Consider the following 57671-nt stretch of genomic DNA (forward strand, 5'->3'; position numbering starts at 1 on the left):
GGCCCACCGCATAGGGCGGGTCGAAGGCGGGGAAGGGCGGGTGGTGCATCACGACGTACGAGAAGACGGTCCCGCTGCCGCTCGACTCGACCGTGTCCCACCGCTGCGACCCGCAGGCGTTGCACCCCGGCAGCCAGGGGAAACGCGGCTCCGCGCAGTCCTCGCAGCGCTGGATCAGCAGCCGGTGCTCGGCGACGCCCGCCCAGAACCCGGCGTTGTCCCGGTTGATGACCGGCCTGGGGCGCATGGCTCGCGAAGGCGCCTCACCCGCCTCCCTCTCCTCAGCCCGAGCGAGCTCCTTCTCAGGAGGACGCGAACTCCGTTGCGCAGGCGAGTACTTGAGGATGCGGAAACGATGGGTTCCCGCCAGCTCGCCATCCGCCGAGACGTCCATCCGCGTGGTGACGAAGTGCCCCGTCCCCAGCTTGGTGGTCTTGCGCTCCGACACCGTCTCGATCACCGCGTCGTACGTGATGCGGTCGCCCGGCCGCAGGTCACGGACGTACTCCTGCTCGCAGTCCGTCGCCACCACCGAGGTGAATCCGGCGCCGTCGAGCAGCTCGAACAGCTCGTCGTAGCCGGAGGTGCGGCCCGTGCCGTCGCCGTGCCCGGAGAGGCCGCCCATCGTCCACGCCTGGAGCATCGTCGGCGGCGCTATCGCGTCCGGCCCCGTATACGCGGCATGGCTGTCGCCCATCGCCTCGCACCAGTGCCTGATCATCGGCTCGTTGACGAGGTCCTTGCCGACCCCCGCGGTCGCCGCCGGCTGCCCCTCGAACTTCTTCAACCGGCCAAGGAAATCCGCCTCGTTCACCCCGCTCACCTCTTCCCCCGTTTCATCCCGAGCCGCATCGTCGCGACGATCTCCCGCTGCACCTCGCTCACCCCGCCCCCGAACGTGTTGATCTGCGCCGCCCGGTTCATCCGCTCCAGCTCCCCGTCCCCGAAGGCGCCGGGCGAACCTCCCCTGATCAGGCCCGCGTCCCCCACGATTTCCCGACACATTCGATACGTTTCGACCGCGGACTCCGTTCCCATGAACTTCACGCCGCTGGCGTCTCCGGGCGCTAGAATCCCGGCCCCCACATCTCCCACCAAACGCCAGCTGAGCAGGCGATTCACCGCCAGCCGGGCATGCGTGGCGGCCACCTTCGCCTTCACCCATTCGTGGTCAACCGGGCGCCGAGAAGTCACCGGATCGGGTGTACACGCATACGCGAGCGCCGCGTCGTAGAAGTCCTCGGCCTGCATGCCGATCGCGGCCAGCGCGACCCGCTCGTGATTGAGCTGATTGGTGATCAGCCCCCAGCCCGCGTTCTCCTCGCCGACCAGGTTTCCCAGCGGCACCCGGATGCCGTCGTAGTACGTCGCCGTGGTGGTCAGGCCGCCGACCGTCTCAATCGGGGTCCACGAGAAGCCGGGTGCGTCGGTCGGCACCAGGATGATCGAAATCCCCTTGTGCTTGGGCGCGTTGGGGTCCGTGCGGCAGGCGAGCCAGATCCAGTCGGCGTTCTGCGCGTTGGAGGTGAAGATCTTCTGCCCGTCCACCACCCAGGCTTCCTCGTCCCTCACCGCCCTGGTCCGCAGCGAGGCGAGGTCGGTGCCGGCCTCCGGTTCGCTGTAGCCGATGGCGAACACGAGGTCGCCGCTGAGGATCCTGGGCAGGAAGTACGCCTTCTGCTCGGCGGTCCCGTACTTCATCAGGGTCGGGCCGACCGTGTTCAGGGTGACCATCGAGACGGGTGCGCCCGCCCGGTAGGCCTCGTCGAAGAAGACGAACTGCTCGTCGGGGCCGCGCCCCTGGCCGCCGTACTCGACGGGCCAGCCGAGCCCCAGCAGCCCGTCGGCGCCGATCCGGCGCAGCAGCGCCCGCTGCTCGTCCGGGCCCGCCCCGAGCGGCGGCCCGTCGGGCATCAAGCGGGCGAAGTACGTGCGGAGTTCGGCGCGCAGCCGCTGCTGGCGCTCGGTCGGGGCGAGGTGCACGACGGCGGCCTTTCCGTGCGTACGGACGACTCCGCCGATCCGCCCGCGCGCGGGACCGGGCAGATCTACGGATCAGGGTTTCTGACTGTCCGTCAGATTCAGCCTCGCTGTCAATGCCCCGGGCGACGGACGAATCGCCGCGCACACGCGAGCGGCCCGGGTGACCGTGCCGAAGCACTGCCACCCGGGCCGCCGATCACCCCATGGACCGGACCCCGCGCTGGGGGAGGCGGCTCACCACAGACGGGAGAAGTTCACGGCGACGTTCCCGTTGCCCTGGTTGATCGACGTGAATGCCGAGCCGTTCACCTGGGCTGTGTTGCTCTGGTTGGTGGCACCGGCTCCGACGGCCTGCTGCTGCGTGGTGGACGAATTCCCACGGTTGTTGTGGCCGACCCCACTGCCGCTGACGGTGGCTACCGCCGCGTTCGATCCGTGGCCCGCGATGGCGCCGTTGTCGGCGGTGGCCACACCCGAGAAGAGGGCAGCGGCGAGAGGCAGCGCGGCAACGGCGGCGAGGACGCGGGCGGTACGGATGCTTGCCATGTCAATTCCTCCAGGAACCAGAAGTACGGGTAGTTCGGCTCGTTCCAGGTCGTACCTACTGACTGTAAGTACCCCCTGGTCCAAGGCAGTTGGCCGACCGCCCCGGACGCTGTGACGACGTCGCGAGATCAGAGTTGCCCACCGAATCCCCGGCGAACCAGTCATCGCGGCATCTTTCGCCCGCAAGCGTGAGGACATGTCGATAAACCCTCAATGCGCTCCCAAAGCTCTGGCCACGACTGGATCGCGAGCGCCGGAGCCGCCCCCGCGCAAGAGAAGAACCGTTTCGGCTCGGATTCGGCCAACCTTTGGCCGCCATCGAAAACTCGCCCGGAGGACACCGATACGGCACCGGATCGTCGCGCCGACCCTCCCGTAGTCACCCCGAGTCGTGCCGGTCACTCCCGAAGGGGATTCCCTTTCTCGAACATTCGTACGAACATGGAGCCATGGCCACCATCGACCGGCAGGCCGCCACCCTGGCCCTCGCCCACGCCCTGTCCGCCGCCGAGCGCGGCCTGCCCGTCATCCCGCTGTCCCGCACCAAGCTCCCCGCGCTCCCCTCGCCACATCGGGAGGACCCCCAGCCGGTGCTCTGCCGGGGCGAGTGCGGGCTCACGGGGCACGGGGTGCACGACGCCACCACCGACCCGGCCGCGGTGCGCGCCCTGTTCGCGGCCGCACCCTGGGCCACCGGTTACGGCATCGCCTGCGGGCGGCCGCCGCACCACCTCATAGGCATCGACCTCGACACCAAACCCCCGGCGGCCGATGCGACGGCGGCGCTCCAACACCTGGCCCTGCGGCATCTGTTCACGATCCCCGAGACCGTTGTCGTGATCACTCCGAGCGGGGGGCGGCACATCTGGCTGACCGGTCCGCCCGGCGCGGTCGTGCCGAACTCCGCGAGCCGCCTCGCCCCCGGCATCGACATCCGGGGCGCCGGCGGCTATCTGGTCGGGCCCGGTTCGCTGAGCACCCGGGGCGTCTACCGCCTCGCGCCCGGCACCGCCCACCTCGGCCCGGCCCCCTGCCCAGGCGCGCTCCTCGACCTGCTCACACCCCCCGCGCGCCCTCATCACCCCCAGCAGCATGGTGATCACCAGGGGCAGGGACTGGTCCAGTTCGTGCTGGCCGCCCATGAGGGCCAGCGCAACACCCGGCTGTTCTGGGCGGCGTGCCGCGCGTACGAGAACGGCATCGGCGAGGAGCTCACGGGGGCGCTCACCTCCGCCGCGATGCGCACCGGGCTCACCGAACGCGAGGCCCTCGCCACGATCGCGTCGGCGGCCCGGATGACCATGTCCCGGTGACGGGGCCGGGCCCGGCGCGGCCCTCTTGGGTGCTCGGCCCGGTGGGCGCGGCTTCGGTACGTGGCCCGGCCGGGCGCACAGAAGGCTTCCCCCGAGGAGCCTCCCGTGCGCCGGCCGGCTTCGGACGCGTCCTGATCAGCTGGGAGCACGACCCCACCAGCTCGCCCGGACGGGAAGTCCGTCCCCGTACCGGGAACTCTGACATCCGCCCCGCCATTGAGTCTTGGACAAAATCGCGGGTCCCCACGGAGGCGACTGGGCAAAGCCGTCACTTGGCGGTCGCCTACGTTCCAAACCCGAGGCGGCCGACTGGTTGTTCACCCCGCGAGCCACACGCTGGTGTCGGCCCTGGCCGCCAGGAAGCGGCCCGGGGAGACGGCGGTCAGGGCGGTGAACTCCCTGCTCAGATGCGACTGGTCGTAGAAGCCGCAGGCGATGGCCGCGTCCGCCGGCCGGCTTCCCGTGGTCAGCAGCCAGGTCGCCCGGCGCAGCCGCAGAATCCTGGCGACCCGCTTCGGCGTGAGCCCGAACTCCCGTCGGAACAGCGTCTCCAGATGGCCCATCGACCAGCCGGTCCTGGCCGCCACCTCCCGGATGGGGAGCGTCCCCGAGCTGCGGACCAACAGCTCCCAGGCGCCGCGCGCGCCGGGTTCCCGCGCCGGCTGCGCGTCGGCGGACCACCGCAGCAGGGTGCGGTCCAGCAGCGCGAACCGCTCGCGCCAGTCGGGGGCCGCCGCCAGCGCCTCGCGCAGGTCCTCCACGCGTCTGCCCAGTACGTCGACCGGGTCGGTCACGGTGTCCGCGAGCTCGCCCAGCGGGGTGCCGAACATCCGCTGCGCGGCCCAGGGAGCGAGCGTGACCTCCACCCCGTGCAGCCGGCCCGCGTGCCCGAGCACCCTGGCCCGGGTGTGCAGGCCGGACACCAACGAGGTGTGCACGGCAGCCCTACCGGGGTGCCGCCCGGCCGGGCCGACGCGGATCTCGTGCCCGAACCCGATGAGCAGCGACACCTTCCCGCTCGGTACGACGAGCCGCTCCCGCGGCCGCTCGCCGGTCAGCCGGAACCCGCGATAGGCCCCGACGTCCGGCCGCAGGCGTGCGCCCGGCAGCGCGTAGACCCTGCCCTCGTCGCCGCTCCCGCAACTCCCGGGCCGGCACGTTCGACCTCTCACCCACAGCTCCTCGCCCCGGGACCACCCCGGACGGGTTCCACTGTCGATTCCCCCTGGCCCGAGAGCCAGACTTCACGGCATCCCTGGGACGCGAAGGCCCATCCCAAGCCGCTGACCTGCGAAAACGCCAACTGTGGGCGGCATTACGGGACGGGCATGCAAAAGGGGCGCCCCGGAATCCGGAACGCCCCTTCTCGGCCGACCCCTGGGCCGGCACATGCGGTGGGTGTGGGATTTGAACCCACGGTGACATCGCTGCCACGACGGTTTTCAAGACCGTTCCCTTAGGCCGCTCGGGCAACCCACCCACGCCCCGCCGACCAGCGGCGGAAGCGGCTACAGCCTACCGGCAACGGGTCAGTTGCTGTCGCCCTTGCGTTCGCCGAGGGTGATCGTGACCGTGGTCTCCTTGCCACCGCGCTGATACGTGAGGGGGACCTGGTCGCCCGGCTTGTGCGTCCAGATCTCGCTGATCAGCGTCGGGCCGCTGTCGATGGGCATGTCGCCGAACTTGGTGATGACGTCGCCGGGCTTCAGACCCGCCTTGTCCGCCGGGCCGCCCGGGGTGATCGGCTGCTGGCCGGCGTTGCCCTGCGGGGAGATCTGGGCGCCGTCCGTGCCGCCGCCCGGGGCCGCTCCGCTGCCCTGCTGGATGCCGACCGAGGCGCCGATGACCGGGTAGACCGGCTGACCGGTCTTGATGAGCTGCTCCGCGACGTTCTTCGCCTGGTTGATCGGGATGGCGAATCCGAGGCCGATCGAGCCCGCCTGGGACTGGCCCATGCCGCCGGTGCCCGCCGACTGGATCGCCGAGTTGATGCCGATGACCGCGCCGGCCGAATTGATCAGCGGGCCACCGGAGTTGCCCGGGTTGATGGAGGCGTCGGTCTGCAGGGCGCTCATGTACGAGGCCTTGGAGTTCTGGCCGTCGCTGGAGGCCACCGGGCGGTTCTTGGCGCTGATGATGCCGGTGGTGACGGTGTTGGAGAGGCCGAAGGGGGCGCCGATCGCGATGGTCGAGTCGCCGACGGCCACCTTGTCGGAGTCACCCAGGGCCAGCGGCTTCAGATCCCCCGGGGCGTTCTTGAGCTTGACGACGGCGACGTCGTAGCCCTGCGCGCGGCCGACCACTTCGGCGTCGTACTTCTTGCCGTTGGAGAACGTCGCGGTCAGCTTGCCGCCGCCGCTCGCCGCGGAGGCCACCACGTGGTTGTTCGTGAGGATGTGGCCTTCCTTGTCGTAGATGAAGCCGGTGCCCGTGCCGCCCTCGCCGTCGGTGCCCTGCGCGTCTATCGTCACCACGCTGGGCAGCGACCTGGCCGCTACGCCCGCGACCGTGCCCGGGTCGCGCTTGAAGTCCTTGGGGGTGTCCGAGGACGCGACGGTGGTGGAGCCCGAGCCGTTGCCGTCCCGGTCCGCGGCGAAGTACCCGATGGCGCCGCCGATGCCGCCGGCCACCAGGGCGGCCGCGACCACCGCGGCGATCAGCCCGCCGCCGCGCTTGCGCGGGGCCGGGGGCTGCGGGGCGCCCCAGGGCTCGCCTCCCACGCCCTCGCCACCGCCTCCGTAGGAGGGCAGCGTGGGCGGGGGCGGCGGCCAGCCCGCTCCGCCGCTCTGCGCGGGCGCCGACTCGTGCGCCGCGTACGCCGGCTGCGCCGGGGCCCCCGGCGTCGCGGGCATCGGCTCGGTGACCGGGTCCGGGCCGGGCTGCGGGGCCGGCGCGGACGACTGCGGCACGGCCTCGTGGACCAGCGTGCGCTCCGCCTCGCCGGGTGTGGCGTCCGAGGGAGCGGGGGCGGCGGGCGCGGGAGGTGCAGCAGGTGCAGACGACGGGGCAGGCGGGACGGCCGGGACCGCGGTGCCCTCGTTCTCGGTGCTCACAGCTTGCTCTCCTCGGTTTCCACTCGGTCTTGGGGACGGATCGGCGGGCCGGCTGATGCCGGTGGTGCGGGTGATGCTCGGCAGTGGTGCCGGGCGCCGGCGTGGGGCCTCGGCGACAACCATGGTGCGCCAGGGGTCTGACATCGGTTCCCGCACTGTGCAGAATGCCTCCGCTCAGCTTTTCCCACCGCACGTCAGGCCACTGTAAGCAGGAGCTGTGTATTCGTGCGCCAACCTGTGACCCGTCGGTGGCACGATGACGCGGTGACCCAAGCACGGCAGCACAGCCCGCACACCCCAGACCACGCCCGCGTCCAGGTGGTGGCCCATCGAGGAGCCTCCGAGGACGCCCCCGAGCACACTCTCGCCGCGTACATGAAGGCGATCGAGGACGGGGCCGACGCCCTGGAGTGCGACGTCCGCCTCACGGCCGACGGACATCTCGTCTGCGTCCACGACCGGCGCGTCAACCGCACCTCCAACGGCCGTGGCGCCGTGTCCGCCCTGGAGCTCTCCGAGCTCGCGGCGCTCGACTTCGGCTCCTGGAAGGACAGCGAGGAGAGCCCGGACTGGGGGGACCGCGAGTTCACCTCGGTACTGACCCTTGAGCGGCTGCTCGAACTCGTCGCGGACGCGGGGCGCCGGGTGGAGCTCGCCATCGAGACCAAGCACCCCACCCGCTGGGCAGGCCAGGTCGAGGAGCGTCTCCTCGACCTCCTCAAGAGGTTCGGCCTCACTGAGCCGCCGCCGGCCGGTGAAACCTCCCCGGTCCGCATCATGAGCTTCTCCGCGCGCTCCCTGCACCGGGTCGCGGCGGCCGCCCCCGACATCCCGACCGTCTACCTGATGCAGTTCCTCTCGCCGAGGCTGCGCGACGGGCGGCTGCCGGCCGGGGCGCGGATCGCGGGCCCCGGCATGCGGATCGTGCGCAACCACCCGGCGTACATCGAGCGGCTGCACCGCGCCGGGCACCGCGTGCACGTCTGGACGGTGAACGAGCCCGAGGACGTGGATCTGTGCGTAAGCCTCGGAGTGGAGGCAATCATCACCAACCGCCCGAAACAGGTCCTGTCTCAACTCGGCCGCATGTAACGCCCATTACAGGGAGTGCACCGGCGCGTTCGCTCCGTATCCGATCGTGACGAATGCGTCTCCCGTCGTCGATTGGCCGGTTTCCGGTCCAGTCCATTGGGGCATCCACACCGTGGCGTGGGGCGAAGGAGGTCTCGGGGGTGGCGTTGGTGGTGGCACAGGAGGTGCCCACGTCGTCGAGCATGGCCGTACCCCATGGCCCTGCGGGCGTGGGCAAGGCAAGACACCGGATGCGCGAGCAGCTGCTCGGCAGCGGGGTGTCCGAGCCGGTCGTGGACGATGCCGTTCTGATCCTGTCCGAACTGCTCAGCAATGCCTGCCGGCACGGCAGGCCGCTGGGGCGGTCCGACATAGGCGACGGCGACATCGAGGCAGCTTGGCGAATCGACAAGACAGGGCGGCTGACGGTCGAGGTGACGGACGGGGGCGGCCCGACACGGCCCGTCCCGGCGACGCCGTCGGTGACCGCGCGCGGCGGCCGGGGGCTGAACATCATCAGCGCCCTGGCCCAGGACTGGGGCGTCCGGGACAGCGCGTCCGGCGAGGTCACCGTGTGGGTGATCCTCACCGCGGGGCACCGTCACGACGATTTCGCTACGCGCGTCACAGGGCCGGCAGCGGTGGCGGGCCTGGAGTTCGCGGACGCGTTCGACGACCTGGACTGAACAATTCCGGGCCAAGGGCTCGGCAGGCGCGGGCGGCCTGGGCGCACGCAGACACCCGGAGGCACGCCGATCCGCCTCCGGGCCAGGCCGGACAACCGGCGCTGCCGCCCGTGGCCGTTCCGTACGGCTAGGCTCGCGCCCGACACAGCGACACCGCACCACCGCAGTCGGGAGAGAGCCACACCATGGCCAAGAAGCGTCCCCAGGCGAAGGCCGTCAAGCCGCAGATCAGCGACGGGGAAATCCCGGTCGTCGGGGCTCGTGAGCCCTGCCCCTGCGGCTCCGGCCGCCGTTACAAGGCCTGTCACGGGCGGGCCGCCTCGCACGCCGTGACCGAGTTGGTCCAGCGCCCCTTCGAGGGCCTGGCCGGCGAGTGCGACTGGGTCGCGCTGCGCGAACTGGTCCCGGCCGCGACCGTCCCGCTGACCCTGAAGGACGGGCTGCCCGAGGGCGTGCCGTCCGTGACGCTGGCGACCGTGCTGCCGATGGCCTGGCCCGCGCTGCGCCGCGAGGACGGGTCGGTGCTGATCGGCCTGCAGAACGAAACCCCCTCCGGCGACATCAGCCGCGACCTCGCCGACACGCTGAAGCGCGCGCTGGTCGCCGAGCCCGGCTCGCCCATCGCCGCCCGGCGCTCCGACTCCGACGGCGTACGTCTGCAGGACCTGCTCGACCCGGCCGCCGCGTTCGAGCCGGAGGTGCACACCGGCTTCGAGTTCTGGGTGCCGGACGCCGACAGCGCCGCGACCGAGGTGGCCGCGTCCCTGGAGCGCGCCAACGCCGCCGCGATCCCGACCGTACGGCTGAAGTCGGTCGACTCCTCGTACTGGTGCGAGACGCCCGAGAAGAACCACCTGCGGTGGGTCATGCCGTACCCCGAGGAGAAGCTCCTGGACGCGCTCGCGCGGCTGCACGCGGCGGGAACGTCCTCGCTCGGCGAGGGCACCCGGCTCGTCGGGTCCTTCCGGGCGCACGGCCTGACCGTGCCGGTCTGGGACCTGCCGAGCGACATGGGCGCCGAGGAGTGCGAGAAGCCGGCCGCCGAGTTCGCCGAGCGGCTCGCCGGGGCACTCGCGGCCGAGGAGCCGCTCACCGCGGACGAGCGCCGGGCCCGTGGCGGGCTCACCAACCGCCAAGTGACCCTCAGCTGAGAGTGACGGCGGGGACGGTTTCGGTCGACCGACAGGTGACTCCTGTCACAACTGCCCGTACCCACAGGTAAATCGGTGTCCGAATTACCGAGATCGAATTTGCGAACGACAGATCTCTTGTTACCGTTCTAAGAGCCCGGTCGCTGGTGCATCCCCCGTCGCCAGCGACCGGGCCCTTCCATTTACCGGCTCGGTCAACGAGCCGCGGGTTCCGTGGAGTTGCTACCGGAACGCAGGAGCAGCGGTGAGTCCTCTCCCGCCCCGAAGAACTCCGACACCGCCGAATACTCCCCCGCCGTGGCGGACCGCCCCGACACACTCTGATGCGGGGTTTCGCAGGAATCCGGCTGGTCGTCGGCCGCCACCTCGCAGTTCGTCTCGACGATCCGGCCGTCCGGGCCCATCAGCGTGAGGACCGAGCCCAGCTCCTGGCCGGTGGCGTTGCGGTAGTAGGTACGCGCCCAGATGTCGCTCCCCCGGTTCAGTACGCAGGTCTGCGCCTCGACCCCTTCGGGGGAGACCAGTTCGGGCCCGCAGTGCGCGGCCGCGTCCTCGGGGGCCGGCAGCAGTGGCTTGTTCACCCGCGCGAGGGCGTGCGTGAGGGGGCTTTTTGCGTCATCCGCCGCGCCCCCGTTCTCGGGCCCTCCGGCGGGCCCGGCGGAGGCGGCCAGTGGGAGCAGCACGGTGCCCACCACTACGGCCGTGAGCCCGGCCATGCGGAGGTGCTGGAGATTCATGGAGGGACCCACCTGCTCTGGAATTCCTGACGGTGGGCCGAAGGTATCCACGGAAACCGGGCGTCCCGGGGTGCGCTGGGCCAATTCCCGTACAACCAGGGCCCGCTCACACCCGAAAGAGTGAAGGCGGCCCGGGAACCGGACCGCCTTCTCGCTCATTGGGCGGCCCGGCTCCCGCGTGCTTCCCGGGACCGCCCTGTTCTCAGTACGCCAGCCGGCTCCCGCCGTCCGGTGCGCTGGTGCTCGCCTCGACCAGCGCGTCCACCACCGTCTCCACGTCCGGCAGCCAGGGCCCGGCCGCCCCCAGCGGGGGGCGCTCCCAGCGGATCTGCCCCTTGCCGGTCTGCGACGGGGGCAGCACCAAATATCCGCCCTCGCTGTGGAACCGCAGCGAACTGGGCACCCAGTCCTTGGAGTAGAGCAGCTCGCCCAGGCGCTCCATCGAGTACGGAGCCACCAGGAGCGACCACCGGGTGGGGGTCGCCACGACCGGGCCGAGCCGCACGCCCATGGAGTCGAGGGCGGCGAGCGCCCGGGCTCCGGCGACGGCCGGGAGACTGATCGCGCAGGGCGCGCCGGTGCCGGTGGCGAGCAGGACCGGCGCGGCCGGCCGGTTCGTCCACCACCAGCGGATCATGCGCTCGTCGGTGGTCGCCGCGAGCAGTACGGGGTCGAAGGGGTGCGCCCCGGGCACCACACATTCAGCGTCGGGACAGGCACAGCCGCGCCCGCCCGCGGCCAGTCCCACACCAGGGAGCACGGGCCATTTCCATCGGGTCGCACAGGTCAGCGCGGCGCCGAGCTGAGCAGCCCTTTCACTGCGCCGGAACCGGAACCTGCGTCGCCTTCCGAGGATCTCGCGCATGGGCGCTCGTTCCTTTCCGTTGAACGCCGAGTCCACATCACACCATGTGTGCATCTCTTCACTGCGCGTACTTGCTCTGTGAGCTTGAGCCTGCGGTACGGGGAACCCGCCAAGGAGCGATCATGGGCGGTCACCACTGGTTGCGACGGCCACTGCCCGTAACCATTTAAAGGATGGCGAAGGGTGGCGCGTACGTGGCGCTTGCCGTCCTGTGTGCAAAAAACCCCGCCGCTCGGGGATGAGGCGTGGCCGGTCGGCTCTTAAGACGCTCAGGCCGGCCGCAAGGTTCCGGGGCATCCTCAACTGCCCCGGACCACACCGATTACGTACCCAACGCGGTTGAAACGACGCACAGTTGAACGGCTTCAGTCGACCGCAGGGCTGGGCCACCAGGGTCATTTTTGGGCCAAGTTCAACGCCCCACGGACACCAATAGTCCCGCTATGACAATGCTGGACATCCCCTCACTTGTGCGTGTACATGTGGATGCATTGATAGCGGCGCAGAATGACATGGGGGTTTGCGATGCTATTGAGCAGAATCAACCAGTCGGAAAGCCGGCTGCCATGAGCGCCCCTCACCTGCCGAAAGTGGCTGGAATCGATCCAGCCGTTCCGCCCCCCGCGCACACTCATGCGCCTCTGCCCTCACCCGCCGCCCACACCCCGCCCGGCGCGGAGCTCCAGGACCGCCTCGCCGGCTGGGTCTCCGATCTCACCACGCTGCACGAACTCACCGAGCGGCTGGCCTGCACCACCGCTCTCGACGACGCCCTGAACGAGCTCCTCAAGGCCGGTGCCGCGCTGGTCGGCGCCCGGCGCGGCCTGGTCGTCCTGGAGCCCGCCGACGGCCTCGGCCCGGCCGTCACCACCGGCCTCGGACTCGCCCACGCCGACCTCGGCCACATCGAGACCGTGCCGCGCAGCGCCACCGCGTACGGCCGGATCCTGGACGGGCTGCCGGACGCCGACGGCGGCCCCGACCTCATGGCGGACCCGGCCGGAGTCGACCCGCGCCACCGCGAGGTCGCGACCCGCCTCGGCTACGCCGCCAGCTACGCGCTCCCCCTCACCACCGACGCCGCGGGCCGGCTCGGCGCCGCCGTCTGGCTCTACGACGAGAGCGCGGAGCCCGTCGAGCGCCAGCAGCACCTGGTCGGGCTCTACATCCGGTACGCGGCCGAGCACCTGGCCCGGCTCGTCGAACTGGAGCGGGCCCGCGCCCATGTGGCGACCGTCGCCGAGGAACTGCTGCCCAGCCGGCTGCCCCGGGTCGCCCGCGTCCAGCTGGCCGCCCGCCACCGCACCGGGCCGCGCGGCGGCGGCGACTGGTACGACGCGCTGCCGCTGCCCGAGGGCGCGCTCGGCCTCGCCGTCGGCTCCGTCACCGGGTCCGGGCCGAGCGCCGTGGCCGCCATGGGACGGCTGCGCGCGAGCCTTCGGGCGTACGCCGTCATGGAGGGCGAGGATCCCGTCGCCGTGCTCTCCGACCTCGAACTCCTGCTGCGCCTGACCGAGCCCGCCCGCTCGGCCACCGCGCTGTTCGCCTACTGCGAGCCGGCCCGGCGCAAGATCGTCCTGGCCGGGGCCGGGCACGCCCCGCCGTTGATCATCGGGGACCGGCGCACCGAGTTCGTGGAGACCTCGCTCTCGGCGCCGCTGGGCATGCTGGCCTGCTGGGAGGCGCCCAGCGTGGAGATCTCGACCGAGCCCGGAGAAACGGTGCTGCTGTACACGGACGGCCTGCTGCACCGCACCGGCGACCCCATGGACCGGGCCTTCGCCCGGCTGCACGCGGCCGCGGCGAGCGTCCCCAAGGCGGTGCGCGACGACCCGGACGCCGTGGTCGACCACGTCCTGCGCACCGTGCTGCCCGACGGTCTCGACGAGGCGGACAGCGCCGAGGACGTGGTGATCCTCGCGGCCCGCTTCGCCTAGGGCACGCCTCCGCCGCGGTAAGAGGCACTTCGACCCTGGACCCCCTTCCGCACGCCCGTACGATGGAGGGCGGCCCAGTGTCGTACCAAGGAGCAGACGTGTCAGAGGAGCTCACCCCGGAGATCCCGGAAGAGACCACCGACGAGAAGCCGATCCAGCAGCGGAAGAACGGCCTGTACCCGGGCGTGTCCGACGAGCTGGCCGAGAACATGAAGTCCGGCTGGGCCGACACCGAGCTGCGTGGTCTGGAGCCGATCGCCCAGGCCGGCCACACCGCCGACCGCCGCGCCGCGCTCTCCAAGCGCTTCCCGGGCGAGCGTCTGGTGATCCCCGCGGGCAACCTGAAGACCCGCTCGAACGACACCGAGTACAGCTTCCGCGCGTCCACCGAGTACGCGTACCTGACCGGTGACCAGACGGAGGACGGCGTCCTCGTCCTGGAGCCCACCGGCGACGGGCACGAGGCGACGATCTACCTGCTTCCGCGGTCGAACCGCGAGAACGGGGAATTCTGGCTGTCCGGCACGGGCGAGCTGTGGGTCGGCCGCCGGCACTCCCTTGCCGAGGCCGAGCAGTTGCTCGGGCTGCCCGCCAAGGACGTCCGCGAGCTGGCCGCGGCCCTCACCGAGGCGACCGGTCCGGTCCGCAACGTGCGCGGCCACGACACCTCCATCGAGGCCGCGCTGACCGACAAGGTCACCGCCGAGCGCGACGAAGAGCTGCGCGTGTACCTCTCCGAGGCGCGCCTGGTGAAGGACGCGTTTGAAATCGCGGAGCTGCAGAAGGCGTGCGACTCGACCGCCCGCGGCTTCGAGGACGTCGTCAAGGTGCTCGACAAGGCCGAGGCGACCAGCGAGCGCTACATCGAGGGCACGTTCTTCCTGCGCGCCCGCGTCGAGGGCAACGACATCGGCTACGGCTCGATCTGCGCCGCGGGCCCGCACGCCACCACCCTGCACTGGGTGCGCAACAACGGCGAGGTCCGCTCCGGCGACCTGCTGCTCCTGGACGCCGGCGTGGAGACCAACGAGCTCTACACCGCCGACATCACCCGCACCCTGCCGATCAACGGCACGTTCTCGCCGCTCCAGCGCAAGATCTACGACGCGGTGTACGAGGCCCAGGAGGCCGGCATCGCGGCGGTCAAGCCGGGTGCCCCCTACCGCGACTTCCACGACGCCGCCCAGCGCGTGCTCGCCGAGAAGCTCGTCGAGTGGGGTCTGCTCGGCGACCTGGCCGTGGACAAGGTCCTGGAGCTCGGCCTGCAGCGCCGCTGGACCCTGCACGGCACCGGCCACATGCTCGGCATGGACGTCCACGACTGCGCCGCCGCGCGCACCGAGACGTACGTCGGCGGCGACCTGGAGCCGGGCATGTGCCTGACCGTCGAGCCCGGTCTGTACTTCCAGGCCGACGACCTGACCGTGCCCGAGGAGTACCGGGGCATCGGCGTCCGGATCGAGGACGACATCCTGGTCACCGAGGACGGCAACGAGAACCTGTCCGCCGCGCTGCCGCGCCGCGCGGACGAGGTCGAGGCGTGGATGGCCCAGGTCAAGCAGGCCTGATCCCACACCGCTCACGCGCCCGGGGGCGCGCCGCTCAGGACACCTTGAGCAGCGCGTCCTCGCGCCATTTCAGGATCTTGTCGAAGCTGACCACCGCGCCCCGGCCGGGCCGGTTCCCGAAGTGCACGTGGTCGGCGAGCTGTTCGATCAGGCCGAGGCCCCTGCCGTGTTCGGGCAGGGCGCCGGTCCAGGCCGGCACCGCGGCGCGCCGGCCGCGTCGTACCGGAAAGCCCGGCCCCGAGTCCGCGACCTCGATGCGGCACTTCTCGCCGTCGAGGTAGGCGGTCACCCGGTAGGCCGCCGACGCGCCGCCCGCCACCGCGTCCCCGCCGTGCTCGACCGCGTTCGCGCAGGCCTCACTGAGCGCGACCGACAGGTCGTAGGAGATGTCGGGGTCGACCCCGGCGGTCTCCATGGCGCCGAGCAGAAGACGACGGGCGAGCGGAACGCTCGCAGCCTCGCGCCGCAAGTGGAGAGACCACCAGATGCTCATGCTCCAGCCTCCTGGCTGCGCCGCTGCGGCTCGACATAGTTCCTTCTCTCTACGGGCGCAGTATTGCCGCAAGTCGCGCTCCGTAAGCGCGCTCTTGACGTGATGGCGCCCATTCGGCGGATGTACGCGCCCCTCACGCCGGTGTAAAGCACCCCGGAACCTTCCCATCCGCTTCGCCGGAACCCCCGCCCCGTATCCAAAGGCGACCTTCCGGACCTGCCGTATGGAGCGGGTAAGCGCAGTGCGATGATGGCCGCGCCATGTCTACCCCCCACGCCTCAGCAGGCGCCGGTCTCCGGCTGCTCCGGGCCGCGGTGTTCGCCGCGGTCTGCGTCGTGCTGTCCGCGATGGGGCACGTCATGGCGGCCTGTGCGACCGTCCCCTGGTGGACGCTGCTCGCCGGTTTCCTCGGGGTGTTCGCGGTCGTGGCGCCGCTCGCCGGACGCGAGCGCACGCTGCCGTCCATCGCGGGCGCCCTCGCGGCCGGACAGCTCGGCCTGCACACGCTCTTCGGCGTCGGCCAGCACACGGCGGCCGTCTCCGGCGACGGATCCACCGGGGACCTCCCGATGGTCCGGTTCGCCGCGAAGCTGATCTGCGGCAGCGGCGCCGCCCCGCTCACCGCGGCGGACGCCCAGCGGATCGTGACCGACGCGGGCATCGACCCGTCCAGGGTCTCCGGCACAGGCCACGCCTCCATGGCCGGCATGTCCGGGATGGCCGACATGATGTCCGGCATGGCGGGCAGCGGCCCGGGCTCGGCTTCGCTGGCCGCCTCGCTGCTGCCCACGCTCCCCATGTTGCTCTGCCACCTGCTCGCGGCACTCGCCACCGGATGGCTGCTGCGGCGCGGCGAGATCGCCCTGTTCCGCATGGTGCGCCTGGCCGCCGAGTCCGTGACGGCGGCGGCCGAGGCCACGACCGTACGCTCGCTGCGCCGCGCCCTGGCGTTCGCGGCGGCCCTGTGCGCCGGGCTCCTGGCGGCCGCCGGGCAGCGCCCGCGCGTCGCTCTCGCGGACCGCGGCGAGACGCCTCCCCCGCCCGGGGCGGCACTTCAGCACTCGGTGATCAGGCGCGGGCCGCCCGCGGCGTACGCACTCGCAGCCTGAACGCGGCCCACTCCCCACACGTACCGCAGGGGTGGTGTCGCGGGTCCCCGCGCATCCGTGGCGCGGTGGACGTCCCCACCCTTCCTGCCCACTGGAGTGTCTCTGCCATGAACGCTGCCCGTTCGCGCACCCGTCTCGCCGTTGTCACCTCCCTCGCCGCCGGGTCCGTCCTGCTGCTGTCGGGAACGGCCTTCGCCCACGTCACCGTGCAGCCCGAGGGCACGGCCGCCAAGGGCGGTTACGCCGTCGTCGACTTCAAGGTCCCCAACGAGCGCGACAACGCCAAGACGGTCAAGCTGGAGGTCAACTTCCCGGCCGACCACCCGCTGGCGTCCGTCATGCCGCAGCCGGTGCCGGGCTGGAACGTCGAGGTCACCAAGTCGAAGCTGGCCAAGCCGCTGACCGTGCACGGCAAGCAGATCAACGAGGCCGTCACCAAGGTGACCTGGAGCGGTGGGGCGATCGAGCCCGGCCAGTTCCAGAAGTTCCCGCTGTCCATCGGCTCGCTGCCCTCCGACACCGACCAGCTCGTCTTCAAGGCGCTCCAGACGTACGACAACAACGAGGTCGTACGCTGGATCGACGAGGCGAAGAAGGGCGCGCCCGAGCCCGCGAACCCGGCGCCGACGCTCACGCTGACCGCCGCCGCGGCCGGCGGGGACGACGATGACGCGGCGCCCGCCGCCGCCGCCGCGAGCGCGACCGGCAAGAAGGCCGAGGCCTCGGCCTCGTCGGACACCGACACCACCGCGCGCATCCTGGGCGTCGTGGGCATCGTCGTCGGCATCGCCGGAGTGGCCTTCGGCGTGTTCGCCGGACGCCGCCGCTCCGCGTAACCCGCCTCCTGCACCCATTCGACCGGAAAAGACCGGAAAATCACCCCATGCGCAACAAGACCGCGCTGACTGCCGCCGCCCTCGCGGCGGCAGCGGCGCTCACCCTGACCGCGTGCGGAAGCAGCGGTGACAGCGGCTCCAACAGCCCTGTCGCCGATGTCTCCGCCCCGGCGAAGACCCAGGCCGCGACGCTGCTCGACCGGCCGTTCGCCAAGCCCGACTTCGTCCTCACGGACACCAACGGCAAGAAGTTCGACTTCCGGGCCGAAACCAAGGGCAAGCCGACGCTCATCTACTTCGGCTACACCAACTGCCCGGACGTCTGCCCGCTCACCATGGGCAACATCGCCGTCGCGAAGAAGTCGCTGCCCAAGGCCGACCAGGACAAGCTCCAGGTCGTCTTCGTGACGACCGACCCCGAGCGCGACACCCCCGCCTCGCTCGGCAAGTGGCTCAAGGGCCAGGACCCGTCCTTCATCGGCCTGACCGGAGACTTCCCCACCATTCAGGCAGGCGCCCGCCAACTGGGCATCGGCATCGACCCGGCCACCAAGGACAAGGACGGCAAGGTCGTCTCGATGCACGGGGCCCAGGTCATCGCGTTCTCGCCCAGGACCGACCAGGGCTACGTCCTGTACGGCGAGGACGCGACCGTCGCCGACTACACCAAGGACCTGCCGAAGATCATCAAGGGGGAGAACCCGTGAACCGCCGCACCACCGCCGTCCGCTCCACCGTCGCCACCGTCATAGCCCTGTCCGCGGGCCTGGCGCTCGCGGGCTGTTCCGACAACGCCGAGGCCAAGCCGAAGCTCCAGGTGAGCGACGCGTTCATGCCGGTGCCGACCAGCGACATGGCCGGCGGCTTCCTCACCGTCAAGAACGACAGCAAGACCGCCGACAAGCTCACCAAGGTCACCAGCGACCTGTCGGACAACGTCACGATCCACGAGACGAAGAACCAGAAGATGCAGGAGGTGACCTCCTTCGACATCCCCGCCAATGGCGAGCTGGACCTCGAACGCGGCGGCAGCCACATCATGTTCATGGGTCTCAAGACGAAGCCGAAGCAGGGCGAGAAGGTCACCATCGAGCTGCACTTCGAGAAGGCCGACCCGGTCAAGGTCGACCTCCCGGTGAAGGAAGCCACCTACAACCCGAAGCACCACTGAGGTAACCAGAGGGACTTGAGGGACTGACATGACGGCCACCGCCCCACGCCTTCGAACCACCGCGAGCCGAGGCCTGACCCGGCTGCTGCTCGTCACGGTGGCGCTGCTCGGCGCGCTCTTCGCGGGCGCCGTGCCCGCGTCCGCGCACGCCGCACTGACCGGCAGCGACCCGAAGGAGGGGGCGGTGGTCGCCACCGCCCCTGCCCAGGTCGCCCTCACGTTCTCCGAGGGCGTCGCCCTGGACGCCAACTCCATCCGGGTCCTCGACCCCACGGGCAAGCGCTCCGACACCGCCGAACTCGTCAACCTGTGCAGCGGCGACATCGTCAAGTACGGCGTCCGGCTGCGCACCGGCATCCCCAACGGCACCTACACGGTGGCCTGGCAGGCGATCTCCGCCGACAGCCACCCGGTCTCCGGCGCCTTCACCTTCTCCATCGGCGCCCCCTCCGCGACCGCCACGGTCGTCCCCACCCAGGAGGTCGGCGGCGGCCTCGTCGGCGCCCTCTACGGCATCGCGCGCTACGCGGCGTACGGCGGCTTCGTGCTGCTCACCGGCGGCGCGGCCTTCGTGCTCGCGTGCTGGCGGCGCGGGGCGACGGTGGGGCCGGTGCAGCGGGTCGTCGTCGGCGGCTGGCTCACCATGACCGCGGCCACCCTCGCGATGCTGCTGCTCCGCACGCCCTACACCGGCTCCGGGAAACTCTCCGACGCCTTCGACCTGAACGGTCTGCGGGCCGTCCTGGAGACCAAGCCGGGCGCCGCGCTCATCTCCCGGCTGCTGCTGCTCGGCGCCGCCGCCCTGTTCGTTTCCGTCCTGTTCGGCGCGTACGCCAAGCGGGACGACGAGACCGAGAAGGACGAGAAGAAGGACCTCACCTTCGGCCTGGCCATCGGCGGAGCCGTGGTCGCCGCCGGTCTCGCCGCGACCTGGGCGCTCGCCGAGCACGCCTCGACCGGACTCCAGCCGGGCATCGCCATGCCCGTCGACGTACTGCACCTCCTGGCCGTGGCGACCTGGCTCGGCGGGCTCATCACCCTCCTCGTCGTCCTCTACCGCTCCCCGGGCATCGAGCGCGCGGCCGTCCTGCGGTTCTCGCGGATCGCGTTCTGGAGCGTGGCGGTCCTCGCCGCGACCGGCGTCTACCAGTCCTGGCGGCAGGTCGGCACCTGGTCGGCCCTGGTCGACACCGCCTATGGGCAGCTGCTCCTCGTGAAGGTCGGCCTGATCGCGGTCCTCGTCGGGACCGCCTCGGTCTCCCGACGCTGGACCGCGCGCCTCTCCGAGCACACCGCGCCGGAGGCCGACGCCGCCCTGGTCGTCGAGCAGCACGCGAGCGAGCCGGAGCCCGTCACCGTCCCCGACGACGGCAAGGACGCCAAGCGGGCCGCCCAACTCGCGCGCCAGCAGGCCGCGTTGAGCACCGCCCGCGAGAAGCGGATCCGGGACGCCGACCCCGAGCGGACCGGGCTGCGCCGCACGGTTCTCGCCGAGGCCGGCATCGCCGTGGTGCTGCTCGCCGTGACCACCGTGCTGACCTCGACCGAGCCGGCCCGCACCCAGGAGGCGGTGGACAAGGCGAAGGCCGGGTCCCAGGTCGCCGTCGCGGACCGGCCCGTCGACATCCGGCTGCCGTTCGACACCGGCGGCCAGAACGGCAAGGGCACCGTCGAGCTCACCCTCGACCCGGGCCGCACCGGCTCCAACGACCTGCAGGTCTCCCTGGAGGACCCGGCGGGCAAGCCCAAGGACGCCCCCGAGGTGAAGGTCTCCTTCACGCTGGCCGCGAAGTCGGTGGGGCCGCTGCCCGTCGTGCCCGACCGCGTCACCGCCGGGCAGTGGAAGGCGAGCGGAGTCCAGATCCCGATGGCGGGTGACTGGCAGATCTCGGTGACCGTACGCACCTCGGAGATCGACGAGACCACCATGGACAAGAACGTCAAGATCGGCTGAGTAGAACTGACATGAGCGAGACCAAGAACTCCGATCGGGCTTCGGCCGCTTCCGCCGAACCCGTCCTCGACATCTCCCGCCGCAAGCTGCTCGGCACCGTGGGCGGAGTCGGCGTGGCCGGTCTGGCGCTGGGCGCCGCGGGCGGAGCCGGGGTGTACGCCGCCGTCGAATCCCCGGATTCCACAAGCCCGTTGACGTCGGTCGGTTCCACGGAGGTGATGTTTCACGGGAAACATCAAGCGGGGATCTCCACTCCGCTTCAGTCCACCGGCCATCTCATCGCCTTCGACCTGGCCCCCGGCGCCGGGCGCAAGGAGGCGGCCGCGCTGATGCGGCGCTGGTCGGCGACGGCCAAGTCGCTGATGGCGGGCGAGCCCGCGAGCAGCGGCGACACCGGTGTGGCCCTGGACGCGGGCCCGTCCTCGCTGACCGTCACCTTCGGCTTCGGCCACAGCTTCTTCGACCGTACGCAGCTGGCCGGCCGGCGCCCCGCACAGCTGGACCCGCTGCCCGACTTCTCCTCCGACCAGCTCGACCCCAAGCGCTCGAACGGCGACCTGTGGGTGCAGATCGGCGCGGACGACGCCCTGGTCGCCTTCCACGCGCTGCGCGCGATCCAGCAGGACGCGGGCTCCGCGGCGAAGGTGCGCTGGCAGATGAACGGCTTCAACCGCACCCCGGGCGCCACCCAGAAGCCGATGACCGCCCGCAATCTGATGGGCCAGATCGACGGCACCGGCAACCCCAAACCCGCCGACGCCGACTTCGAGCAGCGCATCTTCGTGCCGGACACCGCGCAGCCCGCGTGGATGGCGGGCGGCTCGTACGCGGTCGTGCGCCGGATCCGGATGCTCCTGGACACCTGGGAGAAGCTGCCGCTCCCCGAACAGGAGCAGGTGATCGGCCGCAAGAAGTCGAACGGCGCCCCTCTTTCGGGGGGTACGGAGACGACGAAGATGCAGCTCGACAAGTTCGGCCCGGACGGCAAGCTGGTCATCCCGGAGAACGCCCACGCCCGCATCGCCGCCCCCGAGCAGAACGGCGGCGCGGCCATGCTGCGGCGCGCCTTCTCGTACCACGACGGCATCGCGGCGGACGGGACCCCGGACGCGGGCCTGCTCTTCGTCGCCTGGCAGGCCGACCCGGTCAAGGGCTTCGTACCGGTGCAGCGCAAGCTCGACCGGGGGGACGCGCTGTCCCCGTTCCTGCGCCACGAGGCGAGCGGCCTGTTCGCGGTGCCGGGCGGGCCGCGGGCGGGCGAGTACGTGGGGCAGCGGCTGCTGGAGTCGTGACGGGGGCCGGCCCGCCGGAACGGTTCGCCGCAAGCGGGCTGCCGGTCGGCGTGAGCGGTGGGTGCCGGTGACTTCGGGCCATTAGTGTGACGTGCATGTCCGCCACGCGATACACCTATCTGGGTCCCGAGGGCACGTTCACCGAGGCCGCCCTGCGCACGCTCCCCGAGGCCGCGACCCGCGAACTGGTCCCGATGGTCTCCGTGCCGGCCGCCCTGGACGCGGTGCGCAGCGGGGAGGCGGCCGCGGCCCTGGTCCCGATCGAGAACTCGGTGGAGGGCGGCATCACCACCACCCTGGACGAGCTGGTCTCGGGCGAGCCTCTGATGATCTACCGCGAGGTGCTGCTCTCCATCAAGTTCGCGCTCCTGGTGCGCCCGGGGACGACGCTGACGGACATCAAGACGGTGACCGCGCACCCGGCCGCCCAGCCCCAGGTCCGCAACTGGCTGAAGGCCAACCTGCCGGAGGCGCTCTGGGAGTCGTCCGCCTCCAACGCGGACGGCGCCCGCCTCGTCCAGGAGGGGCGCTACGACGCGGCGTTCGCGGGCGAGTTCGCGGCGGCGACGTACGGCCTGGAACCACTGATCACCGACATCCACGACGCGGTCAACGCGCAGACCCGCTTCGTGCTCGTCGGCCGCCCGGCCCGGCCCGCGGCGCCGACCGGCGCGGACAAGACCTCGGTGGTCCTGTGGCAGCGCGAGGACCACCCGGGCGCCCTCCTCGAACTGCTCCAGGAGTTCTCGGTGCGCGGGGTCAACCTCATGCTGCTCCAGTCCCGGCCGACCGGTCAGGGCATCGGCAACTACTGCTTCGCCATCGACGCCGAGGGCCACATCTCGGAGCGCCGGGTGGGCGAGGCCCTGATGGGGCTGCGGCGGATCTGCCCCGAGGTCCGCTTCCTCGGCTCGTACCCGAGGGCGGAGGTGACGCTCGACGACGTACGGGCGCTGCGGGCGGGAACCTCGGACGCGGAGTTCGTCGAGGCGGCGGAGTGGCTGGCCCGCTGCCAGGACGGCCGCGCGTAGGCCAGGGCCACAGGGGCGCGTGACGGCACTGTCCCCAGCCCCGCACCCGCCCGGCGTCCGGTCCTACCTGCTGATTTTCGTTGTCCACAAAGTTATCCACAGGCTCACTTCTCGACCTGTGGGTAAGTCGACAACACAACCGGACACAGTCGACAAATCCCTCTAGTGACGACACATCAGTCCACAGGCCGCCAGGGCATCCTCTGTCACCTCAATTCCAGTGATCAACTCTTTAGAGCGAGCAATTCCCACCCGAATGAGTGTGTGGAACGGGTTTGAGAGGGGAAACCTCGGCCCAGCATGCGGCTTTCGGAACGATCTCTTCCGCGGTCCACAGATCCACCGCACAGCCTGTGGATAAGTTTCCCGGGGTGTGCGCTTCTGTGGACAAGTCCTGTGCACAGCAAGGGAGTCGGTCAACAGTGACCCGGAAAGCGCCCCTTTTCGGGGAATAGCGGCGATTTCATTGACACCCGCCGGACATCCGGCGCGGGAATTCCCGGGCCAGATTTCCCAATCCGGTCAATTCGGACAAAGCGACACGCTGGTGGCGGGCGCGGGGGATATCCGGTGGGGTGCCGGGAGTCCGCACCGGTAGCCTGGAGGGGTGATTGACCTTCGCCTGCTCCGTGAGGACCCCGACCGTGTTCGCGCCTCCCAGCGCGCCCGTGGAGAGGACGTCGCCCTCGTCGACGCCCTGCTCTCCGCCGACGAGCTGCGCAGGTCCTCGGGCCTCCGCTTCGACGAGCTGCGCTCCGAGCAGAAGTCGCTCGGCAAGCTCATCCCCAAGGCCACGCCGGATGAGCGCGCCGAGCTCCTGAAGAAGGCCGAGCAGCTCAAGACCGACGTCAAGGCAGCGGAGGCCGCGCAGAACGAGGCCGACGAGCAGGCCAAGCAGCTGCTCCTCCAGCTCGGCAACATCGTCCACACGGACGTGCCGGTCGGCGGCGAGGAGGACTTCGTCGTCCTGGAGACGCACGGCACCATCCGCGACTTCGGCGCCGAGGGCTTCGAGCCCAAGGACCACCTGGAGCTCGGCGAGGCGCTGGGCGCCATCGACGTCGAGCGCGGCGCCAAGGTGTCGGGCTCGCGCTTCTACTACCTGACCGGTGTCGGCGCGCTCCTGGAGCTCGCCCTGGTCAACGCGGCGATCGCGCAGGCGACCGAGGCCGGGTTCATCCCGATGCTGACGCCGGCGCTGGTCCGCCCGCGCGCCATGGAGGGCACCGGCTTCCTCGGCCAGGCCGCCGAGAACGTGTACCACCTGGAGAAGGACGACTACTACCTGGTCGGCACCTCCGAGGTCCCGCTCGCGGCGTACCACATGGACGAGATCATCGACGCGGACAAGCTGCCGCTGCGCTACGCCGGCTTCTCGCCGTGCTTCCGCCGCGAGGCCGGCACGTACGGCAAGGACACCCGGGGCATCTTCCGGGTCCACCAGTTCGACAAGGTCGAGATGTTCTCCTACGTCCACCCGGACGACGCCGAGAACGAGCACAAGCGGCTCCTGGACTGGGAGAAGCAGTGGCTGACCGGCCTCGAACTGCCCTTCCAGGTGATCGACGTCGCCACCGGCGACCTCGGCTCCTCGGCCTCGCGCAAGTTCGACTGCGAGGCGTGGATCCCGACCCAGGGCAAGTACCGCGAGCTCACCTCGGCCTCCAACTGCGACGGCTTCCAGGCCCGGCGCCTGTCGGTCCGCATGCGCGACACCAGCGAGGGCAAGAGCAAGGTCGCCCCGCTGTCCACCCTGAACGGCACGCTGTGCGCGGTCCCGCGCACCATCGTGGCGATCCTGGAGAACCACCAGCAGGCCGACGGCTCGGTGCGGGTCCCGGCCGTGCTGCGTCCGTACCTGGGCGGCCGAGAGGTCCTGGAGCCGATCTCCAAGTGAGCACCACCGTGGGGCGCCCGTTCCCGTACAAGCTGATCGCGACCGACCTGGACGGGACGCTGCTGCGCTCCGACGAGTCGGTCTCGCGGCGCACCCGTGACGCGCTGGCCGCGGCCACCGAAGCGGGCGCCGCGCACATCGTGGTGACCGGCCGTTCGGTGCCCTGGACCCGGCACATCCTCGACGACCTCGGCTACGAGGGCCTCGCGGTGTGCGGGCAGGGCGCGCAGGTCTACCACGCGGGTGAGCACCGGCTGCTTACGTCGGTGACGCTCGACCGCCAGCTCGCCGGGCTCGCGCTGTCCAAGGTCGAGGCGGAGATCGGCCCGCTGGCGCTCGCCGCGAGCCGCGACGGCATCGACGGCGAGGTCCTGGTCGGCCCCGGCTACCAGGTCCAGGAGGGCCCGCTGCCGGTCCGGTCCTTCGAGGACCTCGCCGAGCTGTGGGCGGCGCCGCTGAACAAGGTCTACATCCAGCACCCCGGGTACGACGACGATGCGCTGGCGAAGATCACGCGGCAGGTGGTCGGCAGCCTGGTGGACGTGGTGATGGCGGGCGCGGGCGTCGTGGAGCTGCTGCCGCTGGGCCTCAGCAAGGCGACCGGGCTCTCGCTGGCCGCACGCCGGCTCGGCTGCAAGGCGGCGGACACGATCGCGTTCGGGGACATGCCGAACGACATCCCGATGTTCGGCTGGGCCCAGCACGGCGTGGCGATGGCCAACGCCCACGACGAACTGAAGGCCGTGGCCCACGAGATCACCGCGTCGAACGAGGACGACGGCATCGCGGTCGTCCTGGAGCAGCTGCTCCAGCGTTGAGGCCGTGAAGCCCTGGGGCCCGGCCCTAAGCACGTGCAGTAAACGCCGCTCTTGGGGCACGAGTTGGCATGGGTAAGGGGCGTCCGCCATTGCGGGCGCCCCTTACCCATGTGGGAGGGGCGGCCTCGCGCTGATGCGCGCTCGAAGCGGCCGCCCCGGGCAGCCGCTCGCGGGCGGCCCGTCGGAGTCGTCGGTGCTGCTCCGATGCCCCGCGCGGCCCTGCCGGGAGCGCGACGGGCTCGTCCGTACGGTCCTCTTCGGACTCGTACGAACCGCCCTCGTCGTGCTCTTTCCCCCGTCCGGCGGGCCCGCGTCTGCCGCGCGCGGCTGCCTCAACTACTGTGCCCGGCACGGTCGTTGGCCGCCACTGAATTTCGCGTGGGCACGCCCCGGGTCAGCGGATAGCAGGCGAAGCCGATGAACAGCGCGGTCACATGGCCGAGGTCGGTGAACGTACCGCCGGTGGCGAGCGGGATGCCGAAGAAACCGGTCACCCCTACGAGGTATAGCCAGCGCCAGGGATACGGCAGCCTGTAGACGAGGATGCCGGCCGACGCGGCGAGCCCGTAGCTGACCCCGATGTCCACGACGTGCGACATGGCGTGCGCGAGCCGCTTGGGCAGGTGCTGGTTCTGGATCGACCACAGCACGTACTCCTGGCTGATCAGGGTCGCCACCACATGCCCGACGACGACGGTGCACAGCCAGCGCAGCGTGCCGAGCCAGCGCTCCACCGTGCCGTGGACGACCTCGAAGAGCACCAGGTAGAGCAGGAGCGAGGACGGGTTCTCGATCCAGAACGCGCTGGTGAAGAGGGACTGCACGGGGTGCCGGGTCAGCTCGTGGATGTTGCTGCTGTTGCGGTGCAGCAGAAAGCGCTCCAGGCCCTGGGTGGAGAGCTGGATGACGAGGCTGGTGATGGCGATGATCAGCAGCCAGATGTGCGTCCCGGGCGTGGAGCGCAGCCAGGACCGGACCGGCCGCGAGCGCTCGGAGCCGCGGTGGAGCAGGGTCGTCATCCCTAGATGATGTCGCGAAACTCTGAGGAGCAAGTAAGTGGAGGTTTCATCTCGGGCGGGGTGTCTCATCCTGGGGGGTCGGGTTTCTCCAGGTTGGGGCCGCTTCTCCCGTGATCCGGCGGGCCATGGTGTCGATCATTGCGAGGTAGATCATGGCTTCGGAGCTGGTGGGCAGGGTTTCGTAGTCGCGGGCGAGGCGGCGGTGCATCATGATCCAACCGAAGGTTCGCTCTACCGGCCAGCGGTGTGGAATTGGAGCGAATCCCCTGGTCCCAGGCTTGCGTTGGACGATTTCAAGGTCGATTCCCAGTCGGGCGGCGCTTTCGACGAGGTGCTGGCGGTAGCCGCCGTCGACCCAGATCTTGCGCAGCCGCCCGCGGGCTCGCGCGGCGTACTCGATCAGGGGTGTGCCGGCGGTGGAGTCCTGCACGCTGGCGGCGGTGACCAGTACAAACAGCAGCAGTCCGAGCGTGTCGGTCAGAATGCTGCGCTTCCTCCCGACGATCTTCTTCGCGGCGTCCGTGCCCTGAGTGGCCGCGGGGACGGTGTGTCCGGTCTTCACGCTCTGCGCGTCGATGATCCCCGCACTGGGCTCCGCCTGCCGCCCGGCCTCCTCGCGCAACCGGTGCCGCAGCAGCCCGTTCAGCTTCACGAAGACACCCTCGTCCCGCCACCACGCGAAGTAGTGATAGGCGGTCTCCCAGGGCGGGAAGTCGTGGGGCAGGTAGCGCCAGGGGATGCCGGTGCGGTCCACGTACAAGATCGCGTCCAGCAGATCCCGCAGCGGGTACTTCGGCTTCCGCCCGCCCGGGATGCCGTTCTCCCGGCGCTTCGCGCGCCACGCGGTCAACTCCGGTTCCACCAGGGCCCACCGGTCATCGGAGAGATCGCTGTTGTACGGCCTGCGTTCGTCCATGCCTCCGGCGTACCGCGTTGCGGAACCGGCCGCCAGGGGCGCGAAGAAGCACCCCGTAACTCCCGGGTGAACCAGGGCATCTCCGAATGAGACAGAAGCAAGGCGGCAAACTCAGGCAAGCAGGAGTTACTGCCGCGTCCGCCTGGCCTCCTCACGCACCATCAGCCCCGGACAGCACTCACCTCACACTGACACCCCATCAGGACCGCCGCATTCCAGGCCAATAGAGGATGAAACCTCCACTAAGAGGCAGTTGTAGGACGACTGCGGTTTCGGGATGAGTCCAGTTGTAGGATGACTGGGCAACCGGGTGAATGGAGTGGGCGACGTGGCTCTTCGTACGGCGGGACGGCAGTCCCTGGTGGACACCGTGGTCGATCAGCTGAAGGCCCAGCTGACCAACGGCGAGTGGGCGGTCGACGACCGCATTCCGACCGAGCACGAGCTCGCCGAGCAGCTGGCCGTCGGTCGCAACACGGTCCGTGAGGCGGTACGCGTCCTGGTGCACGCCGGGCTGCTCGAATCACGCCAGGGCAACGGCACGTTCGTACGCTCCACGGCCGACCCCTCCGCGGTCCTCCAGGGAATCCGGGCCGCCGACGCCCTTGACGTACTCGAACTCCGCGTCGCATTGGAGGCCGAGGCTGCCCGGCTCGCCGCCGAACGCCGGGACACCGCCGACATGGTGGCCCTGCGCGGCGCACTCCAGACCCTGCGCGAACACGGCGACCGCGCCGCCGACGCCGACATGGCGTTCCACATGGGCGTCGTGCAGGCCACGCACAACCCGGCGTTCATCGAGGTCTACCGGTTCTTCTCGGTGCAGGTCCACGAAAGCCTGATCACCTCGCTGCGCGACGAGGAGATGCCCGCGATCGACCTCGACACCCACGAGGCGCTGGTCGACGCGATCGAGAGCGGCGACCCCGCGGCGGCCGAGCAGGCGGTACGCGAACTGCTGCGCAAGCCGCTGGAGGCGGTGCGGGCGGTGGCGGCCCGGCGGAGCGGGTGAGGTCCCCGTGACGGGGGTCGACGACCGGACGCGCGAGTCGACGACCGGGTGACCGGGTGGCGCGAGTCGACGACCGAAATCTGAAATCCGATATCTGAAATTCCACATCTGACCGTCAACGGTCGGAGTCCGAAGCTCGACCTTCGATGCTCGACATTCGAAGTTCGACGTCTGAGAAAGGTGCTTGTTTTGTCACGCCCGGATGCTGATCGCCTGCTGTTGCCCGATGCCGAGGCCGATGTACGGCCCTCGCCACAGGGCGCCGCCGCGCGGCGGGCGCTGCTCGCGCATCCGGTGGTGCTGCTGGTCGGGATCGTGCTGGCGTCGGTGAACATGCGGGCGGCGCTGGCCAGCGTGTCGCCGCTGGTGAGCGAGATCAGCCAGTCGTTCGGCCTGTCGTCGACGGCGAGCAGCCTGGTGACCTCGGTGCCGGTGCTCTTCCTGGGGCTCGGCGCGCTGGTGGCACCCTGGCTGGCCCGCCGCTTCGGGAGCGAGCCGGTGCTGCTGTTCGCCCTGCTGCTCCTGGCTGTCGGCATCCTGGTGCGGGTGGCGCCCTCGACGGTCGCGCTGTACGGCGGCGGCGTACTCGTCGGCACGGCGATAGCCCTGCTCAACGTGCTGATGCCCGGCCTGATCAAGCGGGACTTCCCGGACAAGGCAGCGTCCATGACGTCGGTCTACACCGGCGCGATGATCGCGGGCGCAACGCTGGTGGCCGCCTCGTCGGTGCCGTTGGAGAAGGCGTTCGGCGGCAGCTGGGAGGCCTCGCTGGCGGTGTGGTCGCTGCTCGCGGTCCTCGCCGCCGTCGCCTGGCTGCCCCAGGTCCTGATCGCCCGTGGCCGTACGGGCCACGAGGTACGGGTGGCGACGCCCGCGGCTTCTGCTCCTGCCCGAAAGAGCGTGTGGCGCTCGGCCCTCGCCTGGCAGGTCACCCTGTTCATGGGGCTCCAGTCGCTCTGGTCGTACGTGCTGATCGCCTGGATGCCGACGATCTTCACGGACCACGGGATGAGCCGCTCCACGGCGGGCGTGATCTTCGCGTTCAACAACCTGATCCAGGTGGCCGGCGCGTTCGGCGTGCCGCTCCTGGCCGGCCGGATGCGCAGCCAGCGCCCACTGATCGTGCTGGTCACCTCGATGGTCGCGGCCGGTTACGCGGGTCTGCTGGTCGCCCCGGTGAGCGGCGCCTGGCTGTGGGCGGCGGTCCTGGGCATCGGGCAGGGCGGCGCGGTGGGCCTGGCCCTGACGATGATCGTGCTCCGATCCGGCGACGCCCACACGGCGGCCCGCCTCTCCGGCATGGCCCAGACGATCGGCTACCTGCTGGCCGCCGTCGGCCCTCTGACCGCGGGCGCGGTCCGCCAGGCGACGGGCGGCTGGACGGTACCGATCGCTCTCGTACTCGGCGTGTGCGCGGCGGCGCTGGCGGTGGGACTCTTCGCGGCGCGGGACCGGACGGTCTAGGCGGGCCGAGCTCCGCCCGGCGGGGCTCGGGCAGCCTGGCGAAACGTCAGTTCCCAACATCTGTTCCCCGGATGCGTGACCTGTACGAAAGTCCGCTTGTTGTCCAACGTGCGTGGAGGCAACTGGGGTTAGTGGCGTCGTACCTTTCGTGAATTTGGGGATTGCCGGTCGCGGTACAAGAACCGGTCATTGAGTCAGTGGCGTAGATGAGCGGACCTCCACCCCTGCAGCCCGGGGATTGGGCGTCCAAGTCATGCACCAACGACCATGAACGGAAGGCCGACCATGCCGTCCGAAGTCGCTCTACTCGAATCGCGCACCCTGCGCGCCGACCATCTGGGACGCGTCGACGTCCTGGAGAAGGTCAAGGCGTTGCGGTTGCTACCTGACGGCGTCCACTTGTCCACAGAGGGCGTCGCAACGTACTTCGTCGTACCCACAGAGGCCGTCAACAGCGTCGTCAAGCGGCACCGCGACGAACTCGACACCAACGGACTGCGCACTCTCAAGGGTGCTGAGCTGCAAGCCTTTGAAATGGCCAACTTGGCCATTTCAGAAGACGGCACGCCCCGGAGTTATCCACAGGGCCGGGCACACCTCAGGCTCCTCACCCGCCGAGCCGTCCTCAACATAGCCATGCTTCTTCGCGACAGCGAAGTAGCGCGGTGTGTGCGTACCTATCTCCTCGACACCGAGGAAACCCCCAGGACCGTCATCGCGAGCGACCCCCGCTATGACGGTCTGGACCTCCGGGTCACCAACCTGGAGGGCTCCAAGGCCCAGATCGGGCCCGCGCTCCAGGAGCTCGGTCCGGTGCTGAGCCGCATGTCGGTGCGGCTGGAGGCGATGGACCATCGGATGGCGGCGATGGATCACCGCATGGAAGCGATGGACCGGCGGCTCGAAGTCGTGGACGGTCGCCTGGAGGGCGTGGACCGACGGCTGGAAGCTGTGGACCACCGCCTCGAATCCGCGGGCCGACGACTGGAATCCGTAGACCGCCGGCTCGACGCCACCAACCGCGTGGTCGGCGCCATGAGCGTCCGGCTCACCGATCTCTCCGAGGACGTCGCCGACATCCAGCGGCGGCTCCCCCATCCCCCTCATCCGCGTCGCAAGCGCCGGAGGTAGGTAGCCGGAGATGGGTTGGCCGGAGGTATCCGACCCCCGGCTGCACAACAGGCAGTGCCCGGCGACCAGTTGATGTCGCCGGGCGCCGCCCCCGTCCGGGGAACCCCCGTCACTCCTCCCCGGCCAGCTTGAGGGTGCGCAGCTTCTGGCCCGCGTACCAGGTGGCCGCCGCGGTCACGCCCACCAGGAGGACGATCGCCAGCGGCAGGCCCACGTCGGAGGAGATCATGCCGTTCTCGCCGATCCTCTGGGCCAGGGCGAGCGACCACTGCTGAACACTCAGGGTGCGTGCGCCCGGCACCAGGTTGCCGAACAGCGACTCCCAGACCAGCGCGTACACCAGGCCGAAGACCACGGCGTGCCGGGTGACGGTGCCGAGCAGCAGGAAGACCGCGGCGTACGCGATGGAGGCGACCAGGGCCGCCACCGTGTAGGCGATCGCGATCTGCTGGCCGTTGCCGTTCAGGATGAACCCGGCGATCAGCGTCGGGATCGCGGAGAACGCCATCGTCACGGCGATCGCGACGATCAGCTTGGTGAAGATGATCGTCGAGCGCTTCACCGGCTTGGCCAGCAGGTAGACGATCGAGCCGTCGTCGATCTCGGGGCCGATCGCGCCGGTGCCGGCGATGACGCCGATCAGCGGCACCATCGTGGCCAGCGCGAAGCTGCCGAGGAGGTCGGCGGCGACCTGGTCGTCGGCTCCGCTGAAGGAACGCACGGCCACCGAGATCACGATCAGCAGGGCGGGCAGGACGAAGAGAATGGCGGCCCGGCGGCGGCCGAGCAGAGCCCGGTAGGTGAGCCGGGCGACGGTCGGGTTGTACATGGGAACGTCACCGCTCCTTTCAGGCGCTCAGGCCGCTACGAGGTAGGAGAAGACGGATTCGAGGGACTCGTCGGACGGCGAGACCGTCAGCAGACGGATGCCGTTCGCCTTGGCCACCTGGGGGAGCAGCGTGGTGAACCGGCCGAAGTCGACGGCCTGGATGCGCAGCGCGCCTTCCTTGAGGTCCACCTCGATCCCGGCGGTCGAGGGGTCGGCGATCAGGGCGGCGGCCAGCGCGCGGTCGTCGCTGGAGCGGATCAGATAGCGGTGCGGGCGGTCCGTCATGAGGCGGCGGATCTTGCGGAAGTCGCCGCTGGCCGCGTGCCGTCCGGCGACGATGACCTCGATGTGCGAGGCGAGCTGCTCCACCTCTTCGAGGATGTGCGAGGAGAACAGGACCGTGCGGCCCTCGGCGCCCATCCGCCGCAGCAGGTCCATCAGTTGCATGCGCTGGCGCGGGTCCATGCCGTTGAACGGCTCGTCGAGCAGCAGCACCGACGGGTTGTGGACGAGGGCGGAGGCCATCTTGACGCGCTGGCGCATGCCCTTGCTATAGGTCTGGATCTTGCGGTCCTGGGCGTACTCCATCTCGACCGTGGCCAGGGCCTGGCCGGCCTCGCGGGCGCCGAGGCCGTGCAACTCGGCGTTGGCGACGACGAATTCGCGGCCCGTGAGGAAGTCGTACATGGCCTCCCGTTCGGGGACGATGCCGATCTTCTTGTAGACGGACTCGTTGCGCCAGATCTGCTCGCCGTCGAGCGTGACCGTTCCCGTGGAGGGGGCGAGGAAACCGCCCATCATGTTGATGAGGGTGGACTTTCCGGCGCCGTTGGGGCCGAGCAGTCCGGTGACGCCCGGGCCGACCGTCATGGTGACGTCGTTGACCGCCACCACGTTGCCGAACCAGCGTGAGGTGTGGTCGATGTCGATGGTGGTCACAGCCCGACCTTCCGGTAGCGGCGCATCAGCACGGCGTACGAGCCGTAGATCAGCGCGAGGACGACGAGCAGATAGAGCGCTCCGACTCCCGACCCCGGGCCGTTGCCGCCGGGGAAGTTGGAGCTCGCGCCGAGGAACGCGCTCTGCACGCCGTCGATGAGCGTGATGGGGGAGAACAGGCCGAGCCACTTGACCGCTCCGGGGGAGCCCTGGTTGAAGGCGATGGCCTGGACCGCGGAGACCGCTCCGTAGGAGACGGTCAGGACGGCGATCACGGCGGCCACTCCGAAGCCGCGGCGCGGCGTCAGCGCGGCGATGACCAGGCCGAGGCCCGCGAAGAGGAGCGAGAGCAGTGCCACCGAGACCAGCCCCTGGGCGAACCCCTTGGTCTGGTCCGCGAAGTCGAGTTTGGCGAGCAGGGAGCCGATGTACAGGATCACCAGGGGTGCGCCGGTGATGATGAACAGGGCCGAGGCCATGGCCGCGAACTTGGCCAGGACGTAGTCGAGGCGCTCGATCGGCCGCGAGAAGTACAGCGGCACCGTCTTGAAGCGCAGGTCGCGCGAGACGGTCTGGGGCGCCTGGGCCGCGATGAACAGCCCGATGACGGCCTGGAGGAAGATCGCGTACCGCGTGTACTGCACCGGCAGGTCGTTGGCCTTGGTGGCGACGGCGACCGCGACCATGATGGCCGCGGGCACGCACATCACCGCGAACAGCAGCATCGGAAGCACCTTGGACTTGGCGCTGCGGCCCAGGCCGTACGCGCCGCGCAGGGACTGCGAGAAGAGCGAGCGGCGGGCGTAGGCCCGGCCGAGCCGCGGCCCGTCGTAGTTGCGGTAGCCGATGTTGTGGATCTGGGTCTGGGCGCTGTCAGTTGCCATCGCGGCCGCCTCCCTTCTGCTCGGCGCCGGCCGCGGTGGCTGCCCATGCGGCGGCGCGTTCGGAGACCGGCTCCTGCGCCGGGGTCTGGAACACCTCGGCGATGTGGTGACGGCGCTGTTCCATCCGTACGAGACCGAGGCCCAGGTGGGCCACGGTGTCGCGGACCGTGTCGTAGGTGTCCTCGCCGGTGGCCTCGATGAGGAGGATGTGGCCGGCGCCCGGCAGTCCGTCCTCGACGCCCGCGTGCAGCGTGAGCCCGGCCTCGGTGAGCGCCTTGCGCACCGCCTCCGTGCCGTCGGGGTGGGTGTCGGAGTCGGTGACCTCGACCGCGAGGGTGGTGGTGATCTGGGTGAAGTCGCTGGTGGAGCTGGAGCGGAGCAGTTGGCCGCCGTCGATGACCACCACGTGGTCGCAGGTGCGCTCCAGCTCGCCCAGGAGGTGCGAGGTGACCAGGACCGAGATGCCGAAGTCGGTGTGGATGCGGCGGATCAGGCCGAGCATCTCGTCGCGGCCGACCGGGTCGAGGCCGTTGGTCGGCTCGTCGAGCAGGACCAGCTGGGGGTCGTGGACGAGCGCCTGGGCGAGCTTGACCCGCTGCTTCATGCCGGTCGAATAGCCGCCGATGGGCCGGTAGCGCTCCTCGTAGAGCCCCACGTGGCGCAGCGTGTCGGCGGTTCGCTCGCGGGCCGCGGTGGCCGGCAGGCCCGACATGCGCGCCATGTGCACGACGAACTCGGTGGCCGAGACGTCGGGTGGCAGGCAGTCGTGCTCCGGCATGTAGCCCACCCGCTCGCGGATGGCGCTGCCGCTGGTGGCCACGTCCAGGCCGAGCACGGCGGCGGTGCCCTCCGTGGCGGGCGAGAGACCCAGCAGGATCTTGATCAACGTGGACTTGCCGGCTCCGTTGGCGCCCACCAGCCCGGTCACGCCGGGGCCGATGTCCAACGAGAGCCGGTCAAGCGCGGTCACCTTGGGGAACCGCTTGCTCAGGCTTTCGGTCGCGATCACAGTCACGTCATCGACGGTAGTGGCGCAGGCCACATGAATCGTCAGCCCAGACGGCTGGATCCATGTCCGACTCCAGAGGTACGAGCCCGTAGGGGAACCCGTACGTGAGGCTGACGGGGTCGCCGGCCCGGGGCACGGGGTTGTCCACAACCGGCCCGTTGTCCACAGGCTGGCGCAGGACCCTTGACGCAGCCGCCGGGCATTGTCACATTCATCAGTGTCAAGTTACGCACGCGTAGGGCGACAGGGGTGGACGGATGCCATCGGCACTGAAGGCTGAACCCGACGCGCGGCTGCGCGGGTTCAGGGAAGTACAGAGCCTCGCGTACGAGTGCGCGGAGGCGGTGGCCGCGCAGCTCAAGCCCGGAGTGACCGAGCGGGAGGCCGCGCGGATGCAGCGGGACTGGTTGCGCGAGCGGGGCGTGCGGGACTGGTTCCACCTGCCGTTCGCCTGGTTCGGCGACCGCACGGCGTTCGTGAACTTCCGCATCCCGTTGCAGTTCTTCCCCACCAACCGGCGTCTGGAGGCGGGGATGCCCTTCATCCTCGACATGGCTCCGGTCTACCAGGGCTTCACCGCGGACATCGGCTACTCGGGCTGCCTCGGGCTCAACCCGGTGCACGACCGGCTGCTCGCCGACCTGGAGGCGCACCGCGAGCTGATCCTGCGCGAGGTGCGCGAGAAACGGCCGCTGCGAGAGATCTACGAGGACGTGGACCGGCTCATGGTCCGCCAGGGCTATGCCAACCGGCACCGCGCCTACCCGTTCGGCGTGATCGCCCACAAGATCGACCAGGTGAAGGAGCGCCGCTGGTCGCCGAACGTCTTCGGGTTCGGCACCCAGGCGCTGAAGGGTCTGGCGAGCGATGCGGTGCACGGCCACCGGGACGGCTGGTCGCCGCTGTGGTCCCCGTACAAGTTCTCCGACCACCCGCCGCAGCCGGGGCTGTGGGCGGTCGAGCCGCACCTCGGGTTCCGGGGTACGGGCGCGAAGTTCGAGGAGATCCTGGTCGTCACTGACTCCAAGGACCCCGAGCAGAGCGCGTTCTGGCTGGACGACGACCTGCCGCATGTGCGGCGCTGGGCCGAGGAGAAGGCGGCGTGAGCGTGACGAGCGTGAACATCGAGGGAGCGCGCGAGCGCTGGGTGCGGACCGGCGGCGTGGAGCTGTGCGTCGCCGAACTGGGCGACGAGTCCCAGCCGACCGTGCTCCTGGTGCACGGCTACCCGGACAGCAAGGAGGTGTGGTCCGAGGTCGCCGAGCGCCTTGCCGAGCGCTTCCACGTGGTCCTTTACGACGTCCGCGGGCACGGCCGCTCCACCGCGCCGGCCCCGCTGCGCGGCGGGTTCACGCTGGAGAAGCTGACGGACGACTTCCTGGCGGTCGCGGACGCGGTCAGCCCGGACCGGCCGGTCCATCTGGTCGGCCACGACTGGGGTTCGGTGCAGGGCTGGGAGTTCGCGACCGTCGAGCGCACCGAGGGCCGCATAGCGTCCTTCACCTCGATGTCCGGCCCGTCGCTCGATCACTTCGGGCACTGGATCAAGAGCCGGATGAGCCGCCCGACCCCGCGCAAGGTGGGCCAGCTCCTGGGCCAGGGCGCCAAGTCCTGGTACGTGTACCTGCTGCACACCCCGGTCCTGCCCGAGCTGGCCTGGCGCGGGCCGCTCGGCAAGCGGTGGCCGAAGATGCTCCAGCGCCTGGAGAACGTGCCCGCAGACGGATACCCCACGGCCTCCCTTCCGCAGGACGCGGCGCACGGCGCCTGGCTCTACCGGGACAACGTCCGCGCCCGGCTGCGCCGCCCGCGCCCCGACGCGTACGCCCACGTGCCCGTCCAGCTGATCACGCCGCTCGACGACGTGTTCCTCTCGCCGAAGCTGTACGCCGACCTGGAGCACTGGGCGCCCCGGTTGATCCGCCGCACACTGCCCGCCAAGCACTGGATACCGCGCACCAGGCCGGACCAACTGGCCGCCTGGATCGGCGAGTTCGTCCGTTCCAACGAGGACGGGATCCCGGCCAAGGACACCGTCGCGACGGGCCGGTACGCCGACCGGTTCGGGGGACAGCTGGTCCTGGTGACGGGGGCGGCGAGCGGCATCGGCCGGGCCACGGCGTTCGCGTTCGCCGAGGCCGGGGCGCGGATCGTGGCCGTGGACCGGGACGCCGAGGGGGCGACGCGGACCGCGGAGATGTCCCGGCTGATCGGCTCGCCCGAGGCCTGGGGCGAGGCCGTCGACGTCAGCGACGAGCAGGCGATGGAGAAGCTCGCCGAGAAGGTCGCCACCGAGTACGGCGTCGTCGACGTCCTGGTCAACAACGCGGGGATCGGGCTCTCGGGATCCTTCTTCGACACCACGGCCGAGGACTGGAAGAAGGTCCTCGACGTCAATCTGTGGGGCGTCATCCACGGCTGCCGCATCTTCGGCAAGCAGATGGCCGAGCGAGGCCAGGGCGGCCACATCGTCAACACCGCGTCCGCCGCCGCCTATCAGCCCTCCCGGGCGCTGCCCGCGTACAGCACGTCGAAGGCCGCGGTGCTGATGCTCAGCGAGTGCCTGCGCGCCGAACTGGCAGGTCAGGGCATCGGCGTCTCGGCGATCTGCCCCGGCCTCGTCAACACCAACATCACCTCGACGACGCACTTCGCGGGCACCGACGCCAAGGAGGAGAAGCGCCTCCAGAAGAAGACCTCGCGCCTGTACGGGCTGCGCAACTTCCCGCCGGAGAAGGTCGCTTCGGCGATCCTGCGCGCCGTGGTGAAGAACCAGGCCGTGGTGCCGGTGACGCCCGAGGCCCGCGGCGCCCACCTCATGTCCCGCTTCGCGCCGAGGACGCTGCGCGCGATCGCCCGATTGGAGCCGCCGCTGTGAGCACGGAGCGCCGGGAAGGCACGAAGAGCGAGGAGCACTACCGAATAACCCCGCGCCGGGTCTCGTTCGACTGGGACGGGACGCCGCTGCACTGGATTCCGGACGAGCCCACCGCCACCCATGTGATCAATGTGCTGCACCTGCTGCTTCCGGCGGGCGAGCGCTGGTTCGTGAAGGTGTTCAAGGAGGCCCTGCCGCTGGTCGCCGACCCGGTGCTGCTCAAGGACGTCAAGGGGTTCATGGGCCAGGAGGCCACCCACAGCGTCCAACACGCCCATGTCCTGGACCACTTGGCGCACCAGCGGCTCGACACCGCCGCCTACACCCGGCACGTCGACTTCCTCTTCGAGAAGCTCCTCGGCGAGGCGCCGCCGTTCGGGGCGCCGATTCCGACCCAGGAGTGGCTGCGCTTCCGGCTCTCGCTGATCGCCGCGATCGAGCAGTTCACGGCGGTCCTCGGCAACTGGGTGCTGCACGCCGAGGGCCTGGACCGGGCCGGCTCGGACCCGGTCATGCTCGATCTGCTGCGCTGGCACGGCGCGGAGGAGGTCGAGCACCGGGCGGTGGCCTTCGACATGTACCAGCACTGCGGCGGTACGGGCCTGCCCCGCTACGCCCGCCGTGTCGAGGGTATGGCCGTCGTCGCCCCGGTGCTGCTGTGGCTGTGGGTGTGGGGCGCCTCCTATCTGATCCGGCACGACCCCGGGCTCGCGGGCCGGGCGCGCTACTCGCTGCGTGAGCACAACCGGGCCGTACGCCGCGGCCTGCTGCCCACCTGGACGGAACTGGGCTCGGCCATACCCCGCTACTTCCGCCGGTCGTACCATCCCTCGCAGGAGGGCTCCCTGCGCAAGGCCGTCGAATACCTCGCGACCTCGCCGGCGGCCCGAGCGGCGGCGGGCGCGGTGGGCCGCGCCGCCCTGGGGTAGGGGGAGTGGGTTTGTCCGGGCAGTCAGCACTTCAGCAGGTGGTGCCGCCGACGGCGGCACCGGCCGAGTACCGGATCGAGGACCTGGCGCACGCCAGCGGCGCCACGGTCCGCACGATCCGCGCCTACCAGGACCGGGGCCTGCTGCCCCGGCCCGAGCGGCGCGGCCGCTCCAACGTGTACGGGGACACCCACCTGGCCCGGCTGCACCAGATCGCCGACCTGCTCGACCGCGGCTACACCCTGGCCTCCATCAAGGAGCTCCTGGAGGCCTGGGACGCCGGCCGGGGGCTCGGCGGCGTGCTCGGCCTGGTCGCCGAGGTCAGCGGGCCCTGGACGGACGAGGAGGCCGCCCGCATATCGCGCGCCGACCTCGACGAGACGTTCGGCGGCAACCCCGACAACGAGGCCGTCGCCGAAGCGGTGGAGCTCGGCATCCTGGTGCGCATCCCGGACAACGACGCCGAGTTCCTCGTCCCCAGCCCTCAAGAGCTGGCGGTGGCTGCCGAGTTGCATGCCGCCGGGGTGCCGCTCGACGCCATCTCGGGGCATCTGCGCGAGCTGCGCGGACAGGTCGAGCACATCGCGGCCCGCTTCCTCGACTTCACCACGGAACACGTCTTCGCCCGCTATCTGGGCCACCACCCCCCGACCGACACCGAGGCCGCCGAGGCCGCCGACCTGGTGCGCCGGCTGCGCCCGCTGGCCCAGCAGACGGTGGACGCCGAACTGGCCCGCGCGATGCGCCTGTTCGCGACCCGCCACCTCCAGAAACACCTGGGCGCCCCGGCCGCGGCGCCCGCCACCCCGGACCCCGGCCCGGTGCCGCTCCCCGCCGCGACGGTGCGGGCCGTTCAGGACCTGGTGGGCCCCGACAACGTCACCGCGTTCATCACCGCGGCCACGGAACGCGAGGTCCAGGCACGCACCTTGGACGCCTTGACTCTCTCAACACGGGACAGCGACTAACCGCTAACCAACCACTCCACATCCCAAATCCCCCATATATGAATGTAATTCACCAAAGCTCGCTTACCGGGCATCAGTTGTCCACAGCGCCGTCAAATTACCTGTGGATAACGTGACTTCGCTGTGGAACAAACCCAACTCGGTTCCTCAATAAGGTGATTGCTGTCACGACCGCTTCGTTCTGGTTTTGTTCCCGTCACTGATCGGCGAGCCAGTTGCCGTGGAAGCCGAACGGCACGCGCTGGGGAAGACGGACCGTCGCGACCGGCGGCGCCGCGAGGTTCTCCGCGTCCAGGATGACGAGATCGCTCGCGTCCCTGGCTGCGTCGTACACATAGCTGAGCAGCCACCCCGGGCCGCCCGGCCGGTCGTCCGCCGGGGCGAACGCCGCCTCTGCCGGGACCTGCCCCGCCCCGAAGTCGTGCCGTGCCACCGCCCCCGTCCGCAGGTCGTACCTGAGCAGCTCCCCCGACACCGGCCCCGAGGACGGCGTCCGCGCCACCGTGACGTGCCCGAACCCGGCCTCAAGACCGGCCAGCCGGTCGTCGACCCGGGGGAACTCGCAGGCCTGGTCGTCGAGCTGTTCCTCCCGGACCACGCCCGTCGCCAGGTCCAGCGTCCACTTCCATAGGCTGGCCCCGCGCGCCCCCAGCCGCTCGTACCGCACGACGTGCAGCACGATCCGCGCCCCGCGCCCGTCGCCGTCCCCCGCCTCGTCGTACGCGTTCAGCGCGTGGAAGACGTAGCAGGGGTCGACCGTCAGCCACCGCACCTCGCCGTACGGATCGTCCCTGCGCAGCACGCCGAGCCGTGCCCCGTACTCCGCGTCCCAGCGGTAGGGCAGCCCACCGCCGGGGCGCATCGCGGTCTCCCGGTCGAACACGGCCGGCAGGTCCATGAACACCACGTGGGAGGCGGTGAGGTGGAAGTCGTGCATCATCGTCGCGCCCGGCACCTCCACCGGCCGGCTCACCACCAACTCGCCCTTGGCGTCGGCCCGGTGGTAGGTGAGATACGGCGGCGTGGCCGTCCCGTACCCGAAGAAGTGCAGCTCTCCGGTGACCGGGCAGGTCTTGGGGTGGGCGGTCATCGATGTGGCGAGGCGGCCGCCGAAGTCGTGGGCGCCCAGCGTCTCCAGCTCGTGCCCCGGCCGGCAGTCCAGCTCGTACGGGAAGGACGACTCGACCAGGGCCAGGGTGCGGCCGGCGTGCCGGATCACGTGGGTGTTGGCGACCCCGGCGGTGAGGTCGGTGTTGCCCTGCCGGTCGTGGACCCGCGCTCCGTCGGTGAACGTCGACGTGCGCACCCAGCGGTTGCGGTAGGCGCGAGCCCTGCCGCCTTCGAGCCGGACGCCGTGGACCATTCCGTCCCCGAAGAACCAGTGCGGGGAAGCGGCGTCCTGCGGGTTGGGCCCGTTGCGTACGTACCAGCCGGTCAGCTCGGGCGGTATGGAGCCGGTCACCGCCAGCTCGTGGGTGGTCAGTTCCGCGGTGACCGGGGCGAAGTTGCCCGCGAGGTGCGGGGTGGGCGGGGCGGTGGGCGTGGCGGTCATCGTCAGGCGCCCTTCTGGACGGCGGCGCGGCGGGCGCGCTCCGGGTACTGGGCGGTGATGACGGCCGGGAGGGCGAAGCCCGCGACCTGGGCGGCTATCGAGGCGGTGCTGCCCAGCGACTCGGCGTCGATGACGGCGAGGGCGGCGGCGGTCAGGGTGAACGCGAGGGCCCAGACGGAGGTCAACACCACGTTGATCCGGATGAACACCGGGTTGGTCCACACCTCGCGCGGCGCCTGCCGCTTGGCGATCCCGGTGGTGAAGGGCTTGCGGACGGCCAGCGTGGCCCAGGCCGTCAGGGCCAGCCAGCCGGTGGCCAGCGCGCCGCCGTACTCGCGCAGCCCACTGTCGGGAGCGGCGAACGCGATGACGCTGAGCACGGCGAAGAAGGCGATCGTGGACTGCTCCAGGATGAGGGAGTCGGCGGCCACCCCGCGCTTGCGGTCCATCGAGAAGAGGTAGGCGCCTGCGGCGAGGGCGGCGAGCGCGCCCCACTGCCAGTGCGCGCTGCCGACGGCGGCGAAGACGATCCACGGGATGAAACCGCGCAGGTAGTTCATGGGAGTCCCCCTTTGTTCCGAGCCCTTCGGCTCAGCTCCACATTCCAACTTCGACATGTCGAATGTAGAGGTTCCTCCTTTGACCTGTCAAGAGTGGAGGGTAGAGTGGAACGCATGAGCCTCCGCCATGCAGTCCTGGGCCTGCTGACCAACCGTCCGGCCAGCGGTTACGACCTGATGAAGCTGTTCGAGACCTCGCTCGCCCACGTCTGGTCGGCGACGCAGAGCCAGGTCTACGGAGAGCTGGGCAAACTCGCCGACGGCGGTCTGGTCGAGGTGTCCGCCGAGGGGCCGCGCGGGCGCAAAGAGTACGCGATCACCGAGGCCGGACGGTCCGAACTGCACCACTGGCTCACCGAGGTCGAGCCCGTCCGCACCCGCCGCAGCGACTCCCTGCTCCGCGTCTTCTTCCTCGGCGAGCTCACCCGCGTCGAGGCGAAGGCGTACCTCCTTGGCGAGGCCGAGCGTTCGGCCCGGCAGCTCGCGGGCCTCAAGGAGGCGGAGGCGGTCATCGACTGGGGCGAGGACCCGATCTCGGTGCACGGCCGGCTCGCCATGGAGTACGGCAAGCGGCTCAGCGCGATGCACGAGGAGTGGGCCCGGTGGGCGGCGGAGCAGCTGGCTCCCTGACGAAGCCCGCCGCCCACGATGAATCGGGATGCCGGGGAATTGGGATGCCGGGGCCCCGTCCGGCCCGGCACCCTGGCGGCATGACGGAAAACCCGCCGGAGCCACCGCGCGAGAGCGAGCGGCCGCTCCCCGACGACAAACGCACCGTCAAGGTGTCCAAATACCTCTCGAAGCACCTGCGCCATCAGCCCGAGCGGATCGGAATCGTCCTCGACCCGAACGGCTGGGTGGAGATCGACACGCTGCTGCGGGCCGCCGCCGCGCACCGCTTCCCCATCACCCGCGCCGAGCTCGACCACGTCGTCGCCACCAACGACAAGCGGCGCTTCGCCGTCGAGGGCGGCCGGATCCGGGCCAGCCAGGGCCACACCGTGGCCGTGGACCTCGGCCTGCCGCCCGCCGAACCACCCGCGTACCTCTACCACGGCACCGTGGCCCGCAATCTGGACGCGATCCGCGCCGAGGGTCTGCGCCCCATGGACCGGCAGCACGTGCACCTCTCGCCCGACCGGGAGACCGCCACCCGGGTCGGCGCCCGCCGCGGCCGGCCCGTGATCCTGAGCGTCGACGCCGGGGCCATGCACCGGGCCGGCCATGACTTCCACGTCAGCGCCAACGGGGTCTGGCTGACGGACTCCGTACCGCCGGAGTATCTGCGGCTGCGTGGCTGAGCCGGCACTTGGCATGATCGGTCCCATGCCCCATCCTCACCTGCCCACCACCGAGTCCGCGGTCGCCGCGATCCGCGCGATCGCCGATGAGCAGCGGCTGGAGGTCGAGGTCACCGACGACATCGGCGCCGACCGCACCTCCCGCCGCACCTCGTCCGGGGTGTTCGCGGTCGTCGATCCGGACGGTTCGCTGCCGCACGAGGCGTACGTCGAACTCGGCGGCTCGCCTTCCGTGACCGTTCGGGTCTATCCCGAGGACGACGCCCAAGTCACCGTCGACGGCGTGCAGTTCGACGACGTGCCGCGCGATGCCGTGCCCGCCTTCCTGCGCTCCGTCTACGGCGGACTCGCCCATGTCAAGGGCCGGTTCTTCCCGCCGGGATGGTGGCTGGTCGTGCCACTGCCCGGCGACGAGACGTACAAGGAACTGGTCCTCGTCGGGCTCAGCCCTTGGATGAGCGCGCGCGTCCGCAGCAAGAAGGGTTAACGGCCGAGCTGCGCGAGCCCCTCGGTCGCGATCTGCTCGAAGACCTTCGGATCGGCCGCGAACTCGGAGTCCGGAATCGGCGCGTGCAGAACGATCTCGGTGAAGCCGAGCTCGAAGTGCCGACCCGCGAAGTCCACGAACGCGTCCAGGGATTCCAGCGGACGGCCGGGCTGCGGGGTGAAGCCGGTGAGAAGAATCTTGTCCAGCTCGTCCACGTCGCGCCCGATCTGGTCGCAGGCGGCGCCCAGCTTCTTGACCTGCTCGCGAATCGCCTCGACGGACTGCTCGGGCGTGCCGGTCTCGAACAGCTTCGGGTCGCCTGTGGTCACCCACGCCTGCCCGTGCTTCGCCGCCAGCTTCAGCCCGCGCGGGCCGGTCGCGGCCACCGCGAAGGGAATCCTGGGCCGCTGGAGGCAGCCCGGGATGGTGCGCGCCTCGACCGCCGAGTAATAGGTGCCGTCGTACGTCACCGAGTCCTCAGTAAGCAGTCGGTCGAGCAGCGGCACGAACTCGCCGAACCGGTCGGCCCGTTCACGCGGCGTCCACGCCTCCTGGCCCAGCGCGGTGGCGTCGAAGCCGTTGCCGCCCGCGCCGATCCCGAGGGTGATCCGGCCGTTCGACACGTCGTCGAGGGTGATCAGGTCCTTGGCGAGGGTCACCGGGTGCCGGAAGTTCGGCGAGGTGACCAGGGTGCCGAGCCGCAGCCGGGTGGTGGCGGCAGCGGCGGCCGTGAGCGTCGGGACCGCCCCGAACCACGGGCCGTCCCGGAACGTCCGCCAGGACAGATGGTCGTACGTGTACGCGGTGTGGAAGCCCAGTTCCTCGGCGCACAGCCACTCGTCGCGACCGCCGTCGTGCCAGCGGCGTACCGGAAGAATCACAGTGCTCAGACGCATACCCCGACCCTACGTCGGATAAGTGCGCCCCCGCAGACATCCATGTCCGCCAAGGAGCACCGCGCGCCGTCCTGCCCGGAACTGCACCGGTGTCGCGAACCCCCTCATGCCCCCGGCGCACCGGTCCGCGCTCTCAGATGTGCGCCCTCTCGCACGCCCGTGCACCTGTATACGGGACAATGGCCCGGTGACCTCTGCTACGGATCCCGCCCCGGCCACCCGTCCCGTACCGACCGCACCACGGCTCATCGCGACCGACCTGGACGGCACCCTGCTGCGGGACGACAAGACCGTGTCGGACCGTACGATCGCCGCCCTGGCCGCCGCCGAGGAGGCGGGCATCGAGGTCTTCTTCGTCACCGGCCGCCCGGCCCGCTGGATGGACGTCGTCAGCGCCCATGTGCACGGGCATGGCCTGGCCATCTGCGGCAACGGCGCGGCCGTCGTCGATCTGCACGGCGACAGCGACGGCCACCGCTTCGTGAAGGTGCGGCCGCTGGAGCGGGCCGCCGCCCTCGACGTCGTCACCCTGCTGCGGGCGGCCGTGCCCGGCACGTCGTTCGCGGTCGAGCGCACCGGTGGCTTCCACCACGAACTCGCCTATCCGCCCATGCACCTGGACCCGGCGGCGAGCATCGCGCCCGCCGAGAAACTGCTGGCCGAGGACGCCGACACGGCACACCAGCCGGTGCTCAAGGTGCTCGCGTTCCACCCCGAGCTGGCCCCGGACGACTTCCTCGCGCTGGCCCGCACGGCGGTCGGGGTGCGCGCCGAGATCACCCGGTCCAGCCCGACCGCGCTCCTGGAGATCAGCGGCGCGGGCGTCTCGAAGGCCTCCACGCTGGCCCTGTGCTGCGCCGAGCGCGGCATCTCGCCCGCCGAGGTGGTGGCCTTCGGCGACATGCCGAACGACATGGAAATGCTGAGCTGGGCCGGCACGTCGTACGCGATGGGCAACGCCCACCCGGATGTCCTGGCCACCGCCTCCGGCCGCACGGTCGCCAACAACGAGGACGGCGTGGCGGTCGTGATCGAGCAGATCCTCAAGGCGCTCTGAGGGGCCTCGCCGGTGCTGCTGGTGGCCTGCGGCGTGCTTCACGGGATCAACCAGTGGTCGCCGCGGACCTGTGGTCGCTCGCGCCGGTGGTCACGCGGCAGGGAATGTTTCACGTGAAACGCGCTTCCCCGCACCGGCCCTGGTCCGCCCGACCGCGTACCACGGCTGATCAGAGCGGCGCCTCCCACAGGACGGTCGTGCCGCCCCCGGCGTCCCCGAGCCCGGGGCCGTACGAGCTCGATCCGCCCAGCGCCTCCGCACGCCGCTGAAGGTTGCGCAGCCCGCTGCGGCGCCCGCCCGGGGGGATCCCGACGCCGTTGTCCGCGACGGTCAGGCGCACGCCCGCGCTGCCGTCCGGCAGTTGTGCCGTAGCGTCCACGACGACTTCGATCCGGGACGCCTCGGCGTGCCGGAAGGCGTTCGAGAGCGCCTCGCGCAGCGCCGCGATCAGGTTCTTGCCGGTCAGCTCGCCGACCAGGGTGTCGACCGCGCCGAGGAAGCGGTGGGCCGGCTTGAAGCCGAGCGGCACGGCGGCCATGTTGATCTCGCGCAGGACGCGGGTGCGCAGCCCCGAGGGCGCCTCGGCCGGGCCCTGCTGGAGCGCGAAGATCGCGGTGCGGATCTCCTGGATGGTGACGTCGAGTTCGTCGACCGCCTTGCCGATGCCGCCCTGCACTTCGGGCACGACGGACTTGCGCTGGGCGCCCTCCAGCATCATCCCGGTGGCGAAGAGGCGCTGGATGACCAGGTCGTGCAGGTCGCGGGCGATCCGGTCGCGGTCCTCGTACACCGCGAGCCGCTCCCGGTCCCGCTGGGCCTCGGCCATCATCAGGGCGAGCGCGGCCTGCGAGGCGAACTGGCTGGCCAGCGTCCGCTCCGCCTCGGTGAACGGGCGTCCGCCGCGCAGCCGGGGCGTGGCGAGAGCGCCGAGGACCCGGCCGCCGCTCTGCAGCGGCAGCAGCATGCTCGGCCCGTACCGCTCCGACAGCTTGGTGATCATGCGGAAGTCGGTGGCGGCGTCCTCCACGAAGACCGCCTCGCCCTCAAGCAGGGTCGAGACGACCGGGCTCTCCGGCGGGATCACCACGCCGAGCGAGATGCGCGGGTTGTCGGCGGAGACCGCGACGATCTCCAGGCCGCCCTCCTCGGCGGGCAGCAGCACTATTCCGGCGTCGGAGACGGCGAGACGGCGGGCCTGTTCGGCGACGACCTCCAGGGCGTCGTCCGCGTCGCCGCCGGACAGGAGAGCCGTGGTGACGGCGACCGAGCCGTCGATCCACCGCTCGCGCTGGCGCGCCGCCTCGTAGAGCCGCGCGTTGCCGATGGCGATCCCGGCCTCGGTGGCGAGCACCCGCACCATGTGCAGGTCGTAGTCGTTGAACTCGCCCCCGTTGTGCTTCTCCGTCAGATAGAGATTGCCGAAGATCTGGCCCTGGACGCGGATGGGGACGCCGAGGAAGGTGCGCATCGGCGGGTGGTTCGGGGGGAGCCCGGCCGAACGCGGATCGGCCGAGATCTCCGCGAGCCGCAGCGGCTCGGGGTGGTGGATCAGCCAGCCGAGCAGCCCGCGGTGGCCGTCGGGCCGGTGCCCGATCGCCCGGGCCTCCTCGTCGCTGACCCCGTACGTCACGAAGTCGGAGAGCCCCCGGCCCTCTTCGTTGACGACCCCGATCGCCGCGTACCGGGCGTCGGCGAGCTCGGCCGCCGTCTCGCAGATCCGGTCCAGCGTGGAGTGCAGCTCAAGGCCCGTCCCCACCGAGCGCATCGCCTCAAGCAGCTGCGGCACCCGCGCGGTGAGCTCGGTGGACAGGCCCTGCAGGCTGCGGGTGGCCCGGGTCGCCGCTTCGAGCGGGTCCTGGTCCTGGCGGTCGAGATCCGTGACGTCCTGCTGGCCCGTCGGTCTCTTCGGCACTGGCGGCACTGGCATGCCTTGAGACTAGTTAGTCCTATTTGGCGAGGAAAGTCGGGTACTGCGTGGCCTCGGTCTCGCGCTCCCTCTCCAGCATGCGCCGCAGAGGTCCCTCGACCAGCGCCAGCTCTTCGTAGGCGCCGCGCTGCACGGTGCGCCCCTCGTCGAGCACGACCACTTCGTCGACGGCTTCCAGCCCCCGCAGCCGGTGCGTGATCAGCACGGTCGTACGGCCTTCGGTGGCATCGAGCAGGTCCTCGGTGAGCACGTCGGCGGTCGCCAGGTCCAGGTGCTCGGCCGGTTCGTCCAGGACGAGGACGGGGAAGTCGGCGAGCAGGGCCCGGGCCAGCGCGAGCCGCTGGCGCTGGCCGCCGGACAGCCGGGCGCCGTGCTCACCGACGAGGGTGTCGAGGCCGTCGGGCAGAGCGTCGACCCAGTCCAGGAGCCGGGCCCGCGCCAGGGCGGCCCGCAGGTCGTCGTCGGTGGCGTCGGTGCGGGCGAGCCGCAGGTTCTCCCGCACGGAGCTGTCGAAGAGGTGCGCGTCCTGGGCGCACAGCCCGACGAGCCTGCGCACGTCGTCGCCGCCGTGCCGGGTCGCGTCGCTCCCCGCGATCTCGTACGCGCCCTCCTGGGCGTCCAGGAAGCGGAGCAGCACCTGCGCGAGGGTGGTCTTGCCGGATCCGGAGGCGCCGACCACGGCGACCCGCATGCCCTGGGTGAGGCGCAGCCCGAAGTCGTGCAGCGCGTCCCGCTCCTGCCCGGCGTACCGAGCGCTGAGCCCGCGCAGCTCCAGCGGGAACGGCGAGGCGGGCGCGGCGACGGGCACGTCCGGCTCCTGTACGGGGGCGGGTGCGTCGAGCACCTCGTAGACGCGCTCGGCGCTGTGCCGGACCCGCTGGCGGGACTGCACGGCGAGCGGCAGGCCGGTCACGGCCTCGAAGGCGGCGAGCGGCACCAGCACGACCACCGCGAGCTCGACCCCGTCGAGGCGGCCGGCCACGACCGCCTGCACGCCGACCAGCGCGGCGGCGGCCACGGTGAGTCCGCAGGTCAGCGTGGAGAGACCGGCCCCGAGCGCGGTGGCGGCCGCGGCCCGCGAGGCGATGCGGGTCAGTACCGAGTCGGCGTCCTTCACATCACGGGTGCGGCGGCCGAGGGCCCCCGCCACGGTGAGCTCGCCGGTTCCGGTGAGCAGATCGGCCACCCGGGTGGCGAGCATCCCGCGGGCCGGGGCGAGCCGGCGCTCGGCCCGCCGCGCCAGGGCGCCGCTGACGAACGGGACCACGGCCCCGGCGACGAGGAGTCCGGCGGCGAGCACGGCACCGGCCTCGGGCAGCAGCCAGGCGGTGAACCCGGCGCTCAGCACGGACACCACGACCGCGACGCCGGCGGGGAGGGCCCAGCGCAGCCAGTAGTCCTGGAGTTCGTCCACATCGGCGACCAGGCGGGACAGCAGGTCGCCGCGCCGGGTCTCACGCAGCCCGGCGGGCGCGATCCGCTCCAGCTGCCGGTACACCGCGACCCGCAGTTCGGCGAGCATCCGCAGCACGGCGTCGTGCGAAACGAGGCGCTCGGCGTAGCGGAACACGGCGCGGCCGATCCCGAAGGCGCGGGTCGCGGTGACGGCCACCATCAGATAGAGCACCGGCGGCTGCTGCGAGGCCCGCGAGATGAGCCAGCCGGAGGTGGCCATGAGGCCGACGGCCGAGCCGAGCGCCAGCGCGCCGAGGAGCAGCGCGAGCGCGATGCGGCCGCGCAGCCCGTGGGCCGCGGCACGGACCCGGGCGAGCGGGTTCCGGGCGGCGACGGGGCCGCCTGTCGTGACGGCCTCCGCGGTGACGGCCTCAACAGGCGCCGCCGTCCTGCCAGTTGGGGCCGCGACAGACGCTCCCGGCACCTGAAGCGAGGGCTGCGCCTTCGCGGGCCGCAGCTCCACCACCCGGTCCGCGACCGCGAGCAGCGCCGGACGGTGCACGACGAGCAGGACCGTACGGCCGACCGCCAGCCTGCGCACCGCGTCCACGATGCCGGCCTCGGTCTCGCCGTCGAGAGCGGCCGTCGGCTCGTCGAGCAGCAGCACCGGCCGGTCGGCGAGGAAGGCACGGGCCAGCGCGAGGCGTTGGCGCTGGCCGGCCGAGAGGCCCGCGCCGCCCTCGCCCAGGACCGTGGCCACGCCGTCCGGCAGCGCGGCCACGAAGTCGTACGCGCCCGCGTCACGCAGGGCCTTCAGCACGGCCGCGTCGTCCGCGTCCGGCCGGGCGAGGCGGACGTTCTCGGCGATCGTCCCGGCGAAGAGGTGCGGCCGTTGCGGCACCCAGGCGATCCGCTCGCGCCAGTCGGCCAGGGACAGCGTGGCGAGATCGGCGCCACAGACCAGGACCCGGCCGCCTTCCTGCGGGACCACGAAGCCGAGCACCGCGTTGAGGAGCGTGGACTTCCCGACGCCGCTCGGCCCGGTCAGCGCCACCGTCTCGCCCGGCTCCACCACCAGGGAGGCGGCCGCCAAGGACGGTTCCGTGCGCCCGGGGTGGCGCACTGTCACGCCGTCGAGCTCGATGCGGACCGGGCCGGCGGGCACATTGTCCTGGCCGCCCTCGGGCAGCGGGGTCTCCAGGACCTCGAAGATCTCCTCCGCGGCCGAGAGCCCCTCCGCCGCCGCGTGGTACTGGGCGCCGACCTGGCGCAGCGGCAGATAGGCCTCGGGGGCCAGGATCAGGATGACCAGGCCGGTGTAGAGATCGAGGTCGCCGTGGACCAGGCGCATGCCGATGCCGACCGCGACCAGCGCCACCGAGATCGTCGCGAGCAGTTCGAGCGCGAAGGACGAGATGAAGGCGATCCGCAGGGTCTTCAGCGTCGCCCTGCGGTAGTCCGAGGTGATCGTCCTGATCGACTCGGCCTGTGCCTTGGCCCGCCCGAACACCTTCAGCGTCGGCAGTCCGGCGACCACGTCGAGGAAGTGCCCCGAAAGCCGGGACAGCAGCCGCCACTGACGGTCCATCTGCGACTGGGTGGCCCAGCCGATGAGCACCATGAACAGCGGGATGAGCGGCAGGGTGACGACGATGGTCGCCGCCGACACCCAGTCCTCGGTGACGATCCGCGCGAGCACTGCCACCGGCACCACGACGGCGAGGCCGAGTTGCGGCAGGTAACGCGCGAAGTAGTCGTCGAGCGCGTCGACCCCGCGGGTGGCGAGGGCGACCAGCGACCCCGTGCGCTGACCGCCCAGCCACTCGGGGCCGAGCCCGGCCGCCCGGTCCAGGAGCCGGCCCCGCAGCTCCGACTTGACCGCCGCGCTCGCCCTGTTGGCGGCGAGCTCGGTGAGCCAGGAGACCAGACCCCGCCCGACCGCGACCACAGCGAGAAAGAGCAGCGGTGTCCGCAGCCCGGCCGCGTCGTGGCCGTGCTGGAACGCCCCCACGACGACATCGGCGATGAGCATCGCCTGGGCGACGATGAGCCCCGCCCCGACCAGACCGAGAGCCACCACCGCGGCCAGGAAGAAGCGGGTGGCACGGGCGTACCGGAGTAGGCGCGGGTCGATCGGTTTCACGTGAAACATCCCCCAACCGGAAGGATCAGAGCGGGGCCGGAGGGGTGTGTTTCACGTGAAACACACCCCCGTTGAACCATGAGGACCTCGGGGTCAGTGCGCGTCGGCGATGTTCTTCGTGCCGATCCGCTTGCGGAACACCCAGTAGGTCCAGCCCTGGTAGAGCAGCACGATCGGGGTCGCGACCCCCGCGCACCAGGTCATGATCTTCAGCGTGTACGGGCTGGACGAGGCGTTGGAGACCGTGAGGTTCCAGGCGTCGTTCAGCGAGGACGGCATGACGTTCGGGAAGAGCGCCAGGAAGAGCATCGCCACCGCGGCCGCGATCGTGATGCCCGACAGCGCGAACGACCAGCCCTCGCGACCGATCTTGATGGCCGCGATCGCCCCGACCAGCGCGAGTACCGCGACGGCCATCGCGACCAGGCTCTTCGTGTCACCGCGCGAGACCTGGGTCCAGATCAGGAAGCCGAGCGCGAGCACGGCCGTCGCCAGACCCAGCTTGAGCGCCTGCGCCCGGGCCCGCTCGCGGATGTCGCCGAGGGTCTTGAGCGAGGCGAACACCGCGCCGTGGAAGGTGAAGAGGAAGAGCGTGACCAGGCCACCCAGGATCGCGTACGGGTTGAGCAGGTCCCAGAAGGTGCCCACGTACTCCATGTGCGCGTCGATCTTCACGCCGCGCACGATGTTGGCGAAGGCCACGCCCCAGAGGAACGCCGGGATGAGCGAGGTCCAGAAGATGGCCTGCTCCCAGTTGCGCTGCCACTTCTCCTCGGGCCGCTTCGCCCGGTACTCGAAGGCGACACCGCGCACGATGAGGCAGACCAGGATGATCAGCAGCGGCAGGTAGAAGCCGGAGAAGAGCGTCGCGTACCACTCGGGGAAGGCGGCGAACGTCGCGCCGCCGGCCGTGAGCAGCCACACCTCGTTGCCGTCCCAGACGGGCCCGATGGTGTTGATCAGGACGCGCTTCTCGGTGCGGTCCCTGGCCAGCAGCTTCGTCAGGATGCCGATCCCGAAGTCGAATCCCTCCAGGAAGAAGTAGCCGGTCCACAGGACGGCGATGAGCACGAACCAGACGTCGTGGAGTTGCATGCCTCGATCTCCTCAGCCTCAGTACGAGAAGGCCATCGGCCGGTCGGGGTCGCGGTCGTCCCCGCCGATCTTGGTGGGCGGGTTGAGGTCGGCCTCGGTGAGCTCGGGCGGCCCGGCCTTGACGTACTTGACCAGCAGCTTGACCTCGACCACCGCGAGCACGGCGTACAGCAGCGTGAAGACGATCATCGAGGTGAGGACCTCGCCCTGCGAGACGCTGGGGGAGACCGCGTCCTTGGTGCGCAGCACGCCGTACACGACCCAGGGCTGGCGGCCCATCTCGGTGAAGATCCAGCCCCACGAGTTGGCGATCAGCGGGAAGCCGAGCGTCCAGACGGCGGCGAACCAGTACCACTTGGTCAGTCGGCTGCCGAGCGCCCTGCTCTTGAAGAGCACCAGGTTCGGCACCTCGTCCTCACCGGTCCGCATCGCCGGCGCCAGCATGAACTTCTTGCGGGTGAGCCAGAGTCCGACCAGGCCGATGGCGAAGGACGTCATGCCGAAGCCGATCATCCAGCGGAAGCCCCAGAAGGTGACCGGGATGTTGGGCCGGTAGTCGCCGGGGCCGAACTTCTGCTGCTCCGCCTTGTTCACGTCGTTGATGCCGGGGACGTACGAGGAGAAGTTGCTGTCGGCGAGGAAGGACAGTATTCCGGGCACCGAGATCTCGACGTCGTTGTGGCCCTTGGCCACGTCGCCGACGGCGAAGATCGAGAACGGTGCTGAGTTCTGGCCGTCCCACAGGGCTTCGGCGGCGGCCATCTTCATCGGCTGCTGCTTGAACATGACCTTGCCGAGCGAGTCTCCGCTGACGGCCGTGAGCAGCCCTCCTATCACCAGCGTGACCAGGCCGAGCCGCAGCGAGGTGCGCATCACCGGGATGTGCTTCTTGCGGCGCAGATGGATGGCGGCGACGCCGACCATGAACGCGCCACCGGTGAGGAAGGCCGCGGTCAGCGTGTGGAAGACGACGACGAGGGTGGTGTCCTGGGTCAGGACGTGCCAGAAGTCGGTCAGCTCCGCGCGCCCGGTGGCCTTGTTGAGCTTGTAGCCGACCGGGTGCTGCATCCAGGAGTTGGCCGCCAGGATGAAGTAGGCGGACAGCATGGTGCCGATGGAGACCATCCAGATGCAGGCGCAGTGGATCTTCTTCGGCAGCTTGTCCCAGCCGAAGATCCACAGCCCGATGAAGGTCGACTCGAAGAAGAAGGCGATGAGCGCCTCGAAGGCCAGCGGGGCGCCGAAGACGTCGCCGACGAACCGCGAGTAGTCGGACCAGTTCATGCCGAACTGGAATTCCTGGACGATGCCCGTGACCACACCCATCGCGATGTTGATCAGGAAGAGCTTGCCCCAGAACTTCGTCGCCTTGAGGTACTTGTCCTTGCCCGTTCGCACCCAGGCGGTCTCCAGGCCCGCGACAAGCGCCGCGAGCGAGATCGTCAGGGGGACGAAAAGGAAGTGGTAGACGGTGGTGATACCGAACTGCCATCGCGCCAGGGTTTCCGGCGCCAGAGCCAGGTCCACGTCGGCACTCTCCTTACATCGCCGTGGTCATAGCCGCAGCTTGCCCCTTTAATCCCACCGATCTCGGGACGAAGCGGGACACGCTTGTGAACGCGTTCACATTCACAAGCATTATGTCGCACTGACTGTCGACGTCCTTCAGGGGGGTCCCCTTAAAGCGGGCGGTAGCCGGCGGCAGGGTTCCGGGGCATGGACACCCTCTTCCCAAGGGTTTCAACATATTGTTGAATCCGGCGCCATGGAGAACCAGCTGCGCATTCGCATCTCATGGCCCGCGGGCAGCCTCACCGCGACGCTCGAAGAAACCCCCACGAGCAAGGCGCTCGCGGGGGCACTCCCGATCACCTCCACCGCCCACACCTGGGGCGAGGAGGTCTACTTCGACACCCCCGTCTCCCCCGCCCGGGAGCCGGACGCCCGCCAGGTGGTGGAGCCGGGGACGGTGGCGTTCTGGACCGACGGCGACGCGCTCGCGCTCCCGTACGGCCCCACGCCGATCTCGCGCGGCGACGAATGCCGGCTGGCGAGTCCCTGCAATGTCCTCGGCCGGATCGACGGCGACCCCCGGCAGCTCGCCACGGTCCGCTCCGGCGACCCGATCCGGGTCGACGCCATCTGAGACGTCCGCCCGAGACGTCCGCCGCGCCGAGGCGTTCCTCACGGCCGCTCTTCGAGGCCGCTCTTCAAGGCGTTCTTCGAAGCGCCTGCCCAGGCGCCGCCCGAGACGCCTTCCAGCCGCCTCAGCCCTGCTTGCGGAAGCCCTCCGCGACCTTGAGGAACAGGTCGTTGGCCTCGCTCTCACCGATCGTGACGCGCACGCCCTCGCCCGCGAACGGCCGGACCACGACGCCCGCCGCCTCGCACGCCGCGGCGAAGTCGACCGTGCGCTCCCCGAGGCGCAGCCAGACGAAGTTCGCCTGCGTCTCGGGCACGGTCCAGCCCTGCTGCACCAGGCCCTCGTACACGCGCTCCCGCTCGCAGACCAACGAGCCGACGCGGCCCATCAGTTCGTCCTCGGCACGCAGCGAGGCGACCGCCGCGTCCTGGGCCAGCTGGCTGACGCCGAAGGGCACGGCCGTCTTGCGCAGCGCCGCGGCGACCGGCTCGTGGGCCACCGCGAAGCCGACCCGCAGCCCGGCGAGCCCGTACGCCTTGGAGAAGGTGCGCAGCACCGCCACGTTCGGCCGGTCGCGGTAGATCTCGATGCCGTCCGGCACCTCGGCGTCGCGGATGAACTCCCGGTACGCCTCGTCGAGCACCACCAGGACGTCGGAGGGCACCCGGTCCAGGAACCGCTCCAGCTCGGCCCGGCGCACCACGGTGCCGGTCGGGTTGTTCGGGTTGCAGACGAAGATCAGCCGGGTCCGGTCGGTGATCGCCTCGGCCATCGCGTCGAGGTCGTGCACGTCGCCGGAGGTCAGCGGCACCCGGACGGACGTCGCTCCACTGATCTGGGTGATGATCGGGTACGCCTCGAAGGAGCGCCACGCGTACATGACCTCGTCACCGGGGCCCGAGGTGGACTGGATCAGCGACTGGGCCACGCCCACCGAGCCGGTGCCGGTGGCCAGGTGCGTGACGGGAACCCCGAAACGCTCGGCCAGCTCGTTCATCAATCCGGTGCACGCCATGTCCGGGTAGCGGTTGAAGTTCCCCGCGGCCGCGACCGCGCTCTCCATCACGCCGGGCAGCGGCGGGTACGGGTTCTCGTTCGAGGAGAGCTTGTAGGCGACCGGGCCGTCGGCCGCCGCGGGCTTGCCGGGCTTGTAGGTGGGGATGCCGTCCAGCTCGGCGCGCAGCTTGGGGCTCGTCTCGCTCACCGCAGGTCCTCCTCGACCGTTCCGTGCAGGTGCCGTGTCCGCCGCGGCGGACAGCTCCGTACACATCCAATACTCCTCACCTTATGAGGATTCGGCTCGCCTGCGAATAGCGGACGGGGACCGGTTCCCGGCGGGCGTACGGGAAGGGGGGAGCGCTCCTGTTCTGTCCGCGCGCCGGTGGCTCGCGCCGTGGCGCGCATCACCCGTGAAGGTGAGTTGAGACCTCTTCGAAACATCGGACAGTTGTCAGCCGCCCACGGGTCGACAAGTGCCACTGCAACGCCAGATCGCCCAACTTCCTTGCATAGCAAGGCCATTGATGGCTAACGATCATGCAGAAACGTGCCTGTCAACGCGTGCATATGCACCCGGGCCAACCGCCCGTCATCGCCCTACTATCGGCTCGCCATGACAGCAGCAGGGAAGCACCAGGTGAGCCGGTCGACCGGTCGCCGGCTGGGGCGGGCGGGCATTCGGGACGTGGCCGCCGCCGCCGGTGTCTCCATCACGACCGTCTCCGACGCGCTCAACGGCAAGGGCCGGCTCCCCGACGCCACCCGTCGCCACGTCCGCGAGGTCGCAGACCGGCTGGGCTACCGCCCATCCGCAGCGGCCCGCACGCTCCGTACCGGAAAGTCGGGCCTCATCGGCCTGACCGTGACGACCTACGGGGATGAACCTTTCACGTTCACCGAATTCGCGTACTTCGCCGAGATGGCCAGAGCCGCGACATCGGCCGCGCTGGCCCGCGGCTACGCCCTCGTCATCCTGCCCGCCACCTCACGCCGCAGCCCGGCGGACGTCTGGTCGAACGTCGCCCTCGACGGCACCGTCGTCATCGACCCCTCCGACCAGGACCCCGTCGTCACCGAACTCGTACGCCAGGGCCTTCCGGTCGTCTCCGACGGCCGCCCGGCGGGCTCGCTGCCCGTCACGGCCTGGGTGGACAACGACCACGAGGCCGCCGTACTCAACCTGCTCGACCATCTCGCCGCCGCCGGCGCCCGCCGGATCGGCCTGCTCACCGGAACCACCACCGACACCTACACCCGGCTGTCCACCGAGGCCTATCTGAGCTGGTGCGCACGCGTCGGCCAGGACCCGGTGTACGAGTCCTACCCGGCCCACGACCCCTGTGCGGGCGCCGTCGCGGCCGACCGGCTGCTCGCCCGCCCGGACCGGCCCGACGCCGTGTACGGACTCTTCGACCCCAACGGCACCGACCTGCTCGCGGCCGCGCGGCGCTACGGACTGCGGGTACCCGAGGACCTGCTCCTCGTGTGCTGCAGCGAGTCCACCGTGTACGCCACCACCGAACCGCCCATCACCACCCTCTCGCTCAAACCGCGGCGCATCGGCACGGCCGTCGTCCAACTGCTCATCGACGCGATCGAAGGGATCGACAACGGTCACCCGATCGAGCAGGTAATACCGACCGAACTGATCGTGCGGACGTCGTCCCAGCGGCGCCCGCCGCGCACCACGGTCAGCCCGCCCCGCTCGCCTGCCAAGGACCAGACCGGCCCCAACAAGGAGTGAACTCCCGGCCGGGCGAGGACCCCCGGCCGGCTCACGTCGGACTCAAGATCGTCCGAAGGGCAGGAACCGGCCCGGATCGGATCGCCACATTGAGGACATAACCACCCGCGAACGCCGCTCGCACCCGGATTGACCACCCCTGGTGCGTCACACAGCATGAGGCGCATTCCTATGATGGGCGCACGACACCACGGATCCCCGCCCGACCTGGCGGCTCCCACGGTGTACGGCGGCGCGACGGTGGTGGAGGGGTCGATGACTCAGGGGGCCGGTCAGGGACCCGTGCGGACGGAGACGTTGCGTGATTTCCGGGTGCCGCCGTACGCGCAACAGACCCCCGTGCCACCGCCGGAGGAACCTCTTGAGCGGCCGGAGCCGGTGGTGCACGTCTTCCGCCAGGAGCCGCCGGCCGGTCACCCGGAGGCACCCGCGCCCTTCGCGTCCGCTCCGGAGCCCGGCGTGACCACCTATTCGGATGACGAGCCCCCCGAGGGCTACACGCCGACCGCGCGCGACCTCCCGGTGATCCACCGGGGGGACACCGTCAAGCTGCCGACGGTCGAACCCGTCGCCCCCGAGGCGTCCGAGGGCCCCGGCCCGCTGTACGTCGTCGGCGACGTGCACGGCTACCTCGACGAACTCCTGGCCGCCCTGCGCGAGCAGGGCCTCATCGACGAGTCCGGCAACTGGGCCGCGGGCACCGCCCGCCTCTGGTTCCTCGGCGACTTCACCGACCGGGGCCCCGACGGCATCGGCGTCATCGACCTGGTCATGCGGCTGTCCGCCGAGGCCGCGGCCGCCGGCGGCTACTGCAAGGCCCTCATGGGCAACCACGAGCTGCTGCTCATCGGCGCCAAGCGGTTCGCGGACACCCCGGTCAACT

General features: G+C 70.7%; 51 protein-coding genes and 1 tRNA gene (2 of these 52 cut by a window edge). 29 read left to right on the forward strand and 23 right to left on the reverse strand.

Annotated features, from left to right (window positions below; all coding sequences use genetic code 11):
• From OHA17_RS19515 to OHA17_RS19525, 3 genes are all read right to left on the reverse strand, one after another.
• Positions 1-814 carry the 5' portion of a bifunctional MaoC family dehydratase N-terminal/OB-fold nucleic acid binding domain-containing protein gene (locus tag OHA17_RS19515; protein WP_406507660.1) on the reverse strand. It extends 149 nt beyond the left edge of the window, so the window shows 814 of its 963 coding nt (coding positions 1-814); its start codon is at positions 812-814; the stop codon falls past the left edge of the window.
• A 5-nt stretch (positions 815-819) separates the two neighbouring features.
• Complete coding sequence (locus tag OHA17_RS19520) at positions 820-1983, reverse strand: acyl-CoA dehydrogenase family protein (RefSeq protein ID WP_406507661.1); 1164 nt, start codon at positions 1981-1983, stop codon at positions 820-822.
• A 234-nt stretch (positions 1984-2217) separates the two neighbouring features.
• Positions 2218-2529 carry a hypothetical protein gene (locus OHA17_RS19525; protein ID WP_344371087.1) on the reverse strand — a complete coding sequence of 104 codons (312 nt, stop codon included), beginning with the start codon at positions 2527-2529 and terminating at the stop codon, positions 2218-2220.
• 449 nt (positions 2530-2978) lie between these two features.
• On the opposite strand from OHA17_RS19525, the gene OHA17_RS19530 reads away from it, so the two are divergent.
• Positions 2979-3842, forward strand: coding sequence for a bifunctional DNA primase/polymerase (locus OHA17_RS19530; protein WP_406507662.1), 864 nt, complete (start codon positions 2979-2981; stop codon positions 3840-3842).
• 317 nt (positions 3843-4159) lie between these two features.
• Here the strand turns inward: OHA17_RS19530 and OHA17_RS19535 are convergent, their stop codons facing one another.
• From OHA17_RS19535 to OHA17_RS19545, 3 genes are all read right to left on the reverse strand, one after another.
• Positions 4160-5014 (reverse strand): helix-turn-helix domain-containing protein, encoded by an 855-nt coding sequence (locus OHA17_RS19535; protein ID WP_406507663.1) that lies wholly within the window; start codon positions 5012-5014, stop codon positions 4160-4162.
• Positions 5015-5234: 220 nt separating this feature from the next.
• A tRNA-Ser gene (locus OHA17_RS19540) sits at positions 5235-5321 on the reverse strand.
• A 50-nt stretch (positions 5322-5371) separates the two neighbouring features.
• Entirely contained in the window at positions 5372-6895 is a 1524-nt protein-coding gene (locus OHA17_RS19545; RefSeq protein WP_406507664.1) for a S1C family serine protease, read from the reverse strand.
• Positions 6896-7159: 264 nt separating this feature from the next.
• Here OHA17_RS19545 and OHA17_RS19550 point away from each other — a divergent pair, with 264 nt between their 5' ends.
• From OHA17_RS19550 to OHA17_RS19560, 3 genes are all read left to right on the forward strand, one after another.
• Positions 7160-7987 (forward strand): glycerophosphodiester phosphodiesterase, encoded by an 828-nt coding sequence (locus OHA17_RS19550; RefSeq protein ID WP_053729839.1) that lies wholly within the window; start codon positions 7160-7162, stop codon positions 7985-7987.
• A 53-nt stretch (positions 7988-8040) separates the two neighbouring features.
• Positions 8041-8652 (forward strand): ATP-binding protein, encoded by a 612-nt coding sequence (locus tag OHA17_RS19555; protein WP_398874155.1) that lies wholly within the window; start codon positions 8041-8043, stop codon positions 8650-8652.
• Positions 8653-8837: 185 nt separating this feature from the next.
• Positions 8838-9803: a DUF5926 family protein gene (locus tag OHA17_RS19560; RefSeq protein WP_406507665.1), complete on the forward strand. Its 966-nt coding sequence runs from the start codon at positions 8838-8840 to the stop codon at positions 9801-9803.
• A 194-nt stretch (positions 9804-9997) separates the two neighbouring features.
• Here the strand turns inward: OHA17_RS19560 and OHA17_RS19565 are convergent, their stop codons facing one another.
• Together OHA17_RS19565 and OHA17_RS19570 are read right to left on the reverse strand one after the other, a co-directional pair.
• On the reverse strand, positions 9998-10540 hold the full coding sequence (locus OHA17_RS19565) for a hypothetical protein (RefSeq protein WP_406507666.1): 543 nt from the start codon (positions 10538-10540) through the stop codon (positions 9998-10000).
• 202 nt (positions 10541-10742) lie between these two features.
• Positions 10743-11405, reverse strand: coding sequence for a bifunctional DNA primase/polymerase (locus OHA17_RS19570; RefSeq protein WP_398874159.1), 663 nt, complete (start codon positions 11403-11405; stop codon positions 10743-10745).
• A gap of 449 nt (positions 11406-11854) precedes the next feature.
• Here OHA17_RS19570 and OHA17_RS19575 point away from each other — a divergent pair, with 449 nt between their 5' ends.
• A complete protein-coding gene (locus tag OHA17_RS19575) occupies positions 11855-13342 on the forward strand; it encodes a PP2C family protein-serine/threonine phosphatase (protein ID WP_406510764.1) in 1488 nt (495 codons plus the stop codon).
• 98 nt (positions 13343-13440) lie between these two features.
• Positions 13441-14910, forward strand: coding sequence for an aminopeptidase P family protein (locus OHA17_RS19580; protein WP_406507667.1), 1470 nt, complete (start codon positions 13441-13443; stop codon positions 14908-14910).
• A 34-nt stretch (positions 14911-14944) separates the two neighbouring features.
• Here the strand turns inward: OHA17_RS19580 and OHA17_RS19585 are convergent, their stop codons facing one another.
• Positions 14945-15403, reverse strand: a complete 459-nt coding sequence (locus tag OHA17_RS19585; protein ID WP_053729816.1) for an ATP-binding protein — start codon at positions 15401-15403, stop codon at positions 14945-14947.
• Positions 15404-15663: 260 nt separating this feature from the next.
• On the opposite strand from OHA17_RS19585, the gene OHA17_RS19590 reads away from it, so the two are divergent.
• The 9 genes from OHA17_RS19590 (at position 15664) to OHA17_RS19630 (ending at position 25511) form a co-directional block, all read left to right on the forward strand.
• Positions 15664-16512: a hypothetical protein gene (locus OHA17_RS19590; RefSeq protein WP_406507668.1), complete on the forward strand. Its 849-nt coding sequence runs from the start codon at positions 15664-15666 to the stop codon at positions 16510-16512.
• A gap of 107 nt (positions 16513-16619) precedes the next feature.
• On the forward strand, positions 16620-17348 hold the full coding sequence (locus OHA17_RS19595; protein WP_406507669.1) for a YcnI family protein: 729 nt from the start codon (positions 16620-16622) through the stop codon (positions 17346-17348).
• Positions 17349-17395: 47 nt separating this feature from the next.
• Positions 17396-18055 carry an SCO family protein gene (locus tag OHA17_RS19600; protein WP_406507670.1) on the forward strand — a complete coding sequence of 220 codons (660 nt, stop codon included), beginning with the start codon at positions 17396-17398 and terminating at the stop codon, positions 18053-18055.
• The gene (locus OHA17_RS19605; RefSeq protein WP_398874170.1) at positions 18052-18519 is read left to right on the forward strand and encodes a copper chaperone PCu(A)C; all 468 of its coding nucleotides are present in this window, start codon (positions 18052-18054) and stop codon (positions 18517-18519) included. Before OHA17_RS19600 ends, OHA17_RS19605 begins: the two co-directional genes overlap by 4 nt.
• A 28-nt stretch (positions 18520-18547) precedes the next feature.
• Positions 18548-20473 (forward strand): copper resistance CopC/CopD family protein, encoded by a 1926-nt coding sequence (locus OHA17_RS19610; protein ID WP_406507671.1) that lies wholly within the window; start codon positions 18548-18550, stop codon positions 20471-20473.
• Positions 20474-20484: 11 nt separating this feature from the next.
• Positions 20485-21765 (forward strand): iron uptake transporter deferrochelatase/peroxidase subunit, encoded by a 1281-nt coding sequence (efeB, locus tag OHA17_RS19615; protein WP_406507672.1) that lies wholly within the window; start codon positions 20485-20487, stop codon positions 21763-21765.
• A 95-nt stretch (positions 21766-21860) separates the two neighbouring features.
• A complete protein-coding gene (gene pheA / locus OHA17_RS19620; RefSeq protein WP_406507673.1) occupies positions 21861-22796 on the forward strand; it encodes a prephenate dehydratase in 936 nt (311 codons plus the stop codon).
• Between the two features lie 607 nt (positions 22797-23403).
• Complete coding sequence (serS, locus tag OHA17_RS19625) at positions 23404-24693, forward strand: serine--tRNA ligase (RefSeq protein WP_053729809.1); 1290 nt, start codon at positions 23404-23406, stop codon at positions 24691-24693.
• Positions 24690-25511 (forward strand): HAD family hydrolase, encoded by an 822-nt coding sequence (locus OHA17_RS19630; RefSeq protein WP_406507674.1) that lies wholly within the window; start codon positions 24690-24692, stop codon positions 25509-25511. The genes serS and OHA17_RS19630 overlap by 4 nt, the downstream gene beginning before the upstream one ends.
• Positions 25512-25843: 332 nt before the next feature.
• Here OHA17_RS19630 and OHA17_RS19635 read toward each other — a convergent pair whose 3' ends face one another.
• On the reverse strand, positions 25844-26530 hold the full coding sequence (locus OHA17_RS19635; protein WP_406507675.1) for a rhomboid-like protein: 687 nt from the start codon (positions 26528-26530) through the stop codon (positions 25844-25846).
• Positions 26531-26576: 46 nt separating this feature from the next.
• The gene (locus tag OHA17_RS19640) at positions 26577-27446 is read right to left on the reverse strand and encodes an IS5 family transposase (RefSeq protein WP_406507676.1); all 870 of its coding nucleotides are present in this window, start codon (positions 27444-27446) and stop codon (positions 26577-26579) included.
• 328 nt (positions 27447-27774) lie between these two features.
• Here OHA17_RS19640 and OHA17_RS19645 point away from each other — a divergent pair, with 328 nt between their 5' ends.
• From OHA17_RS19645 to OHA17_RS19655, 3 genes are all read left to right on the forward strand, one after another.
• Complete coding sequence (locus OHA17_RS19645) at positions 27775-28458, forward strand: FadR/GntR family transcriptional regulator (RefSeq protein WP_053729807.1); 684 nt, start codon at positions 27775-27777, stop codon at positions 28456-28458.
• A gap of 219 nt (positions 28459-28677) precedes the next feature.
• The gene (locus tag OHA17_RS19650) at positions 28678-29922 is read left to right on the forward strand and encodes a CynX/NimT family MFS transporter (RefSeq protein ID WP_406507677.1); all 1245 of its coding nucleotides are present in this window, start codon (positions 28678-28680) and stop codon (positions 29920-29922) included.
• 285 nt (positions 29923-30207) lie between these two features.
• Complete coding sequence (locus OHA17_RS19655; protein ID WP_406507678.1) at positions 30208-31053, forward strand: hypothetical protein; 846 nt, start codon at positions 30208-30210, stop codon at positions 31051-31053.
• 109 nt (positions 31054-31162) lie between these two features.
• Here OHA17_RS19655 and OHA17_RS19660 read toward each other — a convergent pair whose 3' ends face one another.
• The 4 genes from OHA17_RS19660 to OHA17_RS19675 are packed head-to-tail and all read right to left on the reverse strand — an operon-like array spanning position 31163 to position 34714.
• Positions 31163-31882 (reverse strand): ABC transporter permease, encoded by a 720-nt coding sequence (locus OHA17_RS19660; RefSeq protein WP_406507679.1) that lies wholly within the window; start codon positions 31880-31882, stop codon positions 31163-31165.
• 27 nt (positions 31883-31909) lie between these two features.
• On the reverse strand, positions 31910-32821 hold the full coding sequence (locus OHA17_RS19665; protein ID WP_406507680.1) for an ABC transporter ATP-binding protein: 912 nt from the start codon (positions 32819-32821) through the stop codon (positions 31910-31912).
• Complete coding sequence (locus OHA17_RS19670; protein WP_053724659.1) at positions 32818-33705, reverse strand: ABC transporter permease; 888 nt, start codon at positions 33703-33705, stop codon at positions 32818-32820. Before OHA17_RS19670 ends, OHA17_RS19665 begins: the two co-directional genes overlap by 4 nt.
• Positions 33695-34714, reverse strand: coding sequence for an ABC transporter ATP-binding protein (locus OHA17_RS19675; RefSeq protein ID WP_406510765.1), 1020 nt, complete (start codon positions 34712-34714; stop codon positions 33695-33697). The genes OHA17_RS19670 and OHA17_RS19675 overlap by 11 nt, the downstream gene beginning before the upstream one ends.
• Positions 34715-34971: 257 nt before the next feature.
• On the opposite strand from OHA17_RS19675, the gene OHA17_RS19680 reads away from it, so the two are divergent.
• The 4 genes from OHA17_RS19680 to OHA17_RS19695 are packed head-to-tail and all read left to right on the forward strand — an operon-like array spanning position 34972 to position 39489.
• Positions 34972-35820, forward strand: a complete 849-nt coding sequence (locus OHA17_RS19680) for a M24 family metallopeptidase (protein ID WP_406507681.1) — start codon at positions 34972-34974, stop codon at positions 35818-35820.
• 11 nt (positions 35821-35831) lie between these two features.
• Positions 35832-37592, forward strand: a complete 1761-nt coding sequence (locus OHA17_RS19685) for an SDR family oxidoreductase (protein ID WP_406510766.1) — start codon at positions 35832-35834, stop codon at positions 37590-37592.
• Positions 37589-38521, forward strand: a complete 933-nt coding sequence (locus OHA17_RS19690) for a metal-dependent hydrolase (RefSeq protein WP_398874195.1) — start codon at positions 37589-37591, stop codon at positions 38519-38521. The genes OHA17_RS19685 and OHA17_RS19690 overlap by 4 nt, the downstream gene beginning before the upstream one ends.
• A gap of 11 nt (positions 38522-38532) precedes the next feature.
• A complete protein-coding gene (locus OHA17_RS19695; RefSeq protein WP_406507682.1) occupies positions 38533-39489 on the forward strand; it encodes a MerR family transcriptional regulator in 957 nt (318 codons plus the stop codon).
• A 196-nt stretch (positions 39490-39685) separates the two neighbouring features.
• On the opposite strand, the gene OHA17_RS19700 is transcribed toward OHA17_RS19695, so the two are convergent.
• Both OHA17_RS19700 and OHA17_RS19705 read right to left on the reverse strand, forming a co-directional pair.
• Complete coding sequence (locus tag OHA17_RS19700; protein WP_406507683.1) at positions 39686-41041, reverse strand: carotenoid oxygenase family protein; 1356 nt, start codon at positions 41039-41041, stop codon at positions 39686-39688.
• Positions 41042-41043: 2 nt separating this feature from the next.
• Positions 41044-41601, reverse strand: a complete 558-nt coding sequence (locus OHA17_RS19705) for a hypothetical protein (RefSeq protein ID WP_398874201.1) — start codon at positions 41599-41601, stop codon at positions 41044-41046.
• 114 nt (positions 41602-41715) lie between these two features.
• On the opposite strand from OHA17_RS19705, the gene OHA17_RS19710 reads away from it, so the two are divergent.
• The 3 genes from OHA17_RS19710 (at position 41716) to OHA17_RS19720 (ending at position 43389) form a co-directional block, all read left to right on the forward strand.
• Positions 41716-42231: a PadR family transcriptional regulator gene (locus tag OHA17_RS19710; RefSeq protein ID WP_398874203.1), complete on the forward strand. Its 516-nt coding sequence runs from the start codon at positions 41716-41718 to the stop codon at positions 42229-42231.
• 80 nt (positions 42232-42311) lie between these two features.
• Positions 42312-42902, forward strand: coding sequence for an RNA 2'-phosphotransferase (locus OHA17_RS19715; RefSeq protein ID WP_406507684.1), 591 nt, complete (start codon positions 42312-42314; stop codon positions 42900-42902).
• Between the two features lie 25 nt (positions 42903-42927).
• Complete coding sequence (locus OHA17_RS19720; protein ID WP_406507685.1) at positions 42928-43389, forward strand: hypothetical protein; 462 nt, start codon at positions 42928-42930, stop codon at positions 43387-43389.
• Here the strand turns inward: OHA17_RS19720 and OHA17_RS19725 are convergent.
• Positions 43386-44285: an LLM class flavin-dependent oxidoreductase gene (locus OHA17_RS19725; RefSeq protein WP_406507686.1), complete on the reverse strand. Its 900-nt coding sequence runs from the start codon at positions 44283-44285 to the stop codon at positions 43386-43388. The genes OHA17_RS19720 and OHA17_RS19725 overlap by 4 nt on opposite strands.
• Positions 44286-44454: 169 nt before the next feature.
• On the opposite strand from OHA17_RS19725, the gene OHA17_RS19730 reads away from it, so the two are divergent.
• Positions 44455-45342 carry a Cof-type HAD-IIB family hydrolase gene (locus tag OHA17_RS19730; protein ID WP_406510767.1) on the forward strand — a complete coding sequence of 296 codons (888 nt, stop codon included), beginning with the start codon at positions 44455-44457 and terminating at the stop codon, positions 45340-45342.
• Positions 45343-45511: 169 nt separating this feature from the next.
• On the opposite strand, the gene OHA17_RS19735 is transcribed toward OHA17_RS19730, so the two are convergent.
• From OHA17_RS19735 to OHA17_RS19750, 4 genes are all read right to left on the reverse strand, one after another.
• Positions 45512-47269: a GAF domain-containing sensor histidine kinase gene (locus OHA17_RS19735; RefSeq protein ID WP_406507687.1), complete on the reverse strand. Its 1758-nt coding sequence runs from the start codon at positions 47267-47269 to the stop codon at positions 45512-45514.
• Positions 47270-47288: 19 nt separating this feature from the next.
• Positions 47289-50816, reverse strand: a complete 3528-nt coding sequence (gene cydD, locus OHA17_RS19740; RefSeq protein WP_406507688.1) for a thiol reductant ABC exporter subunit CydD — start codon at positions 50814-50816, stop codon at positions 47289-47291.
• 84 nt (positions 50817-50900) lie between these two features.
• The gene (cydB, locus tag OHA17_RS19745) at positions 50901-51902 is read right to left on the reverse strand and encodes a cytochrome d ubiquinol oxidase subunit II (protein ID WP_406507689.1); all 1002 of its coding nucleotides are present in this window, start codon (positions 51900-51902) and stop codon (positions 50901-50903) included.
• 18 nt (positions 51903-51920) lie between these two features.
• Positions 51921-53429 carry a cytochrome ubiquinol oxidase subunit I gene (locus OHA17_RS19750; protein ID WP_406507690.1) on the reverse strand — a complete coding sequence of 503 codons (1509 nt, stop codon included), beginning with the start codon at positions 53427-53429 and terminating at the stop codon, positions 51921-51923.
• A gap of 238 nt (positions 53430-53667) precedes the next feature.
• Between OHA17_RS19750 and OHA17_RS19755 the strand changes: the two genes are divergently transcribed.
• A complete protein-coding gene (locus OHA17_RS19755; protein WP_398874276.1) occupies positions 53668-54048 on the forward strand; it encodes a cyclophilin-like fold protein in 381 nt (126 codons plus the stop codon).
• A gap of 121 nt (positions 54049-54169) precedes the next feature.
• Here the strand turns inward: OHA17_RS19755 and hisC are convergent, their stop codons facing one another.
• Positions 54170-55249, reverse strand: coding sequence for a histidinol-phosphate transaminase (gene hisC, locus OHA17_RS19760; RefSeq protein WP_406507691.1), 1080 nt, complete (start codon positions 55247-55249; stop codon positions 54170-54172).
• Positions 55250-55657: 408 nt separating this feature from the next.
• Between hisC and OHA17_RS19765 the strand changes: the two genes are divergently transcribed.
• Together OHA17_RS19765 and OHA17_RS19770 are read left to right on the forward strand one after the other, a co-directional pair.
• Positions 55658-56788, forward strand: a complete 1131-nt coding sequence (locus OHA17_RS19765; protein ID WP_053724675.1) for a LacI family DNA-binding transcriptional regulator — start codon at positions 55658-55660, stop codon at positions 56786-56788.
• A gap of 255 nt (positions 56789-57043) precedes the next feature.
• Positions 57044-57671 carry the 5' portion of a metallophosphoesterase gene (locus tag OHA17_RS19770; RefSeq protein ID WP_406507692.1) on the forward strand. The gene runs 527 nt beyond the window's last position, so the window shows 628 of its 1155 coding nt (coding positions 1-628); its start codon is at positions 57044-57046; its stop codon lies beyond the right edge, outside the window.

Source organism: Streptomyces sp. NBC_00212 (assembly GCF_045206365.1).
Lineage (GTDB): Bacteria > Actinomycetota > Actinomycetes > Streptomycetales > Streptomycetaceae > Streptomyces.

What these genes read in the sequence shown, in the direction of transcription:
- OHA17_RS19610 (WP_406507671.1), top strand. Translation starts at nt 18,548, where the DNA reads ATGACGGCCACCGCCCCACGCCTTCGAACCACCGCGAGCCGAGGCCTG.
- OHA17_RS19705 (WP_398874201.1), bottom strand. Translation starts at nt 41,601, where the DNA reads ATGAACTACCTGCGCGGTTTCATCCCGTGGATCGTCTTCGCCGCCGTC.
- pheA (WP_406507673.1), top strand. Translation starts at nt 21,861, where the DNA reads ATGTCCGCCACGCGATACACCTATCTGGGTCCCGAGGGCACGTTCACC.
- OHA17_RS19735 (WP_406507687.1), bottom strand. Translation starts at nt 47,269, where the DNA reads ATGCCAGTGCCGCCAGTGCCGAAGAGACCGACGGGCCAGCAGGACGTC.
- OHA17_RS19680 (WP_406507681.1), top strand. Translation starts at nt 34,972, where the DNA reads ATGCCATCGGCACTGAAGGCTGAACCCGACGCGCGGCTGCGCGGGTTC.
- OHA17_RS19715 (WP_406507684.1), top strand. Translation starts at nt 42,312, where the DNA reads ATGACGGAAAACCCGCCGGAGCCACCGCGCGAGAGCGAGCGGCCGCTC.
- OHA17_RS19560 (WP_406507665.1), top strand. Translation starts at nt 8,838, where the DNA reads ATGGCCAAGAAGCGTCCCCAGGCGAAGGCCGTCAAGCCGCAGATCAGC.
- OHA17_RS19530 (WP_406507662.1), top strand. Translation starts at nt 2,979, where the DNA reads ATGGCCACCATCGACCGGCAGGCCGCCACCCTGGCCCTCGCCCACGCC.
- cydB (WP_406507689.1), bottom strand. Translation starts at nt 51,902, where the DNA reads ATGCAACTCCACGACGTCTGGTTCGTGCTCATCGCCGTCCTGTGGACC.
- OHA17_RS19570 (WP_398874159.1), bottom strand. Translation starts at nt 11,405, where the DNA reads ATGCGCGAGATCCTCGGAAGGCGACGCAGGTTCCGGTTCCGGCGCAGT.
- OHA17_RS19725 (WP_406507686.1), bottom strand. Translation starts at nt 44,285, where the DNA reads ATGCGTCTGAGCACTGTGATTCTTCCGGTACGCCGCTGGCACGACGGC.
- OHA17_RS19585 (WP_053729816.1), bottom strand. Translation starts at nt 15,403, where the DNA reads ATGAGCATCTGGTGGTCTCTCCACTTGCGGCGCGAGGCTGCGAGCGTT.
- OHA17_RS19595 (WP_406507669.1), top strand. Translation starts at nt 16,620, where the DNA reads ATGAACGCTGCCCGTTCGCGCACCCGTCTCGCCGTTGTCACCTCCCTC.
- OHA17_RS19565 (WP_406507666.1), bottom strand. Translation starts at nt 10,540, where the DNA reads ATGAATCTCCAGCACCTCCGCATGGCCGGGCTCACGGCCGTAGTGGTG.
- OHA17_RS19670 (WP_053724659.1), bottom strand. Translation starts at nt 33,705, where the DNA reads ATGGCAACTGACAGCGCCCAGACCCAGATCCACAACATCGGCTACCGC.
- OHA17_RS19655 (WP_406507678.1), top strand. Translation starts at nt 30,208, where the DNA reads ATGCCGTCCGAAGTCGCTCTACTCGAATCGCGCACCCTGCGCGCCGAC.
- OHA17_RS19720 (WP_406507685.1), top strand. Translation starts at nt 42,928, where the DNA reads ATGCCCCATCCTCACCTGCCCACCACCGAGTCCGCGGTCGCCGCGATC.
- cydD (WP_406507688.1), bottom strand. Translation starts at nt 50,816, where the DNA reads ATGTTTCACGTGAAACCGATCGACCCGCGCCTACTCCGGTACGCCCGT.
- OHA17_RS19640 (WP_406507676.1), bottom strand. Translation starts at nt 27,446, where the DNA reads ATGGACGAACGCAGGCCGTACAACAGCGATCTCTCCGATGACCGGTGG.
- OHA17_RS19755 (WP_398874276.1), top strand. Translation starts at nt 53,668, where the DNA reads ATGGAGAACCAGCTGCGCATTCGCATCTCATGGCCCGCGGGCAGCCTC.
- OHA17_RS19765 (WP_053724675.1), top strand. Translation starts at nt 55,658, where the DNA reads ATGACAGCAGCAGGGAAGCACCAGGTGAGCCGGTCGACCGGTCGCCGG.
- OHA17_RS19660 (WP_406507679.1), bottom strand. Translation starts at nt 31,882, where the DNA reads ATGTACAACCCGACCGTCGCCCGGCTCACCTACCGGGCTCTGCTCGGC.
- OHA17_RS19555 (WP_398874155.1), top strand. Translation starts at nt 8,041, where the DNA reads ATGCGTCTCCCGTCGTCGATTGGCCGGTTTCCGGTCCAGTCCATTGGG.
- OHA17_RS19635 (WP_406507675.1), bottom strand. Translation starts at nt 26,530, where the DNA reads ATGACGACCCTGCTCCACCGCGGCTCCGAGCGCTCGCGGCCGGTCCGG.
- OHA17_RS19600 (WP_406507670.1), top strand. Translation starts at nt 17,396, where the DNA reads ATGCGCAACAAGACCGCGCTGACTGCCGCCGCCCTCGCGGCGGCAGCG.
- OHA17_RS19575 (WP_406510764.1), top strand. Translation starts at nt 11,855, where the DNA reads ATGCTGGACATCCCCTCACTTGTGCGTGTACATGTGGATGCATTGATA.
- efeB (WP_406507672.1), top strand. Translation starts at nt 20,485, where the DNA reads ATGAGCGAGACCAAGAACTCCGATCGGGCTTCGGCCGCTTCCGCCGAA.
- OHA17_RS19525 (WP_344371087.1), bottom strand. Translation starts at nt 2,529, where the DNA reads ATGGCAAGCATCCGTACCGCCCGCGTCCTCGCCGCCGTTGCCGCGCTG.
- OHA17_RS19700 (WP_406507683.1), bottom strand. Translation starts at nt 41,041, where the DNA reads ATGACCGCCACGCCCACCGCCCCGCCCACCCCGCACCTCGCGGGCAAC.
- OHA17_RS19710 (WP_398874203.1), top strand. Translation starts at nt 41,716, where the DNA reads ATGAGCCTCCGCCATGCAGTCCTGGGCCTGCTGACCAACCGTCCGGCC.
- OHA17_RS19590 (WP_406507668.1), top strand. Translation starts at nt 15,664, where the DNA reads ATGTCTACCCCCCACGCCTCAGCAGGCGCCGGTCTCCGGCTGCTCCGG.